We start from the raw sequence: 56,616 nt of genomic DNA on the forward strand, positions 1-56,616 counted from the left end.
CGGCCCCCCCCCCCCAACCCCCCGCCCCCCCCCCCGGGCGGGGGGCCCCGCTGCTGCGGGTGAGCGATGGATGACGGCGCGGCTCAAGTCGCCGCCTTGTCGAGTTCCGGGTAGTGCCGGAAGATGCAGGCCTCGTTATGTTCGATGCGCCGCTCCGACTGCAGATACGCGGCGATGTTCGGCCGCTCGATCACCGCGTCGTGCAACGCGGCGAGCCGCGGATAGTGCTCGCCGAAGCGCTTGAGCGCGCGCGGGAACGCGTACAGCAGGCCGTCGATCAACTGGAACATCGACAGGTCGACGTAGGTGAGCGCGTCGCCGACCATGAAGCCGTCGCCGGCCGGATTCTGCTTCAGCACGCGCTCGAAGTACGACATGAACTTCGGAATCCTGTTGTCGATGAAGTCGTGCGCGCGCACCTTCGCGGCGTCTTTCTGATCTTCGTAGTAAAGGGCGCTGGCGAGCGGATGATGCGTGTCATGCGCTTCCGTGACTACGTCGGCGATGGTCAGCTGCAGGCCGTTGGCGACGTAGCGCAGGCTTTCGACCGACGGCGCGAGATTCAGCCGCGGCCCCAGGTAGAACAGGATGTTGGCGGTCTGCGCGATCACCAGATCGCCGTCTTTCAGAAACGGCGGCGCGAACGGCGGATGGGCTTCGTCGCGGCTTTTCATCACGTCCATCATCGCGTCGGTGCCAAGGCCTTCGGACGGCGTGCCGCGCGCCACTTCCACGTAGTCGGCGCCGGCTTCCTCCAGCGCAAGCCGCACGAATTCACCGCGGCCCTGGAGGCCGTCCCAGTAGTAAAGTTCCAGGCTCATCGTTCGATCCTCGTTCCGGTCGCCCATGCGGGTCGCATGACCCAGTTGCATGGGTGGGTTGCAGGAGCAGGTGACGCCAGCAACCAGTATGCCGCGCGAGCGTGACAGATGGGCTCCAGAATGTGCAAAACCCCGCGCGCGGCGGGGTGGGTTCGACAGCGAGGCCGGCTTAGCCGAGCAGGTGCTGGACAGCCCATGTGATTCCCAGTCCACCGGCAACCAGCCACACGTACAGGATCAGGCCGGTGGTCAGCGCACGGGGGCCGGCCTGGCGGATCTGCGAAACGCGCGTTTCCATGCCGAGCGCGGTCATGGCCATGGTCAACGCGAAGGTGTCGAGCGTGTTGAGCGTGCTGGTCGCGGCTTCGGGCAACACGTGCAGCGAGTTGATCACGACGAACGCGAGGAAGCCGAGCGCGAACCAGGGAATCGCCAGCTTGCGCGGGGCGCTGCCGTGGGCGCCGTCCTGCGAGCCCGCTGCCGCCGCACGGCGCGCGGAGCGGTTCACCCACATGCCGACCACCAGCAGCACCGGCACCAGCAGCATCACGCGGGTCATCTTGACGATGGTGGCGATGTGCGTCGCTTCCGGGCTCACGTTGCTGGCCGCGCCGACCACCTGCGCCACCTCGTGAATCGTGCCGCCGAAGAACAGGCCAGCGCCGACCGTGTCGAGATGCAGCCAGCCCGCGTTGAACAGCACCGGGTACAGGAACATCGACAGCGTGCCGAACAGCACCACGCTGCCCACGGCCATCGCGCTCTTGTGCGGCTTCGATTGCAGCGTGGATTCGAACGCGAGCACCGCGGCCGCGCCGCAGATCGCGCTGCCGGCGGCGGTCAAGAGCGCCGTGTCGCGGTCGAGCTTCATGATCTTCATGCCGGCCCAGGTGCCGATGACGAGCGTGCTCACGACGATCAGCACCGATTCCGCGAGGCCCGGCAGGCCGACCTGAGCGATTTCCTGCAGGCTCACGCGCAAGCCGAAGAAGGCGACGGCGATGCGCAGCAGCTTGCGCGCCGAAAAATTGACGCCCGCCGCCCAACTGGCGGGCATGCCGTCCCGCAGCGCGTTGCCGTAAATGGCCCCGGCGACGATACCGACGATCAGCGGGCTCAAGCCCAGACCGGCGATCGCCGGGATCGACGCGATGTGGGTCACGGCCGCGGCGAACAGCGCGACGAAGAGAATGCCGTTCAGCTGCCCGCGCGTGGACGACTGGGCGGGTGTGGCGGCGGTAAGCGGAATGGTTGTGGTGGACATGGCGTAGAGCCCGGTTGACTGACTGGATTCGATGGCGCTAATCCTAAAATAGATATAAGGATATGAAAAATCATGATTTAGAATGTAAAGTATCGGCTCAACTGATATTTCCATTGCCATGACCCCCGATCAACTTATAACGTTCGCCGCCGTCGCCGAGCATCGCAATATCAGCCGCGCGGCCGTGGCGGTGCATCTGTCGCAGCCGGCGGTGTCCGGGCAGCTGCGGCAATTGCAGGACGAGTTCGGCGAGCCGCTCTATCAGCGCGACGGGCGCGGCGTGCGCCTGACACCGGCCGGCGAGCAGCTGGCGAGCTATGCAACGCGGCTGCGCGACACCTGGCGTCAGGCGCATGCGTACCGCGACGCGCTGCGCGGCCTCAAGCAGGGCACCTTGCGGATCGGCGCGAGCACCACGCCGGCGAGCTACCTGCTGCCGTATCTGATCGCCGACTTTCATCGCCGTTATCCGGACGTGACCGTGCATACCGCCAACGGCAACACCACGGAGATCGTCGATGCGCTCGGCTCGGTGGACATCGCGATGATCGAGGGGCCGGTCGGCGCCGATCTGCCGCCGGACACCGCCGTGCACGCATGGCGCGAGGACGAGATCGTCGCGATCGTGCCGCGCTCTCATCCATTGGCGCAAGCGGGCGAGGGTGGACGCGCGGATCTGGCGGCGTTCGCCACGCATCGGCTGGTGTTGCGCGAGGCGGGCTCGGCGGTGCGGCAGATCGTCGAGCGCGCGTTCGCGCGGGCGGGCGTGCCGATGCGCGTGGCGCTGGAGATTGCCGGCGTCGAAGGGGTGAAGGAGGCGGTGCGGGCCGGCATGGGCATTGGCTTCGTGTCCGGCATGTCGATGCGTCATGAAGACGGTGCGCTATGCCGGCTGTCGCTGGGTCCGGAGCCGCTGACGCGCCGTCTGTCGATCCTCGTCCCCTACGCGAGTGCGCCGTCGCGCGTGGTCGAGCAGTTTCTCGCACTCTGTCTCGCCGATAGCGGCTGAACGGGGCAGCCGTGCCCAGCGCGCCTGGGGATTTCCTCTATGGTGCATGCGGCGGGTCTCGGCGCACTATTCGGGCATCGCAAGCGCTTCGGCGCTTTTTTTCGAAGCGGATTTGGAACCGGTTCCAAGACCGATTCGAATATTGCCAGCAGGACAGAACTGAGTAGATTCGACATGGCTGACGTGATTGACATCGTGATCGTCGCAAGCGCATTCGGGATGGATGCGGTCCGCGCGCAGGGTCATCTGAAGTGTGCACAGGCGAGCCGGCTTGCCGGCGCGGCGGGCTTCGAGGTGCGCCGCGAGCTGTTGGCCGACGAGGCCGACGCCGCGCCGCAGCGCTTGCGCGCGCTCGGCGGCGCGATTGCCGAACTGGGCTTGTGGTCAGTATTTTCGACGCCCGCGTCGCTGTACACGGTCGATGGCCGGTTCGACGCCGCTGCGCTGGGTCTCGCGCTCGACGAAGCGACCGCGCTCGGTGCGCGCTTCGTCAAGCTGCAACTGGGCGGGTTCGTGCGCGACGCGGCCGGCGCGGCAATTGCTGGGCAGATGCAGGGTTCGAATGTGCGGCTGGTCGTGGAAAACGGGCAATTGGCCGAAGGCGGCTCGCTCTCGCAGTTCGTCGGGCTATTCGACGCGCTGGCGCGCGAAGAGCACGCGGACGTGCTCGGCATGACCTTCGACATCGGCAACTGGGCATGGCGCGGCGTCGCGCCGCTCGACGCGGCCGCACAACTCGCGCCGCACGTCGAATACATCCATTGCAAGGCGACGGTGGGCGAAGGCGCGCGGCGCTTTCCCGCCGCGCCGGCCGCCGACGATGCGCGCTTCATCGCGGTGCTCGACCGCTTGCCGCGCGACGTGCCGCGCGGCATCGAATTTCCGTTCGATGCAAGTCGTGTCGAGGCGGACGCGGCCCACTACGTCAAATGGCTGGCTGCGGTTTGATAGGCGGCTGGAACCTGAGAGAACAAGCAGTACCTGGAACGGTGGGTGGCGCGGGACTCGCAGCAAAAAGGACGGGACGACGTTCGGCATAACGCCCGGCGAGGCGGACCGCAAAAACGCACGGCAAGCACAGACGCATAGCAATCGCCAACGCACCGTGACCCCAAGGCCAACCACCCGCAAACCGGGCACCGAAACCCGTAGCAAAACGCACAACCCGCAGCAAAAGCAACACGTAGGAGCAAGCATGAACACCCCAGGCGCAGCACTCGATGTCATCACCTACGGCGAAGCGATGGCCATGTTCGTCGCCGCTGAAACCGGCCCGCTGGCCGGCGTGGGGCAATTCACGAAGCGCATCGCCGGCGCGGATCTGAACGTTGCGATCGGTTTGTCCCGGCTCGGTTTCAAGGTGGGCTGGATGAGCCGCGTCGGCAACGATTCGTTCGGCCAGTACGTGCGCGACACGTTGTCGAAAGAGGGCATCGATCAGCGTTGCGTCAGCACCGACGAACGCTATCCCACCGGCTTCCAGCTCAAGTCGAAAAACGACGACGGCAGCGATCCGGCGGTCGAATACTTCCGCAGGGGCTCAGCGGCGAGCCACCTGTCGCTCGCCGACTACGCGGCGGATTACGTGCTGCCGGCACGGCACCTCCATCTGACCGGCGTCGCGCCCGCGATCTCGGCAAGCTCGCGGGAACTCGCGTTCCATCTCGCGCGGGAAATGCGCGCTGCCGGCAAGACGATTTCGTTCGACCCAAATCTGCGCCCGACGCTGTGGCCGTCGCGCGCCGCGATGGTCGAGGGTCTGAACGCGCTCGCCGCGCTGGCCGACTGGGTGCTGCCCGGCAGCGGCGAGGGCGAGATCCTGACTGGCTACACCGAGCCGCAGGACATCGCCGGGTTCTATCTGGAGCGCGGCGCGCGCGGCGTGATCGTCAAGCTCGGCGCGCACGGCGCCTACTTCCGCACCGCTGATGGCTCGGGCGTAATCGCCGCGAAGCCGGTCGCGAACGTAGTGGACACGGTCGGCGCGGGCGACGGTTTCGCGGTCGGCGCGATCAGCGCGCTGCTCGAAGGCAGGCCGTTGCCGCAAGCGGTGGCGCGCGGCAACCGCATCGGCGCGCTGGCGATCCAGGTGATCGGCGATTCGGAAGGCCTGCCGCACCGCGCCGAGCTCGACGCGCTCGAACTGGCCGATGCAAACGCCACCGCCACCGCAACACCCGTCGTATCCGCGGCCTGAACGCACACTCGTCGTCCGCTTTCACCCCGGCCGACTTGATAGCAGCAAGAGCGCCCACAGCGCCCGCCTCACTGTCCATCATCGTTTCGGGAAGCCGTCAGCAACTATCTTGCATGGGACCAGAGTAGGCGCTGAAGCGCCAACTCAACTATCTTGGATGGGACCAGAGTAGGCGCTGAAGCGCCAACTCAACTTATTTGCATGGGACCAGAGTAGGCGCTGAAGCGCCAACTCTGGTCGACAAAGGAGACACTCATGACCTCATCACTCGCGATTCGCCGTTGGTGGACGATCATGCCGATCGTATTCATCACGTACAGCCTCGCCTATCTGGATCGCGCGAACTTCGGCTTCGCGTCGGCCGCCGGCATCAACCAGGATCTCGGCATCAGCAAGGGACTGTCGTCGCTGATCGGCGCGCTGTTCTTCCTCGGCTATTTCTTCTTCCAGATTCCCGGCGCGATCTACGCGGAACGGCGCAGCGTGAAGAAGCTCGTGTTCTGGAGCCTGATCCTGTGGGGCGGCTGCGCGGCGCTCACGGGCATGGTCAGCAATATTCCGTCGCTGATGGTGATCCGCTTCCTGCTAGGCGTCGTCGAAGCCGCCGTGATGCCCGCGATGCTGATCTTCATCAGCAACTGGTTCACCAAGAGCGAGCGCTCGCGCGCCAACACCTTCCTGATTCTCGGCAATCCGGTGACGGTGCTGTGGATGTCGGTGGTATCGGGCTACCTGGTGCATTCGTTCGGCTGGCGGCAGATGTTCATCGCCGAGGGCGCGCCCGCGATCATCTGGGCCGTGTGCTGGTGGTTCATCGTGCAGGACAAGCCGCAGCAGGTCTCGTGGCTCACCCAGCAGCAGAAGGACGATCTCGCCGAAACGCTGCGCGCCGAGCAGGCCGCGATCAAGCCGGTGCGCAATTACAGCGAAGCGTTTCGCACGCCCGCGGTAGTCAAGCTGTGCGCGCAGTATTTCTGCTGGAGTATCGGCGTGTACGGTTTCGTGCTGTGGCTGCCGTCGATCCTCAAAAACGGCTCGACGCTCGGCATGGTCGAAACCGGCTGGCTGTCGGCGCTGCCGTATCTGGCCGCAACCATCGCGATGCTTGCAGCTTCGTGGGCATCGGATAAACTCAATCGCCGTAAAGTGTTCGTGTGGCCGTTCCTGCTGGTCGGCGCGGTGGCGTTCGCGGCGTCGTATGCGCTCGGCTCCACGCATTTCTGGCTCTCGTATGCATTGCTGGTGATCGCGGGCGGCGCGATGTACGCGCCCTATGGGCCGTTCTTCGCGATCGTGCCGGAGCTGTTGCCGAAGAACGTCGCGGGTGGCGCGATGGCGCTGATCAACAGCATGGGCGCGCTCGGTTCGTTCGTCGGCTCGTATGTGGTCGGCTATCTGAACGGCGCGACCGGTTCGCCCTCGGCATCGTACGCATTCATGAGCGTGGCGCTGATCGCCGCCGTGATCCTGACGCTGATCGTCAAGCCGCAGCCGCTCACCCAGGCGCCCACTCTCGCCACCCCGTTGCAAGGAAAATAAGCTGATGAAGAAGATCGTCGTCTGGAAGTCGCTGCCCGAAGATGTGCTCGCGTATCTGCAACAGCATGCGGAAGTGGTACAGGTCGATCCCGAGCGGCACGACGCGTTCGTCGCCGCGTTGCGCGAGGCCGACGGCGGCATCGGCGCGAGCGCGAAGATTACCCCGGCTATGCTCGAAGGCGCGAGCGGCCTGAAGGCGCTGTCGACCATTTCGGTGGGCTTCGACCAGTTCGATGTCGCCGACCTCACGCGCCGCGGCATCGTGCTCGCGCACACGCCGGACGTGCTGACCGAATCCACCGCCGACACTGTGTTTTCGCTGATCCTCGCGTCGGCGCGCCGGGTGGTCGAACTCGCCGACTGGGTCAAGGCGGGGGAGTGGCGCACAAGCATCGGACCGGCCCAGTTCGGCGTCGACGTGCAGGGCAAGACGCTCGGCATCGTCGGGCTGGGGCGGATCGGCGGCGCGGTCGCGCGGCGCGCGGCGCTCGGCTTCAACATGCAGGTGCTGTACACCAACCGCAGCGCGAATCCGCATGCCGAGCAGGCCTACGGCGCGCGGCGCGTCGAGTTGCCGGAATTGCTCGCGAGCGCCGACTTCGTCTGTCTGCAGGTGCCGCTCACGCCCGACACGAAGCATATGATCGGCGCGGCCGAACTGAGATCGATGAAGAAGAGCGCGATCCTGATCAATGCGTCGCGCGGCGCGACCGTCGACGAACAGGCACTGATCGAGGCGCTGCAAAACGGCACGATTCACGGCGCGGGGCTCGACGTGTTCGACACCGAACCTTTGCCGGCCGACTCGCCGCTGCTGAAGCTCGCGAACGTGGTCGCGCTGCCGCATATCGGCTCGGCGACCCACGAGACGCGTCATGCGATGGCGCGCAACGCGGCGGAGAATCTGGTCGCCGCGCTCGACGGCAAGTTGACGACCAACATCGTCAATCGCGACGTACTGGCGAAGTGAGCGGGCATGAGCGAGGCGACCCTGGCGACTCCGCGCGGGAATAGCTAATGAGCACGCCGCTACAAACCACCCCGCGCCGCGCAACGATCACCGATGTCGCGCGCGAAGCCGGCACCGGCAAGACCAGCATCTCGCGCTATCTGAACGGCGAGATGAGCGTGCTGTCGCCGGAATTGCGCGCGCGCATCGAAGCCGCGATCGCCCGCCTCGACTATCAGCCGAACCAGATGGCGCGCGGCCTCAAGCGCGGCCGCAACCGGTTGATCGGCATGTTGCTCGCCGATCTGACGAATCCGTACACAGTCGAAGTGCTGCAAGGCGTGGAAGCGGCGTGCCACGCGCTCGGGCTGATGCCGCTGATCTGCCATGCGGCGAATGAAGTGGAGATGGAGCGGCGCTATCTGCAACTGCTGACCACGTATCGCGTGGAAGGCGTGATCGTCAACGCGCTGGGCGTGCGCGAGGAAACGCTGCGGCCGGTCGGCGGCGGCGGAATTCCGGCGGTGCTGGTCGACCGTCTGGTGGACGGCCTCAGCGCCGACATGGTCGGCCTCGACAACCGGGCCGCCGCCGAACTCGGCACGCGTCATCTGCTGGAGCAGGGTTTCGACGATATCTGGTTCGTCGTTCAGCCGTTTGAGCAGGTCAGTTCGCGGCAACTGCGCGAGCTGGCGTTTCGTGACGCGATGCGTGCTCAGAGTGCCACGCGCGCGCATACGCTCGTGCTGGATCTCGCGGACACGGCCGCAATCGAGCGCAGCCTTGCCGAACTGGACCGCGCGATCGAGGCGGGCGGCAGCGATCGCGCCATGGGCAAGGCAGGCAACAAAGGCAACGCAGGCACCACAGGCACCACAGGCACCACAGCACGCGTCGCATTGTTCGCGGCCAACGCCCCCGTCGCGCTGCGACTCGCGCTGCATCTGAAAGCGCGTTACGGCGCCGGCTGGCAGACACGCGTCGCGCTCCTTTCCATCGACGACCCCGACTGGGCCGAGCTGGCCGGCATCACGACGATCCGTCAGCCGACCTACGAGATCGGCTATCGCGCCGTCGAGTTCCTGCACGAGCGTATCGAAGGCGTGCAAAGCACCGTGCGCGACTGTCTTTTGCCGGGCGAGCTGATCGTCCGCGCATCAACTTCGCGCTGATCTGCGATCATTCGGGCTGCGACGCGCAGCGGGTGCGCGCCGGTCATCGCAAGGAAACTCATGGTTGTTGCACCGCTTACCCTCTCGAGCCTCGCCGTCGCGACGTTGTTCGTCGCCGCATTACCCTTTCTGATCTACCGGCGACTGCGCCGGCCGCTCGCGCTGCAGCCGCGCGACGCGATCGCCGGCATCGCCGTGTTCGCGCTGTTCGCGATGGTGATCGAGCGCGCGTTGAACGACTACGTGCTGCATCGAAACGAGGCGACCGCCACGTTCCTGTCGAATCCGCTCGCGTTCGTCGTGTATGGCGCGCTGGTTGCGGGCGTGTGCGAGGAAGTGGGGCGGTTCATCGGCATGCGGCTGCTGCTCAGGCGCGCCGCGGCGAAGTCCGCGATTACAGCCAGCGCCGTGCGCGCCGATGACGGCACCGCGCTGACCTACGGCCTCGGTCACGGCGGCGCGGAAGCGTGGATGGTCGGCGTGCTGGTGCAGATTCAATGGCTGTTGTTCGCGGTGTTCGAAAACCGCGGCCAGCTCGACGGCTACCTGAGCAATCTGCCGCCCGACTCGCTGATGCGCATTCACCTGATTCTCGCCAGCCTGACTCCGCAGACGGCCGGCATTTTCGCGCTCGAACGGACGGCCGCACTGGTGTTTCAGATCGGCTTGTCGGTGCTGATGTGGCGCGGCGTGCGAGCGGGCTGGCGCGGTATCCTGCCGCTCGCGATCGTGTTGCATGCGCTCGTCGACGTGCCCGCCGCCTTGTTCCAGGCGCAACTCGTGCCGCTCGCCGCGGTGGATGCCGTGTATGCGCTGGGCGCGGTGATCGTCGCGGGCCTGCTGATGCGGACCTTCAGGCAACGCGCGGCAACCGCGTGATGCGGTGCCTCGCGAAAGCCTTGGTCCATGCCTAAAATCCGCCTGCTTTTTCCGGCCCACCTTCAGAACATCTTCCGGCAGACCCCATGGAAGCTTACCAATACGACTGCGCCAATCCCGAGTTCGAGGAGCTGGCGCGCGTGATCAGCGATCTGTTCCCCGAGCAGACACAGTTCATTCAGCGTGCGGCCGAGGACGGCACGCCGACGCTGGCGATTCACTGGGTGGCGATGCGTTTCGGCGCGACCGCGCGCCGCATCGTGATGACCGTGGCGATCGCGCCGGCCGCGCTGGCGCGTTACCGGGCGATGCCGGCACGGCTGCGCGGGCGCAGTTTCGCGGTGTTGCGCGCGTATGTCGAAGCGAGTCTCGGCTCGCTCGAAGAGCAGTATGCGAACGGCGAGCCGGTGCCGCGCGACGTCATCGTGGAGTTAGACGACGAGTTCGCCTGAGACGGCTCAGTCCGCGCGCCGGTAGACCTTCGCGAAGCGCGCGGCCTGGACCACGCCGTAGTCGCCGGGGGCGTACTGCATGATCCAGTCGCCGGCGGCGCCGCGCAGCACGTCGCCGCCGTTTGCGGAACGCGCGAGCGAGAACGCTTCGTTCATCTGTCTGGCGAGCACGACGGCGGGGCGGTTGCGATACGCACCCGGTTCGCCGTGCGCGAGCGTGGTGTCGGCGGGAATGTACTTGGCGTCGAAGCGCTCGCGCGACACGACCCAGCGGTCGCCCGTCGATCCGGTGATCAGCGCATCGCCGCGCAGATAGCGGTTCGGGCCTTCGAGGCTCATCAGTTCGCCTTCGACGGCGGCAAATTCGACGCTTACCGTTTCGTCTTTGACGACGCGTTGCGCTTGGGCGTCCTGGCGCAGATCGATATTTTTGAGTTCGGTCATGAAGCGGGAGGTGAGGCGGGTGAGCGTGGAAATATGACCAGCGGCGCTTCGGCCTGGTGTTCCAGCCGAGGTGTGGGCCGTGGCCGTGGTGCTCTGTAGCCGCGTACCCGCATCATGCCAGATGCATCTGGCGGCCGGCTTGTTTTGCTTTCTGTCAGGTTATTTTGCGATAGGCGGGATGAGCCGCCAATCGCAAAAGAATCCGACGGCGCGCAGCGCGAAAAACCGCGTTGCGCGCCGGATAACTCGCTTCTTACGGCTTCATCGTCGCGTCGCTGGCGGGCGCCGCATCACCGGCCTTGCCCTTGCCATGGTGACGATGATGACCGCCGCCCGGTTGATGGAACGTCGTGTCGGCCAGCTTCTTCTGCTCCGGCGACAGACTGTTGTACAGCGGCTCGAATGCGTCGACCAGTTTCTTCATGCCATCCGCATGCGCTTGCGCGATTGTCGCGTACTGCTTCATGTCTTCGAGCGCGGTTACGTTGGTAGCGGCCTTACGTTCCTGGAACAGCTGGCCCATTGTTTCGCCGTTGGCGCGCATCACGTTGGCGAACGCGTTCCATTGCGTTTCCTGCGCCTGCGTGATCTTCAGTTGCGTATGCAGATAGGCGATGCGGTCTTCGACGTTGCGCTCATGACCGGCCTTGCTGGCGGGCGCGGAAGCGGCGCCTGCGGGTGCCGAGGCCGGTGCGGAAGTCTGTGCGAACGCGCCGCTCATGGAAATGGCGGTGGCCAGCATTACCAGTGCTTTTTTCATCGAAACTCCTGATGTCTGTTCGAATTGGGACAAGGCGGGTGGCGAGCGGCCCGCTACGCGTCGACCGTTGGTGACGCACGGCGGCCGGCTGCCCCATTTCGCCGTCGCCGCTATTAGTATCACGATATCCGTCCAATGCGGCTCTTATGCGACAAACGCTTACAACCGAAACGAAAGGGAAATAGCCAGCGCTTGGGTTTCCTTTCGCTAACTTTTCGTCGCCATGATCGAAGCGGGCGCTTGGGAGCGGGACCGGCTTCTGCGACATTTCGTGGGCTACGGCGGTCAAAGGTGCGCGCGGCTGTCGTGCATGCCGGGGCTCGCACCAGCTTCAGCGGTTTCGCATGCAAGCGTTTCGGCGCATGAGCTTCATCGCCGCCTCCAATCGCCACCCCGCGCCGCAGACGCGCGATAATCCGCTCCACCGTTGACCAACTCCTCTCTGCCTCGATGAGACCTCCGCGCCTCGACCAGCTCGACGACCTCGACCGCAACCTCGTTGCAATGCTGCAAGCCAACGCGCGCGAAAGCGTCGCCAGTCTCGCCCGCCAGCTCGACGTGGCGCGCACCACCGTGATCTCGCGAATTGCGCGGCTCGAGCGCAGCAACGTGATCGCCGGCTATGGCGTGCGGCTCGGCCAGGACGTGCTCGATTCGAGCATCGTCGCGTACGTCGGCATCATCATCGCGCCGAAGCACGGGCCGGCCGTGCAGAAGCGCCTGGGGAAGATGCCGGAAGTGCAGTTGCTGTGCGCGGTGAGCGGCGAGTTCGACTACGTCGCGTGGCTGCGCGCCGACTCGCCCGATCGGCTGAACGATCTGCTCGATCAGATCGGCGGCATGGAAGGCGTGGAGCGGACCACGACCTCGATCATCCTCGCGCGCAAGATCGACCGCGGGATGGTGTGAACGCGCACACGGCGCAGATGCTTGCTGTGCGTTTGCGGATATTTGCTGACCTCTGCCAACGGCCATTTACGCGATTTTTATACCGTTTCGTCAGATCGACTGACGTGGCCGTCATAACGTCGAACTTCATGGTCATAACGCAGCATTTTGCGCGTATGAACTGTTTTTGCTTCTCCCTACACTGTTGCTCAAGGGTTCAGCCCGCCGGGCGCCGCGCGTGAAGCGCAGCGCACTTCCCAAGCTGGAGACAGCACACAGATAACAAGGAGAAGCGCATGAAAGTAGCCATTGTGGGTGCCGGTCTGATCGGACATACGATCGCGCATATGTTGCGTGAAACCGGCGACTATGAAGTCGTTGCCTTCGACCGCGAGCAAGCCACGCTCGACAAGCTCGCCGCCCAGGGCATTCCGACACGCCGCGTCGATTCTGCCGACGCCGCCGCGCTGCGCGCCGCGATACAAGGCTTCGACGCGCTCGTCAACGCGCTGCCGTATTACCTCGCGGTAAACGTGGCGGCGGCCGCCAAGGGCGCGGGCGTGCATTACTTCGATCTGACCGAGGACGTGCGCGCCACTCACGCGATCCGCGCGATCGCCGACGACGCCGAGCATGCGTTCATGCCGCAGTGCGGTCTCGCTCCGGGCTTCATCGGCATTGCCGCGCACGAACTGGCGAACCGCTTCAGCGAAATCCGCGACGTCAAGATGCGCGTCGGCGCGCTGCCGGAGTTTCCGACCAACGCGCTGAAGTACAACCTGACGTGGAGCGTCGACGGTCTGATCAACGAATACTGCCAGCCGTGCGAAGCGATCCGCGAGAGCCGCACGCAATGGGTGCAGCCGCTCGAAGGCCTCGAACATTTTTCGCTCGACGGCACCGAGTACGAAGCCTTCAACACGTCGGGCGGTCTCGGCACGCTGTGCGAGACGCTGGCGGGCCGGGTCGAATCGCTCGACTACAAGTCGGTGCGCTATCCCGGTCACCGCAATCTGATGCAGTTCCTGCTCGAAGACCTGCGTCTTTCGAGCGACCGCGACACGCTCAAGACCATCATGCGCCGTTCGGTGCCGGCGACCGCGCAGGACGTCGTGCTGGTGTTCATCACGGTGAGTGGCATGCGCGACGGTCAACTGGTGCAGGAAGTGTTCACCCGCAAGATTTTCGCAAAGACCGTGTGCGGTGTGCCGATGAGCGCGATCCAGATCACCACGGCCGGCGCGATGTGCGCGGTGCTCGATCTGTTCCGCGAACAGAAGCTGCCGCAAAAGGGCTTCGTGCGTCAGGAGCAGGTGTCGCTGCGCGACTTCCTCGCGAACCGCTTCGGCCAGTTGTACGAAGGGCAGTCGCTGGATGCGATGGCGACGGTGTAACACCCGGCAGTCGAGGGCCGTGGGATGGCGCGGCGGTGTGTTGCGCCGTCGCGCTGAACGACAAAAGGCCCCATAGAGGGCCGTGCGAAAGAGTCGTACAGAAGGGTCGTAGAGATAGCACCGGCAATGCCCCGCCTCGCGGGGCATTGCCGTTTCAGGGACGCCGCCGCTAGCTAGACCGGCACCGGCGGCATCATCACGCACGCCGCCTGCGGCTCGCCGACGATGCGCGCGAGCAACGCCTCGTAATCCTCGGGCCTTGGCGCGGTGTTGTCGAACATCAATAGATCGTCGCAAATCGCGCCGCTGGGCACGAAGCGACGCTGCCGGTACTCTTCCCAGTGCGCGAGCTTGTACGCGTCGTTCGGATCCGCACGATCGACGATCCGCTGCCGCGCCGTCTCTTCCGACGTATGAACCCACACGACGCGCAGCGCCACGTCCGCGCCGACGCCGAGCCAGGCGCGATCGAACAGGCGCCGCTCGCGCACTTCGCGCGACAGCGGCCCGACCACCAGCGCGCTGACGCCGAGTTCGAGGTTCTCGCGCGCGGTGTCGATGAGGCAGCGGTACTCGGGGTCACGCAGATGCTGGAGAAAAAGCGGGCTGTCGCGGTCGTTCGGGTCGCCGGTCAGCATCGCCATGGCGGCCGCGCTATAACCGCCGAACAGCGTGTCCTTGTCGAGCAGGCAGAAGGGCGCGCCGCTCGCTTGCATCAGCGGGCCGATCAGCTTCTTCGCGAGCGTGGTCTTGCCCGTGCCTGCGTGACCGCAAAAGAAGACCAGATGCTTCACGCAGGCTTGTCCCCGGCAGCGGTGGACGGTGTGGCGGCGGTGGCGCCGGGCGGTGGATCGCGCGAGAACTTGCCGTTGGTCTCCAGCCACAGCGCGTTGATGATGCCGAAGCCCAAGGCCACGCCGACGCCGAGAATCCAGGTGAAATACCACATAGCAGTCTCCTTGCTTGCAGGTCCGGCGACGCGGACGGCGCAATCTGCATGCCGCCCAGCCGGGACGGCACGCTCGAACCGAGGGTAAATCGCGCAACGCGAAGCGCGCACGGCACGGCCCTTTTGCAGCGATCATGAAGAAGAACTCGACGCCATGCAAGAGGGCGGGTATGGGCTGTTCGGCCCGGCTGGCGGAACGCCCGCGCGTTGCAATCATGCATGGCAACGACGCGGCGCGGGAGTCAGGATCGCCAGGTATCGCGTCACGTGCCGATAAGAAGAGGAATCGCGATCAATCACAAGGGGAAGGCCGTATGCCGATGCGCTTGCATTGCCACTGCAAAGCCGCGCTGGTCACGCTCGTCATCGCCGTCACGCTTCTCTGCGGGATGCTTGCCGGTTGCGCGTCGACCCGGGCCGAGCCGGTGCCGTCCGCGCGCATCGTGCGGCCCGGCTGTACGGAACCGGCGGCGGGACTCGTCGCGGCGGATGTCCGGCGCGAGCGCTCGCGCGACGTGATCGTGCGGTTTCGCGATGCGCTGGTGTAGGTCGACGGCGAGCAGGTCACCGACGTGACGAACGGCGAACACGTGGTCTTTTATCTGAGCCGCGGCACGCATCGGATCGGCGTGTCGACGCAGTTCGACCCGGTCGTCGAACTGCACTTTCTGGTGACGGCCGACCCACGCTTTACGAACCGCGCGTTGGTCACGTTCAACGAAGATCATCGCATCATGCTGCACCGCGTGGCGCAGTAGCCGTTAGGGAATACGTGTGTTCGACGCCTGCCCCGCAAGGTTTAACAATTGGATACGTGACGTTTTCGCGGCCCCGCTTAACATGGCGGCTAGCGCTCATTCGTCAACGCAGACCTGACGTAAGGCTTACGCACAGGGCGAGGCCGGCTGGTCTGCTTCCGTTTTCAAGGTAATCCGAACATGCTGATCAATTGCGCCGCCTACCAGGACGGTCGGAAGCTCGCCGATATCGACGTGGATAGCATCAGCGACTACGTGGCGCGGCCCGAGTGCTTCGTCTGGGTCGCGCTGAAGGACCCGGGGCCGGGCGAACTGGCCGTGATGAAAAAGGAGTTCGGCCTGCACGAACTCGCGATCGAGGACGCGCAAAACGGCCATCAGCGTCCCAAGATCGAGGAGTACGGCGAGTCGCTGTTCGCCGTGATGCATACGGTCGAGGTGGATGAAGAGGGCGAACTGGTGCTCGGCGAAGTCGACGTGTTCGTGGGGCGCAACTACGTGCTGTCGGTGCGCCGCGGCACGCGCGCCGGCTTCCAGAACGTTCGCGCGCGTTGCGAGCGCGAGCCGCGCCTGCTCAAGGAAGGCTCGGCCTTCGTGCTGTACGCGCTGCTCGACGATGTCGTCGATCGCTACTTCCCGATCGTCGAAGCGATGAACACCGAGATCGAAGCGCTCGAAGACCGCATTTTCGAGCGCAACGATTCGGCTGCGGCGCGCGCGGTCATTCAGGATCTGTACTCGTTAAAGCGCCGCCTCGTGATCCTGCAGCATCATATTTCGCCGCTGCTGGAAGCGGTCGGAAAATTGACCGGCGGGCGCACTCCGAGCGTCTGCCATGGCATGCAGGCGTACTTCCGCGATGTCTACGACCATCTCGAACGGATCGTCAGAACCATCGACGGCCGGCGCGAAATGGTCGTCACCGCGGTGCAGATCAATCTCGGCATGATCTCGCTCACCGAGAGCGAGGTGACCAAGCGGCTCGGGTCGTTCGCGGCGCTGTTCGCGGTGCCCACCATGATCGCCGGCATCTACGGGATGAACTTTCAGAACATCCCTGAGCTGCACTTCAGATTCGGCTATCCGCTATGTCTGGGGATCATGCTGCTGGTCGACCTCATACTGTTCCGGCGCTTCCGCAAGGCAGGCTGGCTCTAGCGCGTTCGCCGGATCGCGCTCACGGTCGAGGCCACGTATGGCCATTCACGACCATTGATGGCCTTTCACGCCACGCCGGCGCATGTTCATGCGGCCGCTCGCCCAGCTCGCGTCTCGCTCGCCTCGTATTGTCCCGGCTTGCACCGCACGCAATAAAAGGCCAGCATAGGCGGCCCGCCGGCTGTCTATCTTGCGGCCGGTGGCAAAACCGCCACGCATGGACCGAGCGAGGGACCCCTGCCACACGCTGCCTGCCGGCGCGCTTATCCAGCCCGCCGGCCTGAATCGATCGAGCGCCGCGCGTCGCCGCAGCCTGCTGCGCGCCGATGCACCGCACCACGGCCGATCGTTGACATTCCGAAAGGTCTGCGTTGAGAATAGGCCTCGCAAACGTTTGCGCGCCATGAAAAATATGGCTCGAACCCGAGCCCGAAAAACCTGGAGATACGCATGAGCCATCGCATTCGCCGTCGCATTCTCACCGCCGCAATCCTTGCCACCGCTAGCGCTGCGCTGCCGTTTTCCGCCGCGTACGCGCAAAACGCTCCCGCCCATAAACCGAAGATTGCGCTGGTCATGAAGTCGCTTGCCAACGAATTCTTCCTGACCATGGAAACCGGCGCGAAGGACTACCAGAAACACAATCCCGGCCAGTTCGACCTGATCACCAACGGCATCAAGGACGAGACCGATACCGCGAACCAGATCCGCATCGTCGAGCAGATGATCGTCTCGAAGGTCGACGCGATCGTGCTGGCGCCGGCCGACTCGAAGGCGCTCGTGCCGGTCGTCAAGAAGGCGGTGGATGCGGGCATCATTGTCGTGAATATCGACAACCGGCTCGACCAGGACGTGCTCAAGTCGAAAGACCTGAACGTGCCGTTCGTCGGTCCGGATAACGCGAAGGGCGCGCAGATGGTCGGCGACTACCTGGCCAAGCGGCTGAAGGCGGGCGACGAGGTCGGCATTCTCGAAGGCGTGTCGACCACCACCAACGCGCAGCAGCGCACGGCGGGCTTCAAGGCCGCGATGCAGACGGTCGGCGCGAAGGTCGTGTCGGTGCAATCCGGTGAGTGGGAAATCGACAAGGGCAATGCGGTGGCCTCGGCCATGCTCAACGAGTACCCGAATCTGAAGGCTCTGCTGGCCGGCAACGACAACATGGCGATCGGCGCGGTCTCGGCGGTGCGCGCGGCGGGCAAGCAGGGCAAGGTGCTGGTGGTCGGCTATGACAACATCAACGCGATCAGGCCGATGCTGAAGGACGGCCGCGTGCTCGCCACCGCCGATCAATACGCGGCCAAGCAGGCCGTGTTCGGCATCGACACCGCGCTGAAGGCGCTCAGCGAGCACAAGAACCAGTCGCAGCTGTCCGGCGTGGTGGAAACGCCGGTTACCCTCGTGACCAAATAAGCGCCGTTCACCCGGCGTCGAAGTCGGCGCCGGGACTGCGGATTCGTCGGTTCGCGCCGGCGCCGTTGCATGCTGTGGAACGGCCCATGAAGCGGGCCATGATGTGACGCCAGACGTGCGAATCCGCCGCTATTCAACAAACGCTCAAAAGGCGCTCAAGAATCCGCGCGCGCCGCCGTTAATTCCAGAGGTAAGCGTCATGACGGCGGTGCGCGCGGCGGGAGGCTAAGCGGCCGTTAGCGCCTGCGCATTCCGCGCATTGGGCTGCGCATTGGGCCGACATGACACGTGACGGCCGTCGACGGCTTCATTCGAGCGAATCGCATGAGGCCGCGAGGGCCGCCATGGAACCAGGATCGCGATGGATTCAACCGACCACGAAGTCTTGCCTGTCGTCTTGTCCGTCAGCGGCATCGGCAAGACCTATGCCGAGCCGGTGCTCGCCGACGTCTCGCTGGCGCTGCGCGCCGGCGAGGTATTGGCGTTGACCGGTGAGAACGGCGCTGGCAAGAGTACGCTGTCCAAAATTATCGGTGGGCTGGTCGAGCCTACCACCGGCACGATGCGCCTCGGCGGCGAGCCCTATGCGCCGGCGAGCCGCACCGAGGCCGAGGCGCTCGGCGTGCGCATGGTGATGCAGGAACTGAACCTGCTGCCGACCTTGTCGGTGGCCGAGAACCTGTTCCTGAACCGCCTGCCGCGCGTGGGCGCCTTCAGCTTCGGCTGGATCGACCGCCGCAAGCTGCGCGACGACTCGCGTCACGCGATGGCGCAAGTCGGGCTCGACGCGATCGATCCCGACACGCTGGTCGGCGAGCTCGGCATCGGGCATCAGCAGATGGTGGAGATCGCGCGCAACCTGATCGACGACTGCCGCGTGCTGATCCTCGACGAGCCGACCGCGATGCTGACCGCGCGTGAAGTCGACCTGCTGTTCGAGCAGATCGGACGGCTGAAGTCGCGCGGCGTCGCGCTGGTCTATATCTCGCACCGGCTCGAGGAGCTGGCGCGGGTGGCCGGGCAGATCGCGGTGCTGCGCGACGGCCGGCTGGTGCATGTCGACGCGATGTCCCGGCTGACGAGCGAGCAGATCGTCACGTGGATGGTCGGGCGCGAACTCGGCGAACGGATCGATCTGGGCGTGCGCAACATCGGCGCGCCCCTGCTGAAAGTGGACCGGCTCGCGCGCGGCAAGGTGGTGCGCGACGTGTCGTTCGACGTGCGCGCGGGCGAGATCTTCGGCATCAGCGGGCTGATCGGCGCGGGCCGCACCGAGCTGATGCGGCTGATCTACGGCGCCGACCGCAAGGACGCCGGCACGGTGTCGCTGGCCGCGACGCCGGGCGCGCCGCCCACGCCGGTGCGGATCGATTCGCCAGCGGACGCGGTGCGCGCGGGCATTGCGCTGATCACCGAGGACCGCAAAGGCGAAGGCTTGCTGCTGCCGCAGCCGATCGCGGCCAACGTGTCGCTCGGCAATATCGGCGGCGTGGCGCGGCACGGCATCGTCGATGCGAAGCGCGAGAACGCGCTGGCGCAAAAGCAGATCGACGCGATGCGGATTCGCAGTTCGGGCCCGGGGCAAATTGTGGGCGAGCTGTCGGGCGGCAACCAGCAGAAGGTCGTGATCGGCCGCTGGCTGGCGCGCGAGAGCCGCGTGCTGTTATTCGACGAACCGACGCGCGGCATCGACGTCGGCGCGAAGTTCGATATTTATGGCTTGATGGGCGCGCTGGCTCGCGAAGGACGCGCGCTCGTCGTGGTGTCGAGCGACCTGCGCGAGCTGATGCTGATCTGCGACCGGATCGGCGTGATGTCCGCGGGCAGCATGACGGGCGTGTTCGAGCGCGATAGCTGGTCGCAGGATGCGCTGCTGGCCGCCGCGTTCGCCGGCTACCGCGGCCGCGAGGCGCTGCTGCACGCCCCTGACACCAACGAAGCAGGGAGTCTGTCATGACCGATCAATCGTTGCGCGAAGCGGCGGGCGGCAAGCAGGGCGGGACCGATGCGAACGCGAATGCAAGCGCCAACGTCGTGCCGCCGGCCGATCCGTCGGCGCCGCTCGCGAGCGGGAAACCGGCCGGCACCCGGCTCGGCTTTTCGAACTACCTGGGTCTGGCCGGCGCGCTGCTGGCGATGATCGTGCTGTTCTCGCTGCTGAGTTCGCACTTTCTGACCTACGACACGTTCAGCACGATCGCTAATCAGATTCCGGATCTGGTGGTGATGTCGGTGGGGATGACCTTCGTGCTGATCATCGCGGGCATCGATCTGTCGGTGGGATCGGTGCTGGCGCTGGGGGCGTCGGTGGTGAGCGTGGCCGCGCTGAAGTGGGGCTGGGGGCCGTTGCCGTCGGCGCTGCTGGGCGTCGCGGCGGCGGCGCTGACCGGCACCATCACCGGCGCGGTGACGGTGGGCTGGCGGATTCCGTCGTTCATCGTGTCGCTCGGCGTGCTCGAAGCGGCGCGCGGCATGGCGTATCAGATGACCAATTCGCGCACCGCCTATATCGGCGACGCGTTCGACTTCCTGTCGAACCCGATCGCGCTCGGCATTTCGCCAGCGTTCCTGATCGCGGTCGCGGTGATGGTGATCGCGCAGCTGGTGCTCACGCGCACGGTGTTCGGCCGCTATCTGGTCGGCATCGGCACCAACGAGGAAGCGGTGCGGCTCGCGGGCGTCAATCCGCGCCCGTACAAGGTCGTCGTGTTCGCGCTGATGGGCGCGCTCTCGGGGCTCGCCGCGCTGTTCCAGATCTCGCGTCTGGAAGCGGCCGACCCGAACGCGGGCGTCGGCCTGGAGCTGCAGGTGATCGCGGCCGTGGTGATCGGCGGCACGAGTCTGATGGGCGGGCGCGGCTCGGTGATCAGCACGTTTTTCGGCGTGTTGATCATCTCGGTGCTGGCGGCCGGGCTCGCGCAGATCGGCGCGAACGAGCCGACCAAACGCATGATCACCGGCGCGGTGATCGTGGTGGCGGTGGTGCTTGACACCTACCGGAGCCGGCGCAAACGCGCCTGAGCCGGGGTTCGCGGAAGCAGCGCGCTGGTAATTGGATTAGCGGTAACGCATAGGCATTCATCAGTCGGGTCGATCTTCGAGGAAGACGTCCGGTGGGTCGCCAGGTGGCGCGGCCGGCGGGAAAAACAGGCAGGAGAGCAACAGGTTATGACGACGATCAAGGATGTGGCAGCCGTGGCGGGCGTGTCGTTCACGACGGTATCGCACGTGGTGAACAACTCGCGGCCGGTGTCGGCCGATGTGCGCGCGAAGGTCGAGCACGCGATCCGTCAACTGCACTATGTGCCGTCGGCGGTGGCGCGGTCGCTAAAGGCGCGCGCGACGGCGACGGTCGGCCTCGTGGTGCCGAACAGCACCAACCCGTATTTTGCGGAGCTGGCGCGCGGCATCGAGGACGGCTGCGCGCGCAATGGCTACTGCGTGTTCTTCTGCAATTCCGACGATGACCCCGCCAAGCAGCGCAACTACCTGCGCGTGCTGCAGGAAAAGCGCATCGACGGGCTGATCGTCGCGTCCGCCGGCGACGACGCGGTGCTCGCGCAAACGCTCGCCGACTCGCACGAACCGTTGGTGATCGTGGATCGCAACATCGAAGGGCTGAACGCGGACCTGGTGCAGATCGACCATGAAAAGGGCGCGTATCTGGCCACCCGTCATCTGCTGGAGCTGGGGCACGTGCGGATCGGCTGCATCACGGGGCCGGTGCAGACGGCGGTCAGCGCGATGCGGGTGCACGGTTTCATCCGCGCGATGACCGAGCGCGGCATCGAGATTCCGCCCGACGCGATCGTCGAAAGCGACTTTTCGGGGGCGGGCGGCCATCGCGCGGCCGGGCAACTGTTCGATACGATCAAGCCGTCGGCGATTTTCGCCGGCAACGACATGATGGGCATCGGCGCGCTGCGCGCGGCGGCCGAACGCGGCATCAGCGTGCCGCACGACTGCTCGATCATTGGTTTCGACGACATCGAGCTGGGCCGTTTCACCTATCCGGCGCTGTCGACGGTCGGGCAATCGGTGCGCGCGCTCGGCGACATGGCCGCGCAGACGCTGATCGAGCGGATCGCCGGGAGCTCGTCCGGCAGCGTTCGCGCGCCGGGCCGCCGGCGCGTCGTGTCGCCGCGTTTGATCGTGCGCGAATCGACCGCGACGTGGGCCGGCGCGGCGCAGCGCGATCTGGCTGCGTGAGAGGGCCCGCGGCATGAGCCCGCAGCATGAACCCGCCTGCGTGACATCGAGGAGAAGCGAGTGGCAAGCAATGAACCGCACTCACGCGTGACGGTGGTCGGCAGTCTGAACATGGACCTCGTGGTGCGCGCGCCGCGTCTGCCGCATCCCGGCGAAACACTCGCCGGCCACGCGTTCGCGCAAGTAGCGGGCGGCAAGGGCGGCAACCAGGCGGTTGCGGCGGCGCGGCTCGGCGCGCGGGTGTCGATGCTCGGCTGCGTCGGCGCGGACGCCAACGGCGCGCAACTGCGCGCCGGGCTCGAAGCGGAAGGCATCGACTGCGCGGCGGTCGAAACCGGCAAAGAGGCAACCGGCGTCGCGCTGATCGTCGTCGACGACGCGAGCCAGAACGCGATCGTGATCGTCGCGGGCAGCAATGGCGAAGTGACACCCGCAACGATTGCGCATCACGAGGCGGTGCTGGCCGCCGCCGACGTGGTGATCTGCCAGCTCGAAACGCCGCCGGCCACGGTGCGCGCGGCGCTGGCCGCGGCGCGGCGGCTCGGCAAGACGGTGATCCTGAATCCCGCGCCCGCCACTGGGCCATTGCCTGCCGACTGGCTGCCGCTGATCGACTACCTGATTCCGAACGAACTGGAAGCGGCCGCGCTCACCGGGCTGCCGGTCGATTCGCCCGATGACGCGGCGCGCGCCGCTGCCGCGCTGCGCGCGGCCGGCGCGCGTAACGTGCTGGTGACGCTCGGCGCGCGCGGCGTGCACGCAACGCTCGACGGCGCGGCCGCCACGCTGTTTGCCGCGCCGCAAGTGAAAGCGGTCGACACGACCGCGGCGGGCGATACGTTCATCGGCGGATTCGCGGCGCAGCTTGCGCGGGGCGCGGGCGTCGATGCCGCGATCCGCTTCGCGCAGCGGGCCGCGGCGCTGTCGGTGACGCGCGCCGGTGCGCAGCCGTCTATTCCTACTAGCGCGGAACTGGACGCATTGGGCTGATTTTTGATGACGGCGCTGGGCACGGCGCCGAGTCTGTTCTTACCCGATGTGCTTGCGCATTGGCGGCGTTTTTTTTCGCAAATTTTTCGCGCCTGCACTGCACCGAGGCTTCGCTGCCTTGCCCGTCAATCCAGGCGGCCAAGCCAATCGGGCACGCCGCCGGTCCGGCAAAACCCGCGCTCCTTTCCCACGCCACGACGCGCATCCCCGGTTAGTCGATCAAAGCCGTGCGTGGCCCTGCCAGCACCCAGCCCTGTGCGCACTTTGTAATTTCTTCCAATCCCTTCCACGCTTTTCTTCATACTATATAAATCCTTCAAGGATGCGATTCCTGTGCCGTAAACGAGGTAGTTAGAGCGCTTCTTCGAAAAGTGCCAGAACGCATACACCACACGTCGCTTCGCACTGCGTATGCAGCCTCTCATTTGCCAGGCACAGGAACAAACATGTTGAACAAGGGCATTACGATCAAGGCACGGATTGGCCTTACGATGGCTTTCCTCGCCGCGCTGCTGGTCGCGATCGGCGTTTCCGGTCTGTTCGGCATGAGCCGTTCGAACGACGCTTATAAGGACACCTTCACCAACGCCATGCCGGGCGCGGTCAATATCGGCAACGCCGAGCTGTTCGCGGCGCGCGAGCGTCTTGCGCTCGACCGCGCCGCATTCATGGCCGGCACGCCGGAATCGGCGCCGACGCTGGAGCGCGCGCGCCTGATGCGCACCACATCCGACGCCTGGTGGAAAAAGTATCTCGACCTGCCGCGCGGCGCCGAAGAGGACCGCCTCGCGCAGGATGTCGCCGCCAAACGGGACACGCTGCATCGGCAGATGGACGCGTTCGCGGCGATCGTCTCGGCGAACGACCAGGGCAAGCTGATCGACGGCGCCAAGCTGCTGCAGTCGACCTACAACGAGCTCGCCAACGCCAACGACGCGCTGCGCCAGGTCCAGTTCGAGTCGGCGAAGCAGGGCTATGACGCCGCGCAGGGCAGCTTCGACGTGTTCCGCATCGCCAGCATGGGCGCGCTGGCGATCGGCATCGTGGCCGCGGCGCTGTCGTATCTGACGCTGAGCCGTGCGATCGCGCGGCCGCTTGGCGAAGCGCTCGGTCATTTCGACGCGATCGCCGCCGGCGATCTACGCCGTCCGGTTCTCGTCACGTCGCGCGACGAAATGGGGCAACTGCTCGACGGAATCGCCAAAATGCAGCGCAGCCTCACCGAAACGGTGCGCGCGGTGCGCGGTGGCACCGAGTCGATCGCGACCGCGACGCGTCAGATCGCCGCCGGCAATATCGACTTGTCCTCGCGCACCGAAGAGCAGGCCTCGGCGCTGCAGGAAACCGCGTCGAGCATGGAAGAGCTGACCGGCACGGTCAAGCAGAACGCCGACAACGCCCGCCAGGCGAGTTCGCTCGCGGCCAACGCGTCGGAGATCGCCAACAAGGGCAGCGCGGTGGTCGGCCAGGTGGTCGGCACGATGGGCGACATCAACCAGAGTTCGGCGAAGATCGCGGACATCATTTCGATCATCGAAGGCATTGCGTTCCAGACCAACATCCTCGCGCTGAATGCGGCCGTCGAAGCGGCGCGCGCCGGCGAGGAAGGGCGCGGCTTCGCGGTGGTGGCGGGCGAGGTGCGCAGTCTCGCGCAACGCTCGTCGGCGGCGGCCAAGGAAATCAAGGAGCTGATCGATACCTCGGTCGAGCGGGTGCAGTCGGGCTCGGCGCTGGTCGACGAAGCGGGCCGCACGATGACCGAGATCATTGGCGCGGTGCAGCGCGTGACGGACATCATGGGCGAGATCGCGGCGGCGTCGGAAGAGCAGAGCGGCGGCATCGACCAGGTGGCGCGCGCGGTCACGCAGATGGACGAAGTCACGCAGCAGAACGCGGCGCTGGTGGAGGAAGCCGCCGCCGCCGCGTCGTCGCTCGAAGACCAGGCCGGCAAGTTGCGTAGCGCGGTGGCTGTGTTCCAGCTCGACGAAGGCGGTTACAAGGCGCCCGCGAAGGCACCCGCGAAGCTGCCCGCGAAGGGGCCCGCGCAGGCACCCGCGAAAGCGCCCGTGAGCGCGGCGCCGAAGCGCGCATTGGCGCCCGCGCGTCCGACGGGCGCACGCAAGATTTCGTCCGCGAGTGCGCAGCCCGCCGCGCATGGGGCGGCGGCGAAGACTCCCGCGGCCGTCACCCCCGCGCATGCGCCCGCCAAAGCCATCGCGGCGGCAAGCGCAAGCGGTGATCACGATTGGGAGACGTTCTGATCGCGGGTCGGCACGGTTCCTCAGCCAACGCCCGACGCAACATTCATTCCCGGCGAGACAGCGAGAGCAACGCAAGCCACCGTGGATGAAAGCGTCATATCGAAAGACCGCGACTGCCAGGTAGTTGCGGTTTTTTTCATGATGCGCGCGTTGACCAACGTTTGCGTGCGCAGAGCGCACCCTGGCGGGCCTCGCGATCCGGTACATTGACGGACGCGGCCATGACTTGTCGCGGCGGCATCGCTCACGCAGCGTCGATCCAGCGGGATGCGATCGACACACAATGAGCGCCTGCCTTCAGCCGCACGCAACGCGCGGCTTCCCCCAACCCTCGAGCCTGATGAACCGCTCAATGCGCCAGCCAGAAAGGACCGACATGACGCCACACGACCTCGCGCACCGCCTCGTCGAAGCACGCCGGCAGCATCGCCCAATCGAGGCGCCCGCCCCCGACAGCCTGCCGCCCGATGCGGCAACCGCCTATGCGATCCAGCAGGCGGTCATCGCGGGCCTCGGCGATTCGACGGGTGCGTGGAAGATCGGCGCGAGGACGCCGGGCGGCGCTGCCGCGGGAGCGCCGATTCCGGCGTCGGTCGTGCTGCCGTCGCCGGCACGGATCGCGCATGGCGGGTTCTTCCGGGTGCTCGTGGAGCTGGAGATCGCCTTTCGCTTCGCCGAGGCGATCGAGCCGCGCGGCCGTGCCTATGCGCGCGACGAGGTGCTCTCGAAGGTCGGCGTGGTGCTGCCGGCCATCGAGATCGTCGACAGCCGTTTCAGCGAATGGCCGAATGTCGCGCCGCTCGCGCAACTGGCCGATGCGCAGAACAACGGCGCGTTGATCAGCGGGCATCCGCTCGCGTATGCGGGTCTCGCACGCGGCTTCGACTTCGTTTCACCCGAGCTGGAACTGAGCTTCAACGGGGACTCGCTGGTGCCGGAGGCCACTGGCAACCCGGCGGGCGACCCGCGCGAGCTGCTAGTGTGGTTCGTCAACCATTGCGCCGCCATGGGCATCACGATCGAACCGGAATGGACGCTCACCACCGGTTCGTACGTCGGCGCACACAAGGTGGACAAGCCGGGCATCGTGCGCGGTCATATCGACGGCCTCGGGGAAGTGGAGATCGAGCTGACCTGACCTGATCACGGCGCGCACATCACGGCGCGCACATCACGGCGCGCACATCACGGCGCGCACATCACGGCGCGCACATCACGGCGCGCTTGTAACAGCAAATTACGAAGCTTCATTCACACGGCTGCCAGGGGCGGCCGTTTTATTTTTGTGGCATCCGCGTTAGCGGCTTTGCCGTCTAAACCCATGAAATCGTACTGCTGCGTTGCCGTATTGCAGTCATGCGCGCGGTGACCCTGCGAGTGACGCGGTCAATGCAGACGCACGGTGCCGGTGGCTCGCGCAACGATTCAAAGTGTGGGTTCGCTCGATCGTATGGAACCAAAAGCCGTCATGTGTTGACGAACCGCGAGGACGATGTGTGAGCGAACATGTAACAGACGCATGCGCAGGTAGACCGAACGTATGGGTCGCGCGTTGATGAAAAAAACGTGAGCGGGCATGAAAACCGCATGACGTCCGCACGTTCAGCAAGAAAGTGTGCGAGCGCAGACAGCGTGTCCGATGCAACAGCGGGATCGTTCGCTATGAGAGAGCGCGTGCGTTGCGATGCAATGGTGCGCGGTGATGCGGGATTTGCAGTGCCGTTGCATGAGGACGGCGCAGGTGAAGAGCGCAACGTGAGCGTGATGAGCGTCCGATTCGCTGCGATGTGCGTGCAAAATTGTAGGTGGTCGAAACTTTGTTTCCAAGTGAGGAATATTGGGAGGCGGGTACGGCGCGATTTTCGCAACGTAGTTCGTGAAAAAAAATTTAAAAGGGTTTAGGATGAATTCGAGCGATGTCGTTTCCGAATAGCGCGCCGCGCACGACATCGGTCTAGACTTCGGCGAGGAGGTAGCATGGATATCTACAGCAGTTTCGCGACCCGCTTCGAGAAAACGCGAGAAGATGAGCTCTCGCTCGAGGAGTATCTCGCGCTCTGCAAAGACAATCCCGCCGCGTACGCCACGGCTGGCGAACGCATGTTGACGGCAATCGGGGAACCGGAACAGATCGACACTCGCAACGATCCGCGGCTGTCGCGCATCTTCGCGAACAAGGTCATCAAGGTATACCCCGCATTCCGTGAGTTCTACGGAATGGAAGAGGTGATCGAGCAGGTGGTCGCCTACTTCCGGCACTCGGCCCAGGGGCTCGAAGAAAAGAAACAGATCCTGTATCTGCTGGGCCCGGTCGGCGGCGGCAAATCGTCGATCGCGGAACGTCTGAAGCAGCTCATGGAACGCGTGCCGTTTTACGCGATCAAGGGCTCGCCCGTGAACGAGTCGCCGCTCGGTCTGTTCGACTACGAGGAAGACGGCCCGATTCTCGAAGAACAATATGGGATTCCACGACGCTACCTGAAAGGCATCCTGAGTCCGTGGGCGGTGAAGCGCCTGCACGAATACAACGGCGACATCCGCAAGTTCCGGGTGGTGCGCCGCTACCCGTCGATCCTTCGCCAGATCGGCATCGCCAAGACCGAGCCGGGCGACGAGAACAATCAGGACATCTCGTCACTCGTCGGCAAGGTCGACATCCGCAAGCTCGAACAGTACGCGCAAGACGACGCTGACGCCTACAGCTACTCCGGCGGCCTGTGTCTCGCCAATCAGGGCCTGCTCGAGTTCGTCGAAATGTTCAAGGCGCCGATCAAGGTCCTGCACCCGCTGCTCACCGCGACCCAGGAAGGCAACTTCAAGGGCACGGAAGGCTTCGGCGCGATCCCGTTCGACGGCATCATCCTCGCCCACTCGAACGAGTCGGAGTGGAAGGCGTTCCGCAACAACCGCAACAACGAAGCACTGCTCGACCGGATCTTCGTCGTGAAGGTGCCTTACTGCCTGCGCTACGGTGAAGAGGTCAAGATCTACGAGAAGCTGCTGCGCAATTCGTCGCTGGCGAATGCGGTATGCGCGCCGGGCACGCTGAAGATGATGGCGCAGATGTCAGTGCTCACGCGTTTGCAGGAACCGGAGAATTCCAGCCTGTTCTCGAAGATGCAGGTCTACGACGGCGAGAATCTGAAGGATACCGATCCGAAGGCCAAGTCGTATCAGGAGTACCGCGATTTTGCAGGCGTGGATGAAGGGATGACCGGCGTGTCGACCCGCTTCGCGTTCAAGATCATGTCGCGCGTGTTCAACTTCGATTCGACCGAGGTCGCGGCCAATCCGGTGCACCTGATGTACGTGCTCGAACAGCAGATCGAGCGCGAGCAGTTCCCGCCGGAAACCGAGCAGAAGTATCTGTCCTTCATCAAGGACGTCCTCGCGTCGCGCTATGCGGAGTTCATCGGCAAGGAGATTCAGACCGCCTATCTGGAGTCGTATTCGGAGTACGGTCAGAACATTTTCGATCGCTACGTGACGTACGCGGACTTCTGGATTCAGGATCAGGAATTCCGCGACCACGACACCGGCGAGAGCTTCGACCGCGCGGCGCTGAATGCCGAACTGGAGAAGATCGAGAAGCCCGCGGGCATCAGCAACCCGAAGGACTTCCGCAACGAGATCGTGAACTTCGTGCTGCGCGCGCGTGCGGCCAACGCGGGGAAGAATCCCGCGTGGATCAGCTACGAGAAGCTGCGCGTCGTAATCGAAAAGAAGATGTTCTCGAACACGGAAGAACTGCTGCCGGTGATCTCGTTCAACGCGAAGGGCTCGGCGGAAGAGCAGCGCAAGCACGAAGACTTCGTCAACCGGATGGTGACGAAGGGCTATACGCCGAAGCAGGTGCGCTTGCTGTGTGACTGGTATCTGCGTGTGCGCAAGTCGTCATGATGCGCATTGCGTGCAGCCCGCGGGGTTTATCCGCGCGGGCACCTTGCGAGGGGCAAGCTGTTTGGACATAGCGTTGCTTGCATTGCGCCACGCAGCGTGCGTCTCGCGCACCGGAAATTACGGCAGTTGCAGGGGTGGGAGTGGGCGCTAAAACGCCTGCTCCGATCGACATGCTCTGCATGGGACCAGAGTAAGCGCTGAAGCGCTAACTCTGGTCGACACGGGAGACCGGGCGTGCTTCATCAAATCATCGACCGCAGGTTGGCAGGCAAGAACAAGAGCATTGCGAATCGCGAGCGTTTTTTGCGCCGCGTCAAGAACTACATTCGTCGCGCGGTTTCGGATGCCGTGCGCGACCGCAGCATCAAAGATATCCAGAACACCCAGAGCATCACGATTCCACGCAAGGACATCGCGGAACCGTCGTTCCGCCACGGCCCTGGCGGCAAGCGCGAAATGGTGCATCCCGGCAACTCGGACTACATCCGCGGCGACAAGATCCAGCGGCCGCAAGGGGGCGGTGGCGGAGGCGGGGGCAATCAGGCCAGCAACGAGGGCGAGGGTCAGGACGACTTCGTGTTCGAGCTGAGCCGCGAAGAATTCATGCAGTATTTCTTCGACGACCTCGAACTGCCGCGTCTCGTCAAAACCCATCTGCTGGCCGTGCCCACGTGGAAAAGCATTCGGGCGGGCTGGGCGGCCGAAGGCACGCCCAACAATATCGACGTGGTGCGCTCGCTGCGCAGCGCGCTCGGCCGGCGCATCGCGCTTGGTGCGCCGCTCGTCAACCAGTTGCACGAAATGGAGCGGCAACTCGATACGCTGAAGGCCGATCCCGCGGACCGCCGGGAAGAGATCAAACTGCTCGAAGAGGAAATCCACCATTTGCGCGGGCGCATCTGGCGCATTCCGTTCATCGATCCGTTCGATCTGCGCTACGTGAATCGCGTGAAGCAGCCCACGCCATCCAGCCAGGCGGTGATGTTCTGTCTGATGGATGTGTCGGGTTCGATGGATGAGCAGCGCAAGGATCTCGCCAAACGCTTTTTCATCCTGCTGTATCTGTTCCTCAAGCGTAACTATGAGCGCATCGAGGTGGTGTTCATTCGCCACCACACGCGTGCCGAGGAAGTCGACGAAGACACGTTCTTCCATTCGACCGAAAGCGGCGGCACGGTAGTGTCGAGCGCGCTCGAACTGATGCAGAAGGTGATGGACGAGCGCTACTCGCCAACTGAATGGAACATTTACGGGGCGCAGGCCTCGGACGGCGACAACTGGACCGACGACTCTCCCAAGTGCCGCAAGCTACTCGCGGATGACATCCTGGAGAAGGTGCGCTATTTTGCGTATATTCAGGTCACGCCCGAAGAGCAGAACCTGTGGCTCGAATATGCGCAGCTGGCGCTGAGCCAGCCGCACATGGCGATGAAGAAGGTCGAAACCGCGGCCGACATTTATCCGGTGTTTCGTGAACTGTTTGAAAAGCAGGTGGCCTCGTCATGACGACCAGGCATCTGCACAACGAAGCGCGCGGCTATCAGCCGGAGCGCGGAAAAGGCGTGCCGCAGCAACAGTCGGGGCATGCCGAGGCCGGGGCGGATCATCCTGAATCCGCCGCAGCCGGAGCAGTCCATAGCGCTGCAGCACGGGGACACACCGGAACGCCCACCGAGGGGCAAAGGGAAGTCCGTATGAACGTAGCCGAAAAACGGCCTCTGCCGTGCCCGTCCGACTGGACCTTCGAGTTGATCGAGGAGTACGACTCGCATATTGCCCGTGTTGCGGAGCAATATGAACTCGACGTGTATCCGATCCAGCTGGAACTCATCAGCGCTGAACAGATGATGGATGCGTACGCTTCCGTCGGCATGCCGGTGAACTACCGTCACTGGTCGTTCGGCAAACACTTTCTCTCCACCGAAAAAAGTTACCGTCGCGGGCAGATGGGGCTGGCGTATGAGATCGTCATCAATTCGAACCCCTGCATCGCGTATCTGATGGAAGAGAACACGATGACGATGCAGGCGCTGGTCATCGCGCATGCGGCTTACGGGCACAACTCGTTCTTCAAGGGCAACTATCTGTTCCGGCTGTGGACGGATGCGCACGCGATCATCGATTACCTCGTCTACGCGAAGAACTACATCGCGGAGTGTGAGGAGCGCTATGGGCTCGACCGGGTCGAGGAGTTGCTCGATTCGTGCCATGCGCTAATGAATTACGGCGTGGATCGTTACAAGCGGCCGCAGAAGCTGTCGCTCGAAAAGGAATTCGCCGCGCGGCGCGAACGTGAGGCCTATCTGCAGTCGCAGGTAAACGAACTGTGGCGCACGCTGCCGACCCGGCATACGCCATTGCCTGAGGAAATCGAGGAGCGCTATCCGCCGGAGCCGCAGGAAAATCTGCTGTATTTCGCCGAGAAGAACGCGCCGCTGCTGGAGCCGTGGGAGCGCGAGGTGATCCGCATCGTGCGCAAAGTCGGGCAGTATTTCTATCCGCAACGGCAAACCCAGGTGATGAACGAGGGCTGGGCGACGTTCTGGCACTACACGCTGCTCAACACGATGTACAACCAGGGCAAGCTGGAAGACGGCTTCATGATGGAGTTTCTCCATTCGCACAGCAACGTGGTCTACCAGCCGCCGGTGACGAAACCGTACTACAGCGGCATCAATCCGTACGCGCTCGGTTTCTCGATGATGAGCGACATCCGCCGGATCTGCGAAGCGCCGACCGAGGAAGACCGCAAGTGGTTTCCGGAGCTGGCGGGCAGTCCGTGGCTGCCGGCGATGCACTACGCGATGCGCAACTTCAAGGACGAGAGCTTCGTCGCGCAGTATCTGTCGCCGCATCTGATCCGTGAAATGCGTTTGTTCTCGGTGCTCGACGACGACATGCGCGATGCGCTCGAAGTGTCGGCCATTCATGACGACAGCGGCTATCAGTACGTGCGCCAGGCGTTGTCGCGGCAATACGACATGCACCATCGGGAGCCGAACATTCAGGTGTGGGCGGTGAACACACGCGGCGACCGGAGCCTGACGCTGCGCCACTTCATGAGCGACAACCGGCATCTGTCGTCGGATAGCGAGGAAGTGCTCAAGCACATGGCGCGCCTGTGGCAGTTCGACGTGTACCTCGAAAGCGTCGACGAGAACGGCACTGTGCGCAAGCGCTACGAATGCCGGTATGTGCCGCCCGCGGTGAGGGTGTGAGGCCGTTCGGACGAGCGGCCGGTTGACGGGCGGTTCAAAGCGCTTCAAAGCTGTTCAAAGCTGTTCAAAGCCTCTGGCAGTCGCATGACTGGCAGGGGCTTTTTCTTTTGCCCGACTGTCCACATCAACGCGAATGCGCCGATCTTTGCCATAAGATGCCTGACAAATCCCCATCTTCCCCTTTCGGTTCTGTAAAATTCGCGCACGCGCGTGGCGAGCATCTCGCGGCGCGCGCTGTGAAGGCGGCGACACGACCGCCATCTTCGTTTTACGACAAGGACAGACACCAGCATGACCGACCTGACAGACCAAACCGTGGCCTCGGCCCACGACACCCGGCGTCGCATCTTCGCGATCGTCGGCGCCTCCTCGGGCAACCTCGTCGAGTGGTTCGACTTTTATGTGTATTCGTTCACGGCGCTGTACTTCGCGCCGGCGTTCTTCCCGAGCGGCAACACCACCACGCAGCTGCTCAACACAGCGGGCGTGTTCGCCGCCGGCTTCCTGATGCGTCCGATCGGCGGATGGTTCTTCGGCCGCCTCGCCGACAAGCACGGCCGGCGCACCGCGATGATGATATCGGTGTTCATGATGTGCGGCGGCTCGCTCGTGATCGCGTTGCTCCCCACCTATGCACAGATCGGCGCGCTGGCGCCGGCGCTGCTGCTGGTTGCGCGGCTGTTCCAGGGCTTGTCGGTGGGCGGCGAATACGGCACCAGCGCGACCTACATGAGTGAAGTTGCGCTCAAGGGCCGGCGCGGCTTCTTCGCATCGTTCCAGTACGTGACGCTGATCGGCGGCCAGTTGTGCGCGCTGCTGGTGATCGTGATCCTGCAGCAGGCGCTTTCTCCGGCTGAAATCAAGGCGTGGGGCTGGCGCGTGCCGTTTGTGATCGGCGCGATAGCTGCGTTGATCGCGCTGTATCTGCGTAAATCGCTCGACGAAACCACTACCGCCGCGACCCGTCAGCGCAAGGAAGCCGGCACGCTGCGCGGCTTGTGGGTGCACAAGGGCGCGTTCATGACGGTGCTCGGCTTCACGGCCGGTGGCTCGCTGATTTTCTACACCTTCACGACCTACATGCAGAAGTACCTGGTCAACACGGCGGGCATGCAGACCAAAACGGCCAGCTCGGTGATGACCTTGGCGCTGTTCGTCTACATGGTGATACAGCCGGCGTTCGGCGCGCTGTCGGACCGGATCGGCCGGCGTCGTTCGATGCTGCTTTTCGGTTTCTTCGCGACGATCGGCACGGTGCCGCTGCTGCATGCGCTGAAGGACGTGACGAGCCCGTATGCGGCGTTCGGCCTCGTCGTGGTGGCGCTTGCGATCGTCAGTTTCTATACGTCGATCAGCGGCCTGATCAAGGCGGAAATGTTCCCGCCGGAAGTTCGCGCGCTCGGCGTGGGGCTTTCTTATGCGGTGGCCAATGCGGTGTTCGGCGGCTCGGCTGAGTACGTTGCGCTGTGGCTGAAGTCGATCGGCATCGAAACGGCGTTCTTCTGGTACGTCACGGTGATGTGCGCGATTGCCGGCATCGTGGCGCTGCGCATGCGCGATCCGTCGACGGAAGGATATCTGCGTCACGAGCCCTGAGCGTTTGCGAGGTATTGCCCGTGCCCATGCATTGCGGGTGCGGGTTCAAGAACGGCGGCCGGTAGCAATCCGGTCGCGGTTTTCGCATGAGCGAGGCGATGCGAGGCGACGCGTTGCGTACGCGCTCAGTTCACCGCGATTTCCGTCCCCCATGCGTGCAGCAGATCGCGCAGCGCTTCGGCTTGCGGCATGCGTGCGTCGCTGCGCAAATGAATCCGCAGCGCCCGGCCCGCGATGCCGTCGACGGGCTGTGCCAGCCACAACTCTACTGCGAGCCCCAATCCTTCCGGTTGATCGACAAGCACGGGTTCGATCACGCGCGGCTTGAAACAGGCGCTGTTGGACATGATGAATCACCTCGCGGCTGATGATGGATCGAGTCCATCGTAATCAACGCCGTGCGCGGCGCCAAACAACGAATACGCGTTTGCTAAGCACAGGATGCCGGGCAGGCTGCGTGTTTGAACACGCGTCGAGGCGAGCACCCGGCGACGCCGTCCATCCTTCGTCAAACCGGCTCGGATCGATCCGTCACAAGCTCGTCGACGAGTTCCTTGACCACCGCAGCCGGATCGGCCACGACCGCCGGCGTGGCGGCCACGGCCGCAACAGCGGCTGCCGCCACAGCCTGCCGGCGCACCGGCAACCCCGCGCGGGCGAGCATCAGAAGGTGGTAGTAGAGCCGCGCACTGAACCCATGGTTGTACGCGAACAGATGGCCGCGCACGATCCTGAAACCCGCCAGCGCCTGCCGGTTTCTCGCGTGAATCGACACGACGATCGGCGCGAGACGCCGCAACGCCAGCTTGCGCGACGGCTCCAGTTGCGGCGGCAGTTGCAATGCCTTCACGAACGCGTACGCACTGACCGTCGCAGCGATCGCCGTGCCGCGCGTGCTGTGCGAGATCGACGTCGCGGTCTTGCGATACACCGACACATAGTCGTGCAGATAAAACACCTCGCGCGCCGCGAGACAGAGTTCGACGCCGAACACGAAGTCGCAGCACATGCCGTACTGTTCCTTGTAGCCGATCCGCTTGACGAGTTGGGCGTCGGCCATCCAGCCATTATTCGGGAACATCTGGATCAGTCCGGTTCTGCCCGGGAGCGGCTGCAGACCTTCACCGTCCTTCGTGCGCCGGAACGCCGCGTTCAGACGCGTGCTCGCGTCCAGATCGACGGCACCGTCGTGATCGGCTTCGTATTGATCGCCGAAGGCGGCGTCGAGTTGCGGATGAAGCGTCCAGAGCGACACGAGTTTTTCGACGCCGTCGCTCGCGAGCAGATCGTCGTCGTGAATCAGCAGGATCTTGTCGCCGCTCGCGCGCTCGAACAGGCTCGCGACATTGCGCGCCTGGCCGAGCGGCGGCTGATTCAGCGTGTAGCGCACGCGCGGCTCCTGTTCATAGCGTGCCGCGATCAACTGCTGGGTGCGGGTGTCCTGCGAATCGTCGCCGATCACGATTTCCAGGTTTCCGTAACTTTGCGCGAGGCATGAATCGATGCACTGCGCGATCAGTTCGGGGCGATCGCAGGTGGGCAGGCAGATGGAGACTTTGGCGGAGACTTCGGCCTGACGAGGTGAACTCGATGAGATGGACATGGGCGTCGCCTTTTTTATCGAATTAAGAGGGGCGGCAGCCGGTTCGCTTGGCGCGTACATCGCTGCAAGCAGAAAAATAGTCCAAGGCGCGGAAAAAATAATCGGTAAAAATCAGGAAGAAATGTTTGCTTTCCGAAAGCGGATAGAAGGGAAAAATTTTATGCGGCTTGGCTGCTCAAACGTAGCAAAGCCGCTTGCAGACTCGCTCTTATTTTTTCAGAGAAGCTTTCAGCTAACTGACGGCTCACCCTCGCCGGGCTTCTTGCCGGGACGGTCGGCGGGCGATTGATCGCGGTTTTCGTCGTCGCGTTCGGGCAGCTTGCTCTTTTCGTTGTCGCTGTGAGTGACCGGCTGCGGGTGTTCCATGTCGGCCGGGTTGTCCTTGGTGGATTCCTTGGTTGCGCTCATTGCCGCTCTCCTGGGTGGATGACCCTGTCAGTGCAGCAAGGCGCAGGCCTGAGACCCCGCGCAGAGGCTTCGCGCGTCGGCAAGGTCGCGCCAGAAACGCGCTTGCGATGCACTCAGGTGGTGCCAGCACGCGTCGCGCGAGTGGCGGCTTGCTTGCGCGCTGTTGGAACGGGGCGGCCCTGTGCCGCTTCGCAGCAATTGGCACGACATTCGCTTAGAAGGAAATCAGAGTAGAAGCGGCTAGCGAGCCGGCATGTGCATGCCGGTCACCGTGGGGCATTGCTCTTGGGGCGCAACGTGCGCCCACGTCGAAGTGTATTCGGCGTTTGAACGGAACCGTCCGGTTTCGCCAACAAGGAGCGTGCGATGCAGTTGCCCCAAATTTTCACCCGACTGTCGTGTGTCACCGCCATCGAGCGCGATGGCTCGCGTGCGTCTGCGCGCTGGCTTCGTACCTTCGCGGCGGCTTCGACGATTCCAACCGTTCCAACCAATCCCATCATCCCCACGTTCACACGGAGTTCAGTCATGCGTGTCTTGCATCATTTCTCCCGCATTGCAATGTCCGGAAGTTCGTTCATCGCCCGCGCCTTCAGCGGCGCCGCGCTGGCCGGACTCGCGCTCGCCGCGCCGCTCGCCCATGCCGACGATAACGTCACGTTGCTGACCAGCTGGTACGCGCAGGCCGAGCACGGCGGCTTCTATCAGGCGGTTGCGACCGGCATCTACAGGAAGTACGGACTCGACGTCACGATCAGGATGGGCGACCCGCAAGTCAACGGCATGCAGTTGCTCGCCGGCGGCCAGGCTGACTTCCTGCTCGGCTACGACTTCCAGGTGCTGTCGGGCGTCGAAGCGGGCATCCCCGTCACCACGGTCGCGGCGGCCTTCCAGTACGACCCGCAGGGCATGATGACCCACGCCGACGTGACCAGTCTCGCGGGCCTGAAGAACAAGACGATCCTCGTCGCCGGGTCGGGGCGCACGACCTGGTGGCCGTGGCTGAAGGCGAAGTACGGCTACACCGAAGCGCAGGCGCGGCCGTACACCTTCAACCTGCAGCCGTTCTTCGCCGACCAGAACGTCGCGATGCAGGCATATCCGTCATCGGAAACGTTCCAGGCCGAGCAGGCGCACGCCAACGCGCACTTCTTTCTTTTCGCGGACGACGGCTATCCGCCGTACAACACGACGATCGTGACGATGTGCGACACGCTGAAGAACAATCCGGACGTGGTTGCGCGTTTCGTGCACGCGTCGATGGAAGGGTGGAAGAGTTATCTGAACGATCCTGCGCCGGGCAACGCGCTGATCAAGAAGGACAACCCGCAGATGAGCGACGCGCAACTCGCGTACGGCGTCGCGCAGCTTAAGAAGCTGAAGATCGTGACCGGTGGCGATGCGTCGACGCAAGGCATCGGCACGATGACCGACGCGCGCTGGAAGAAGACGTTCGACTACATGGTCGACGCCAGATTGCTGAAACCGGCAACCGACTATCACGCGGCCTACACGCTGCAATTCATTCAGAACGCGAAGGTGATGCCTTGATGTGCGCTGCGCTGCCTGCTTGCACGCAGCCATCGCAGCCACGCCCGAACGCATAAGAAAAGACAGAAGGAGCCTCACATGCTGGTCACACGTCAAAACGTCCTGCGCCGCTTCTGGTACGCGATCATGCCGATGACGCAACTCGATGCCGGTCCGCAGCCGTTCACGAGGGCGTTGTTGATGGAGGTGGGGTGAAGCGGTGGCCGGATCGTGCGGCCGGCGTGCTTGAAAGCTGGCGCGTGGCCGCGCCAATTCATCATGCGCAGCGTGGCAATCAGAACCGATCCGGCCGGAGTCCGAACTATCCCGCAATGTGCCGAACCCCAACCTGAACCTGCCGACCGCAAGCGTCCCTACACACCGGCTTGCTGCTTCAACCCGCCGCCTCACGCGGCGCACCGCCGGTCAGCGAAACGATGAATTCGAAAAACGCACGGACCTTGGCCGGCGGATGATGCCGCGAAGGATAGAGCGCATACAGCGGATAAACTTCGTCAGCCCAGTCTGGAAACAACTCGACCAGCTTGCCGCTCGCCAGCAGCGGCTCGGCGCCGAGCGACAGAATCTGCGCGACGCCCTGGCCCGCCATGCAGACGCTATGCAAAGTGCCCACGTCGTTCACGGTCAAGCGGCCTTGCGGCGTAATCATGAGCTTCTTGCGGGCGCGATGAAATTCCCAGCTGAACGGATAGCCGGTCAGCGGGTCGCGGAATTTAATGCAGACGTGCTGCGCGCTTTCGAGTTCGGCCGGATTCGCCGGATGGCCGTGCTTCTTCAGATACGAAGGCGCGGCCACCGTCAGGATGCGCGTATCCAGCAGCTTGCGAGCGATGAGCGTCGACACCGGCGGTTCGCCGAACCGGATCGCGAGATCGAAGCCGTCGGCGACCATATCGCCCAACTGGTCGCGCGTGATCAGTTCGAGTTGCAGATCGGGATGTTTGTCGATGAAGCCGCCGAGCCTCGGCCCCAGCACCAGGCGCGAAAAGAACGGGTCCATGTTCACGCGCAAGCGTCCGCGTACCGCGGTCGCGCCCTGGGCCGCGGACGCCGCCGCTTCTTCGAGTCCGCCCAGCAGCGGCACGATCTGTTCGTAGAAGCGCCGGCCTTCGTCGGTCAGCGTGACCGAGCGCGTGGTGCGGTCGAACAGGCGGATGCCCAGGCGCGCTTCGAGCCGCGCGACCGAACGGCTAACCCCGGATTGCGACATGTCGAGCGCTTCGCCGGCCGCCGCAAAACTGCCGCAATCGACGATCGCCGTCAGCACGCCCATGCCGTTCAGCATGCGCTCGTCAAATGGCATGTGAGTTTCCTTTTCTTATTCGTGAATGCCCGACATGCTAACGCGAAAGTCTGTTTGAATTCACGCATCGACGCAGGGAAGTAATACCTGTCAAAGCGGATAGATGATCTGCTGTCATGAGTGCAATGACGGCCACGCTATCGGGTCAGGCGTGCCTTTGCCATTAATCTGTACGGACTCGCCCGGCATACGGTGGCATGCGCTTCTTGTTATGCATCGGGCATATTCGAACTAGTCAACGGAGAACGCACGATGTCACGAATTTTTATTACCGGTTCCGCCGATGGCCTCGGCCAGATGGCCGCGCGCCTGCTCGTCGAGATGGGGCATCAGGTGGTGTTGCACGCGCGCAGCGCCGCGCGCGCCGAGGAAGCCTTGCGCTCGGTGCCGCAAGCGCAGACCGCGCTCGTCGGGGATCTGTCGAGTCTCGCGGCCGCGAAAGCGCTCGCGGAGCAGGTCAATCGCCTCGGCCGTTTCGACGCGGTGATTCACAACGCGGCGCTCGGCTACCGCGAGCCGCGCCGGGTCGCCAGCGTCGACGGCTTGCCGCAAGTCTTCGCGGTCAACACGCTGGCGCCCTACGTGTTGACCGCGCTGATCGACAAGCCGAAGCGGCTCGTCTATCTCAGCTCGGGCCTGCATCGCAGCGGCGATGCGAGCCTTGACGATCTGGCCTGGGAGCGGCGTCCATGGCAGGGCACGGCCGCGTATTCGGACTCGAAACTGCATGACGCGCTGCTCGCGTTCGCAATCGCGCGGCGCTGGCCGCAGGTGTTGTCGAACGCGTTGGAGCCGGGTTGGGTCGCGACGAAAATGGGCGGGGCGGGCGCGCCGGATGATCTGCAGGCAGCGCCGAAAACGCAGGTGTGGCTCGCCGTCAGCGATGAGCCGGGTGCCACCGTGAGCGGCGGGTATTTCTATCACATGAAGCCTCGCGACACGCATCCGGTGGTGCGTGATGTCGCCGTGCAGGAGCGGCTGATCGAAGCGTGTGAGGGGTTTTCGGGCGTCCGCTTGCCGGATTGATGCAAGGCAAGCGGTGGGGTGCGGGAGCTCTGCGAGCAGGCAGGCCCTGCCAGTTGCAATGGCACATGCGTGCCGTGTGCGTACGGATCAAGCGCGAATCAAGCGCAACACAGGCGCGCAACAACCACCTCAGCGCCCAGCGCTCTGCGCCGCCTGCCCACGCACCACCCGCGTACCCGACGGATCGTCGAGATGACGAAACACCCACGCGGACAGCAGCGTAATCACGCCGACGCACACGAAGCTGAAACGGAACCCCAGCGCCGCCGACCCCCAGTGCGCGGTGAACAGATTCACCAGCCCGCCGCCGATCGACACGCCCAGCCCGATCGCCAGCATCTGCACCATCGAAAAGAGGCTGTTGCCGCTGCCCGCATCTTCGTGCGAGAGGTCCTTCAACGTGACGCTGTTCATCGCCGCGAACTGCATCGAATTGGCCGCGCCGAACACGGCGAGGATCGCGATTTCGATTACGAGCGGCGTGCCGCGCGAAATGAGCGCGAACGCGACGATCGCCAAGCCCACGATGATGGTATTGACCAGCAGGAAAGTGTCGTAGCCGTAGCGGCGCACGAGCGGCGCGATCCAGCGTTTGGCGAGCGTGCCGGCCAGCGCGGCGGGCAGCATCATCAGCCCCGAATGCAGCGGCGAATAACCCAGTTGCAGTTGCAGCAGCAGCGGCACGAGGAACGGCACCGCGCTCGACCCGACGCGGCACAGCAGGTTGCCGATCAGACCGACGCTGAAGTTCGGTTCGCCGAACAGTGACAGCTTGAAGAGGGGGTCGCGCCGGTGTCTCGCGTGTGGAATGTAGGCGAGCGCGCTTACGACGGCGAGCGCGAACAGCGCCGCCGACCAGGCCGCGCGATGCGTGGCGACCGGCGTGTCGATCGCGAGCGAGAACGCGATCATGCACAGCGACAGTAGAGCGCAGCCGATCAGGTCGAACGGCGGCGCCTGGGTGCTGTCGTGCGACGGCAGGAAGCGCTGCACCGCGTATAGCCCCACCGCGCCGATCGGCACGTTGATCAGGAAAATCCAGTGCCACGTGATCGCCTGTACGAACCAGCCGCCGAGCGTCGGCCCGGCGATCGGGCCGAGCTGCCCGGCGATCGAAATGAACGCGAGCGCCGACACGTATTGCTCGCCGGAGACGCTGCGCAACACGGCGAGCCGGCCGATCGGCAGCAGCATCGAGCCGCCCAGACCTTGCAGCACGCGTGCCATCACCAGCTGGCCGAGCGTGTGCGCGCTCGCGCAGCAGACCGAGCCGAGCACGAACACGAGGATCGCCGCGAAGTAGACGCGGCGTGTGCCGAAGCGGTCGGCGAGCCAGCCGGACGCGGGCGTGAGCATCGCCATGGTCAGCGTGTACGCGACGACGACCGGTTGCATCGCGAGGGGCGCGACGTGCAGGCTGTTCGCCATCGACGGCAGCGCGGTGTTGACGATCGTCGTGTCGAGCGACTGCATGAAAAAACCGGCGGCGACGATCCACAACAGCGCGGTCTGGGAAGAATCCTTGTTCATCTTGTAGGGCGCGGCGGGTGGTCTGACTGTGCAGAGGTCGGCGCGCGAGGCAATCATCGGGGAGTTCCGTCATGATATTGACATCGACGTCAATCGGGAACCCCACTAAGGACGCTGACTGTTATCGACTTTGCCGATGAGCAGCGCGACAATACCGCATGCTCAATCCCATCTGGCTCAAGACCTTCGCGACCGTCGCCGCCTGCCACAGCTTCACCGAGGCGGGGCGCCGGCTCGGCCTAACGCAGTCGAGCGTCAGCGAACACATCCGCCGGCTCGAAGCGAGCGTGGGCCGGCGCCTGTTCGTGCGCGACACCCATTCGCTCGCTGTGACGCCGGACGGCGAGGCGATGCTCGCGCACGCCAGCGTGATCCTGCAGGCGCTCGCGCGGGCCGAGTCGCAGTTTCGCGCGCCGCGTCTGAAAGGGCGCGTGCGCCTGGGCTCGTCCGACGATGTCGCGCTCGGGCCGCTGCCCACGGTGCTCGCGGCGTTCCGCAACGCGCATCCTGATGTCGAGCTGGAGATCACCATCGGCATGACCGGCAAGCTGTACGAGTTGCTGGACGCAGGTGCGATCGATCTGCTGGTCGGCAAACGGCGGCTTGGCGACCGGCGCGGCGTGCCGCTCTTCACCGGGCGGCTGGAGTGGCTCGCGCGCGCAGGCACGCTGGTCGATCTGAGCCAGCCGTTGCCGCTGATTCTGGTCGCCGAACCGAGCGTGACGCGCGCGGTCGTGCTCGACGCGCTCGCCGAGGCGGGTTTCAGCTGGCAGGTGGTGTGCACGAGCAGCAGCCATGCGGGTTGCATCGCGGCTGCGCGCGGCGGGCTCGGCATTACGGTTCGGCCGCAGTACCTGGCCGCGCGCGGGCTCACGCCGCCGTTGAACGCGGCTGGTTTGCCGACGCTGCCGTCGGTGGAGTTCATCGCGCTGGCGGCCAAACGCCTCAGCCGCCCGGCCGGCACGCTGCTGCAACTGTTGCACGACAGCGATTTGCGCGGCTCGTGGATCGGTGAGTGACTGCGGGCGCGCGCTGCTTGCACGATGCAGGACATCGAAGCCGCGATCGGGCGCGTCGCGCGTCTGGTCGGCGAAATCACGGCGGCGTCGAAAGAGCAGAGCGAAGGCATCCGCCAGGCGAGCCTCACCGTCACGCAGATGGACGAGGTCACGCGGCACAACGCGGCGCTGGTCGAGGAAAGCGCGGCGACCGCCAACTTGCTGGCGGATCAGTCGCGGCAATTGAGCGAGTTGGCCGCGGCCTTCAAGGTCGCGGGCGCTGCGTGAAGCGGCGGTCTGAACCTGCTCGAGCAGCGCCTCCTGGCGAGGCTTGACGTGTACGCTTAACTCAACGCGCGCGTTCAGCCCGGCAGCTTGCGAAACGAAATCGCAAAGCGGTTCCATGCGTTGATCGCCGAGACGAGCAGCGTCAGGTCGACCAGTTCCTCGTCGCTGAAGTGCGGGCGCACGGCGTGCCATACCGCGTCGGGTACATGGTCTTGCGACACCAGCGTCAGCGCTTCGGTCCATTCGAGCGCCGCGCGTTCACGGTCCGTGAAGAACGGCGTTTCGCGCCACACCACCACGGTCGCGAGACGCCGTTCGGTTTCGCCGCCTTTGCGGGCGTCGCTGGTGTGCATGTCGACGCAGTACGCGCAGCCGTTGATCTGCGACGCGCGCAGGCGAACCAGTTCGGTCAGCGATTTTTCGAGCGCCGATTTGCCGATGCGCTCTTCGATGCCGAGCAAGGCCTTGATCGCGGCGGGGTTGGCTTTGTAGAAGTCGAGACGTTGTTCCATGATTCACTCCTGAGTCGGGTTGGACGCATTCCGTGATGCGATGAGTGAAGCTTAGGCGCTCGACTGGATTCGGAAAATAACCGGTTTTGGGTATTTTCAGGTAACCACTTTCGCGCGAGGGTAGCAGCGGCCGGCGGCCCGCGAAGCGTCCTTACCGCCTGTAATGGCATCGTTGCCGGGCTTCGGGCGATTCGGTATGGTGGGCCATCGCCTACTCGAAGAGACCGCCCATGACGCCCGCCGCCGACTCGCCAGCCGATTCTCCCGCGCTCCCGATCCGCTCCGACGTGCTGATCGTCGGCGCCGGCCCCGTTGGCCTGTTCGCGGCTTTCGAGGCGGGCGTGATCGGCCTGTCCTGCCAGATCGTCGATGCGCTCGACAAGATCGGCGGCCAATGCACCGAGCTTTACCCCGACAAGCCGATCTACGATATCCCCGCGATTCCGTCGTGTACGGCGCGCGACCTCGTCGATCGTTTGCTGACCCAGTGCAAGCCGTTCGACGTGCCGATTCATCTCGATCAGCGGGTCGAGTCGGTCGAGCAGCGCGACGACGGGCGCTGGACCGTGCGCACCGGCCGCGGCCTCGTGTTCGACGTCGCGGCCATCCTGCTCGCGGCGGGCAACGGTGCGTTCGTGCCGCAAAAACTGACGCTGCCCGAGGCCGTGCCGCTAGAGTCGCGCCACGTGCACTACAGCGTGCTGCGTCTCGCCGATTTCGCCGGCAAGACCGTGGTCGTGGCCGGCGGCGGCGACTCGGCGCTCGACTGGGCGCTCGCGTTGCGAAAGGTGGCGCGGCGCGTGACGCTGGTGCATCGGCGCAGCGGGTTCAGTGCGGCCGATTCGAGCGTCGCGTCGATGCGGCGCGCGGTCGAGGCGGGCGAGATGGATTTCGTCGTCGGTGCGATCGCGGGGCTGAGCGTCGAAGGCGATGCGTTGAAGGCGCTGACGTTGCGGCAGATCGAAGGCGAGACGCAGCTCGAGGCCGAGCATCTCGTCGCGCTCTATGGGCTGGTTGCCGATCTCGGACCGATCGCGCAATGGGGCCTCACGATTCACGGCGGCCGCGTCGATGTCGATACGTCGAACTATGAAAGTACGCGTGCAGGCATTTTCGCGGTCGGCGACATCGCCAACTATCCGAACAAGCAGAAGCTGATTCTGTCGGGATTCCACGAGGCGTCGCTGGCGTTGCGCAAGGCGTATTCGTACGCGTATCCAGAGAAAAAGCGCGTGCACATCCATTCCAGCTACGACGCGAGGTTGGCGGAAAAGGTCGCAGCGGCGGGGTGAGCGCGCGGCCATGGGAGTGACGGGCGATTGGATCGAACCGATCGAGCCGGTTGAGCGGGGTCGTGCGAATCGCGTGAGCGAGCCGGTCGTGACCGACGTGTCACGACCGGCTCTTTTTTACCTGCAGAGCGGGGGTTATTTTCCTGCAGGCTCGCTCGCAGCGGCGGCCGCGCTCGCAGCCTTGTCCTTCTTCTTCGCTTCGTGATGGCCGATCGCGCAGCCCGCGGCTGCGCCCGCTACGCCGTGGTCCCCGGCGACGTGTCCGGCGACGCCGCCCACCACCGCGCCTTTGGTGCAGCCTTCCGCGTGAGCCGCGGCATGGGCCAATGCGAGCGTCGCGGCGAGCGTGAGGGTGGTGAGTGCGTGTTTCGTTCGTTTCAATTGGGGCTCCTGTTTTGACCGCATGCGATGACGATGTAGCAACAGTCACCTCATAGCAAAAGCGGGGCCCGGCGCGATCGTTTTCTGCCGACGCGGCAAAGCAGCAGCGCATCGGCCGTGAAGGCATCCATCGGGTGAAACGATAGGCAAAGCACCATGCCATGCGCGGTGTATCCTTTGACCGGAACCTCTATACTTGCGCGTCATGAACCAGCTTGATGTTCCTTCCGCCCGCGAAGACGGCGAGCCCGACCGAGGCGCCGCCGCAGCCCCCACGACCCCCGCCGTCGGCGTCGACTACTCGATGCTCGTGCAGGCGATCGAAGACTACGCAATCTTCCTGCTCGATGCGACCGGGCACATCGTCAGCTGGAACGTCGGCGCGCAGAAGCTCAAGGGCTACACGGCGCAGGAAATCATCGGCCAGCATTTCTCGCGCTTCTATACCCAGGAAGCCGTGGCGCGCGGCTGGCCGACCTACGAGCTGCAACAGGCGTCGCTCACGGGCCGCTTCGAGGACGAAGGCTGGCGGGTGCGCAAGGACGGCACCATGTTCTGGTCGAACGTCGTGATCACGGCGATCCGCAACCAGGCGGGCGTACTCACCGGCTTCGCCAAGGTCACGCGCGACCTTACCGCCCAACGCGAGTATATGGAAGCGTTGCGGCAAAGCGAGGAGCGCTTCCGTCTGCTGGTCGATTGCGTCAAGGATTACGCGATCTTCATGCTCGATCCGCAAGGCTACGTGGTGAGCTGGAACGCGGGCGCCGCGCGCATCAAGGGCTATACGCGCGAAGAGATCGTCGGCCGGCATTTCTCGCTGTTTTATGTGCCCGAAGAAGCCGCGGCCGGCAAACCGGCGCGGGAGCTGGCCATCGCGCGGCAGCTCGGCCATGTGGAAGACGAAGGCTGGCGCGTGCGCAAGGACGGCTCGACCTTCTGGGCGAACGTCACCATCACGGCCGTGCACGACGAATCGAATCGCTTGCGCGGCTTCGCCAAAGTCACGCGCGATCTGACCGAGCGGCGTCAGCGCGAAGAACTGGAGCGCTCGAGCGAACGCATGCGCGAGTTTCTGGCGACCCTCGCGCATGAGTTGCGCAATCCGCTCGCGCCGGTGCGCAACGCCGTCGGCGTGATGCAGCTCGAAACCGGGCTGAGTCCCGCGATGATGCATTCGCGCGATCTGATCGACCGCCAGGTGACCCATCTGACACGGCTGGTCGACGATCTGCTCGACGTGGGCCGGATCATGTCGGACAAGATCGAATTGCGCGTCGGCCGCGTCGATCTGGGCGAGTTGATGACGCGCGCGATCGAGGCGGCGCGGCCGTTCACCGACGCGCACGAGCAGCTCGTCGTGCCGCATGTGCCCGACGAACCAGTGTCCATTCGCGGCGACATGACCCGTCTCGTGCAGGTACTGCAAAACCTGCTGCACAACGCGTCGAAATTCTCGCCGGCGGGCAGCCGTATCGATGTCACGGGCCGCATCGACTACCGCATGGCGGTGCTCGAAGTGCGCGACTCGGGATGCGGGATTCCGGCGCAATCGCTCGACAAGATCTTCCAACTTTTCGCGCAGGAAAAAGCCGCCCAGAATTCGGGCGAGGGCGGTCTCGGCATCGGCCTCACGCTGTGCAAATCGCTGGTCGAGATGCATGGCGGCAGTATCTTCGCGAGCAGCGAGGGGCTCGGGTGCGGCAGCACGTTCACGCTGAGTCTGCCGCTCGCCGCCGCGTCGCCGGAGGCCGCCGCCGACGAGACGCAAGCGGTCGCGCCCGAGGTGCCGCCGTTGCGGATCCTGCTGGTCGACGACAATCACGATTCCGCCGACAGCCTCGCCATGCTGCTCGAACTCAAGGGCCACGAAGTGCGCATCGCGTACGGCGGCGAGCAGGCGCTGGAGATCGCGCCGCGCTTCGTGCCTCAACTGGCGGTGATCGACATTGCGATGCCGAAAATGGACGGCTACGCGACGCTCGCCGCCCTGCGCGTGATGCCCGAACTGGCCGGGACGATGTTCGTCGCCATGACTGGCTTCGGCCACGCCAGCGACCGCGAACAGACTCGCACTGCCGGGTTTCATGCGCATCTGGTGAAACCGGTGGAACTCGCGCAGTTCGACGCGCTGCTCGCGCAGGCCGAAGCGCGCCACGGCAAGGGCGATTCGGTCTGAATCGTCGAAGCGGCCGGGTTGTTTCCATCGTTGCTCTGATCCCTTTGCCGCTGCCGGCCCGTACGGTGCGCGGCTTCGCGCGCTTCACTCCACCTTCCTGAAACTGAGCCGCCTGAAGACGTCGGCTCGCCGGCGTTCGACGCCGGGGCACGTCGTTTGCTGGGCCTTTGCATATGCCGCGGCTTTGCACAGTCCGCAGGCGGCAAATCGAACTGCTTCAGGGAGGCACGATGCTCGATACGCGTGACCTTGCGGCCGGCGTCAATGCGCGGCGCCGGCCGGGCGCCGGCAAATCCGGCCGCCGCGATTCAGATCCGACGCGCGAGCCGCGAAGCGGCGCGAAAACGGCCGCGTCGCTGGATGATTTTCTGCACGCCGCGCGTTTCGATCCGAACGACCCGGCTGCGCTCGGCGCTCTGTTGCGCGAGATGGTCGAGCGCGGCTACGACCGCGCGCCTCTTCTGCCATTGCCCGGTCACGGCCGGACGCTGGCCCGCTGGGGCGCACTGGCGGCGGTTGCCGCGTGCGACCTGGGCCTCGTCAAACTGTTCGAAGGCCACACGGATGCACTCGCCATCCTCGCCGAATTGCACGGTCCCGCGCCGGCGGCGGGCAGTTGCTGGGGTGTGTGGGCCGCCGAGCCCCCTGACGCCCGCGTGCAGGCCAGCAAAGTAGGAATCCGAAGCGATGGCGGGCAGGTTCAGCTCGCCGGTACCAAAGCCTGGTGTTCGGGCGCGGCTGTCGTCAGTCACGCGCTCGTCACCGCGTGGCTGGATGAACAGCCGGTGCTCGTCGCCGTCGCAATGGATCAGCCGACGATCTCGATTGACGCATCGAACTGGCAAGCGGTCGGCATGCGGGCTACGGCAAGCGCGGATGTCATGTTCGATCGCACCCCGGCGATGCTGGTGGGCGCGGCGCGTGCGTATGTGCGCCGTCCTGGCTTCTGGCAGGGCGGCGCCGGCATTGCCGCGTGCTGGTACGGCGCCGCCGCGCAGATCGGCCGGATGTTGCGCGACGCTTGCGCGCAGCGCGCCGATGCGCAGCGCCTCGCTCATGTCGGCGCGGTCGATGTCGCGCTGCAAGGGGCGGCTGCCGTGTTGCGCGAAACCGCCGCCCATATCGACGCGAATCCGCGAGCCGACGCGCAGCGTGAAGCGCTGCGCGCGCGTCTGGTCGTCGAGGAGGCGGCGAGCGCCGTGATGAATCACGCGACGCGTGCGCTCGGCGCGGGCCCGTTGTGCCGTAATGCGCGCTTCGCGCGCGCGTTGGCGGACCTGCCGGTGTTTCTGCGCCAGAGTCACGCGGAACGCGACCTCGCCGCGCTCGGCGAACTGATCGCGTCGCCTCGCGCCGTCGACACATCCACCTTCGGAGGTACGCCGTGGACGCTTTGATCCGAAGCGCGGAGGGTCGCTGAGATGTCGGCCACGCAGTATTTCGATGAACTCTACAAAGCGAGCGACGATCCGTGGAAGCTGCGCGAAGGCTGGTATGAACGCCGCAAGCGTTCGCTCACACTCGCGTTGCTACCGCGCCCGCGTTATCGGAACGCGTTCGAACCCGGCTGCGCGAATGGAGAACTGAGCGTCGAACTCGCGAACCGTTGCGATGCGCTGCTCGCCGTGGATCTCCACGAGCGGGCGGTCCTCCTCGCGCGCGAGCGCGTGGCCGGCGCGCCGCAGGTCCGTGTCGAGCAGCGCACGGTGCCGCGTGAATGGCCGACCGAAGCCGGACCGTTCGATCTGATCGTCATCAGCGAATTTGCCTACTACCTCGATGCAGCCGAGCTGGAAACGCTGGCCGCGCGGATCGCCGCGTCGCTGACGACCGACGGCACGCTGCTCGCCTGTCACTGGCGCCGGCCTTTCGCCGAAGCGCTCGAATCCGCCGACGCCGCGCATGCGTTGTTCGATGCGCGCTGCGGCTTGTCGCGTCTCGCGCATCACGACGAAGCCGATCTGCTGATCGACGTCTGGTCGCGCGACGCGCGTTCGGTAGCGCAACGCGAGGGGCTCCTATGATCGGCGTGATCGTTCCGGCACATAACGAAGAGGCCTTGCTGGCGCCTTGCCTCGCGGCGCTGATCGAAGCGTCGCGCCACGAGGACCTCGCGGGCGAAGTGGTGCGCGTCGTGGTCGTGCTTGATGCGTGCGACGACTTTTCCGGCGCGATCGCGCGAGCTTACGGCGTGCAAACACTGACGCTGAAGGCGCGCAACGTGGGCATTGCGCGTGCGACGGGCGCCGACCTGCTGCTCGCGGAAGGTGCCCGCTGGCTCGCGTTCACCGACGCCGACAGCCGTGTGTCGCCAGGCTGGCTGGTTGCGCAACTGGCGCAGGATGCGGACGCGGTATGCGGCTCGATCGCGGTCGACGACTGGAGCTCGCATCCGCGCAGCGTGCGCGAATATTTTCGCAAGACCTACGTCGATGCGGACGGGCATCGTCACGTGCACGGCGCGAATCTCGGCGTGTCGGCCGAGGCTTACCGGCGCGCCGGCGGCTTTCCGCCGCTCACGTGCAGCGAAGACGTGGCGCTGGTCGACCGGCTGATTGCGATCGGTGCGCGCATCGCGTGGAGCGCCGCGCCGCGTGTGATTACGAGCGCACGCGCTGCGGCCCGCGCGCGGGGCGGCTTCGGCGACACGCTGGCGGCATGGGCGACGGGCTGACGCGCGTGAAAGTCGCAAGGCATCTGGAATTTGTTTCGGATAACAGAAGATCGAGACGGCGGCACGCCGCGAGGAGGGCGATATGATGGACGCGATCTTCGTACTGTTCGGCGAGGGCAGGAATCTCGACCCGTTACAGATGGGCATGCGCTCGATCGCCGTGTTCCTGATCGCGCTCGTGCTGATACGCGTATCGGGCCGGCGCTCGTTCGGGCAACGCTCACCATTCGATTCGGTGGTGGTGATCCTGCTCGGCGCCACCTTGAGCCGCGCGATCGTCGGCGCGTCGCCGTTCGTCGCCACCGTCGTCGCGTCGTTGGCGATCGTGCTGTGTCACCGGATGCTGGCGTGGGGCTGCATGCGCTCGCGCCGGCTCGAGCGGCTGGTGGGCGGCGTTGAACGCGAGGTGTTCAGCAACGGCGCGTTCAACGCGCACGAAATGGATGCCGCGCTGATCACTTCGACCGACGTGCAGGAAAGCGTGCGGCAAAAGACCGGATCACGCACGATGGACAACGTGGCCGCGGCGATTCTCGAACGCAACGGCGAAGTGAGCGTGATCCGCAAGAACGCTTGAGAGCCGGGTGAGGAACGCGTGACCAACGTGTAAAACGTGCGCGCGGCGCTCAACCGCGGCCGCCGCGCGAGATTTCCGCGCCGGCGCCGCGCGGCATGCGCAGCGTGACCGGAATCGACGCGAACGAACACAGGCCGACCACCAGAAACGCCGGCCAGAAATCCGACCACGTGATGCTCGGATGCCCGTGCAGCATGCGCGAAATCTGCAGCACGATCCCGCCGACCGTCACGCCGAGCCCGAGCGACATCTGTTGCACGACGCTGCCGAGGCTCGTCGCGCGTCCCACGTCGCGGCTGGCGATCTCCGCATAGGTTAGCGAGTTCAGGCTGGTGAATTGCAGCGCGGGGAAGAAGCCGCCGAGCAGCACCACCATCCAGATGATCCACGTCGGCGTGCTCGGAAAAAACAGCCCGCATGCCGCGATCGACAATCCGGAAAGCGCCGCGTTGACCACCAGCACGGAGCGGAAGCCGAATTGCCGCAGCACGCTCGATGCGACCGTGCGCATGAACATGCCGCCGAACGCTGACGCGCAGGTGATCAGGCCGGATTGGAACGCGCTCATGCCGTGGCCTTCCTGCAGCATCAGCGGCAGCAGGAACGGCAATGCGCCGAGGCCGATCCGGAACAGCGAGCCGCCGAGCACGCTGGCCTGAAACGTCGGCACCTTGAAAAAGCGCAGGTCCAGCAGGGGGCGTTCGACGCGCTGCGCGTAAGCGACGTAGACCGCGAGCAGCACGGCGCCGCTCGCGCACATGCCGAACGCGTCGGCGTTGGAAATCAGTTCGCCGCCCACCAGCGACAGGCCAAGCAGAAGCAGCACCGCGCCCGCCGCCGACAGCAGGAAGCCGATCCAGTCGAGCGGGCCCGGATGCGGCTCGCGCGTGTTGGCGATGTACTTGTTGGTCAGATAAATGCCGAGTATGCCGATCGGCACGTTGATGAAGAAAATCAGGCGCCAATGCAGATAAGTGGTGATGAAGCCGCCAAGCAGCGGGCCCGCCGCGGGGCCGAGCATCGCGGGCACGCTCAGGTAGTTCATCGCGCGGATGAAGTCGGACTTGTCCACCACGCGAAAGATGATGATTCGCCCGACCGGCACCATCATCGCGCCGCCGACGCCTTGCACGAAGCGCGCGAGCGTGAACGTGGCGAGCGAGTTGGACGCCGCGCACAAGAGCGAGCCCGTCACGAAGATGCCGATTGCGGTGCGGAAGATCGTGCGCGCGCCGAAACGGTCGGCCAGCCAGCCGCATACGGGAATGAACACGCCGAGTCCCAGCACGTAGCTCGTCACCGCGATTTTCAGCGTGACCGGATCGCGGCCGAAGTCGCGCGCCATCGCGGGCAACGCGGTGACGATCACGTTCGCATCGACGCTTTCCATGAACATCGCGCAGGCGACGATAAGGGGCGCAATCAGAGCTTTCTGGACGGCGGTCATGAAGGCAAGGCTGCGGCGGGTTGTCGCAGGCAAAGGGGCATTATTGCACCTGTACGGTGCGGATTGTTAATAGTGCAGCATGGTGATGGCGCCCTTTATGGTTCGCGCCCGCTGGTGTGACGACGACGCAACAGATCCGCTGTCTCGTTAATAGTTGTTGCGGTGCCGCATAAGAAGACTATAATCGGGTTATTGCCTAGGTATAAACCCTATACAGGAGTCCGACCATGAACACCGCTTCCAACACCGCCGCCCGTGCAACCTCCGCCGCTAACGTCAGCCTGTTCGGCAAACTGCGCGCTCTGGCGCTGCATGCGCTGAACCTGCATCTGCAAAACTGCGCCGTGATCGCGGAAGCTTATCGCCGTCCGCTGTAAGGCTAGGCGCGCCGCTGCTCTGGCCGTAAAGCAGGGTGGGGCGCCGGAAAGCGCTGATCCGTCGAGTTCGCGGCCTTTGCGCTTTTCGGGCTGTTCAGGCAGCGCACCGCCGTGATCTATCGCACAACGCCCGCTCATATAGCGGGCGCTGTGCTATGTGGCTCCGCAAAATCTGGGGCGGTTGAATCGGCGGCCATGGCGCGACCCGGTTCAGCCGAAAGTCCCTTGCGCTGTCAATGCCGAATTTAAGTGTGCTGCGCGGCTAGTCATCGGCGCCGGCCGGTCCGGTCGAAGCCGCGGCGCGCATCCGGTTCGATCGCGTGGACAAGGCGCTCATCAATAACACCGTCCCCAGTAGTCCGATCAGATAAATGCCTGTCGTCAGCCAATCCTGATCCGCCATCTTCATTATTCACCTTCAATTCCCTGACATCGCCCCGTAAACGCGCTGCATTTCACCGGGCATTGGACTCGATTACGGCGCGTCGGGTGAAAATCTTGATGGCAAAAATTCCCTTTTTAAAAAAAGCCGGCGGGATAAAGTCATACCGAAAAAGGGTTGCATCTGCATGTGAGCGGGAAAATTCGCGTTGCAGGCTGCGTGCGGGTTTCCACCGACCCGCGCCCCAAAAAACAGCCTTAACCGGCAATATTGACCGGCATATTCCGCACTCCAGCGGCTAAATAGCGGGGAAATACCCTGCGCTGTCAACCTTTTGCACACTTTGCCGTTATCCCTTTGTAATCGCCAAATCAGGCGACGCAGCGATGGACGATCCATCGTCGCGACAGCTCCACGCAAGGCCCCCCGCATTGACCATGTTCCATCGACATAACAACAAATTCGACCGGCTACGCGCAATGCTCACTCGCCTCTCCAAGACGCTCGGCAAGCGGGAAATCCTCTCGCCTCTGTTAGCGCTCGTGATTTGCGGGTTGCTGCTGGTCGTCTTGCAGCATTTGTCGCAAGCGGTCGACTACCGCTCGGTGATCCGCCAGCTGCGCGAGCTCAGGCCGGGCGAGTGGACCGCCGCGCTCGGCGCCACCGCGCTCAGCTACGTGGCGCTGGTCGGACGCGATGCCGTCGGCTTGCGCTACCTGGGCGCGGCCGTGCCCCGCGTGGCGCTGTGGATCGGCGCAACGGCGGGCTCCGCGCTCGGCAACGCCACTGGCTTCGGCGCGTTGACTGGCGGCGCCGTGCGCGCGCGCGTCTACGGCGTCGCGAACATCACGCCCGCGCAAATCGGCCGCATGACGGTGTTCACGAGCGTGTCGCTCGGGCTCGCGCTCGTGCTGATGACGGCGCTTGGCATGCTCGGCATGGCCGGCCAGCTCGCACCGCTGCTGCACCTCACCCCCGACACGCTGCGCTGGAGCGGCGCGGCGCTGCTGATCGCGCTCACGCTCGCGGCTGCCGCGTGCCGCCGCGAAACCCGCCCGATCCGCACGCGCTGGGAGTGGCTGTCGTTCGACATTCCCGCGCGCCGCGATCTGCTCGCGCAAGTGGCGCTCGCGGTCCTCGACGTGGTGGCCGCGGGCCTCGCGCTGTGGGCGCTTCTGCCGCATGCGAACGTGAGCTTCGTGACCTTCATCACCGTCTATGCGGCAGCCATGCTGCTCGGCATGATCGGCCACACGCCCGGCGGTGTCGGTGTCTTCGAGGCGGCAATGGTGTTCACGCTGAGCGGCAGCGTGCAAACGCATCAGATGGTTGCCGCGCTGCTGGCCTATCGCGCGATTTATTTCGGTGTTCCGCTGATCGTTTCGGCGGCGTTGCTCGCGGGCTTCGAAGGCCGCGCGCTGAAAGACCGCTTTCCGCGGCTGCACGCGCAGCGCGCGTCGGAACTCGCGCCGCTGTTTCTGAGCCTCGTCACCTTCGTGGTCGGCGGCATGCTGGTGATTTCCAGCGCGACGCCCGCGTTCTGGCAACGCATTCATATGCTGCGCGACCTGGTGCCGCTGTGGGTGCTTGAAAGCTCGCAGATGCTATGCAGCGTGCTCGGCGTGCTGCTGCTATTCGTCGCGCGCGGTTTGCTGCGGCGTCTCGACGCCGCGTGGTGGATGACGCTGCTGCTCGCGGTGCTGAGTCTCGCGCTTTCCCTGACCAAAGGTCTCGCGTTCGTCGAGGCGGGTGTGCTCGGCATGTTGATCGTGCTGCTGGTGTCCACACGCCAGCGCTTCAATCGCCATTCGTCGCTGTTCGCGGAGCGCTTTACGGCGGGCTGGCTGGTATCGGTTGCGATGGTGCTGATGCTGGCCACGTGGGTGATGCTGTTCGCGTTCCGCGACGTCCCGTACACGCGCGACCTGTGGTGGCAATTCGCGTTCGACGAGCGCGCGCCGCGTGCGTTGCGCGCGACGCTGGCCGCGAGCCTGTTCGCCGCGACCTTTTCGTTCTGGCAATTGCTGCGTCCGGCGGCCGGCCGTTTCGTCAAACCCGAGCCCGAAGATCTGCGCGACGCGGCGCGGATCGTGCGCGCGCAGGAGCGCAGCGACGCCGGTCTCGCGCTGATGGGCGACAAGAGCTTCCTGTTCTCCGAGTCGCGCGAGGCGTTCCTGATGTACGCGAAAAACGGCCGCACGTGGGCCGCGCTGCATGATCCGGTGGGTCCGCGCGAAGAGTGGGCCGGTCTGATCCGCAAGTTCGTCGCGCTCGCGCATGCGCACGGCGGGCGCGCGGCGTTCTATCAGGTGCGCGCCAACGCATTGCCGCTTTACCTCGACGCCGGGCTGACGCTGATGAAGCTCGGCGAGGAAGCGCATGTTGTGCTCGACGATTTCGATCTGAAGGGCTCGCATCGCGCGCATCTGCGCTATGCGCTCAAGCGCGGCGAGCGCGACGGCTTCACGGTCGAAGTAATCGATCAGCCGAACGTGCCCGCGTCGCTCGAAACGCTGCGCGAGATTTCCGACGGCTGGCTGGGCAGCCGCGACGCGCGGGAGAAAAGCTTCTCGGTGGCTGCGTTCAACGACGAGTACCTCGCGGCGCAATCGGTGATGCTGGTACGCCAGAACGGCGAACCCGCTGCGTTCGTCACCTTCATGACGACCGATATGAACACCGAGGCGACAGTCGGCGTGATGCGTCACGTGGAAAGCGCGTCGCCGTATGCGATGGAATATCTGTTCACTCAACTGGCGCTGCATCTGAAGCAGGCGGGGTTCCGCTCGCTCAGTCTCGGCATCGCGCCGCTCTCCGGCATGCAGCCGACGCCGCTCGCGTCGCGCTGGCACCGGCTGGCCGGCGTCGTGTGGCGCTTCGGCGGCCGCTTCTATAACTTCCGCGGCCTGCGTGCTTTCAAGAGCAAGTTCCAGCCGCATTGGGAGCCGCGCTATCTCGCGGCGTCGGGTTCGGTGGGCGTGTTCTTCACGCTCGCGGACCTGTCATTGCTGGCAGGAGGCCGGCGTTCATGACTTTGCATTCGATCTTCAAGGTCGCCGTCGCGGCGAGCTTCGTGACCTGTGGCGCACTCGCGCAAGCGGCGACCACCACCGTGCCCGGCGGCCGTTATGGCGATGTCACGGTGACCCAGCCGGCCGGCCCGTTGCGCGGCTTCGTGGTGCTGTATTCGCAGGCGAGCGGCTGGACCGCAGCCGACCAGCAAACCGCCGATGCACTTGCGAAAGCGGGCGCGTTGACCGTCGGCGTGGATACCGCGCGTTATGCGGCCAATCTGAGCGCGAAGAAGGAAACCTGCCATCAACTGGTGGGCGACGCCGAAGCGTTGAGCCACCAGCTCGAACGGCAATCGCAATCGAGCCACTATTTCGCGCCGATCGTCGCGGGCACGGGCCAGGGCGCGACGCTCGCGATGCACGTGCTCGAACAGGCGCCGTCGAACACGATTGCCGGCGCGGTCTCGGTGGATGCCGAGCATGCGCTCGATGCGCGCTTCCAGCCGTGTCCGCCGGACCCGACGGTGATCCGCGACAAGGTGCCGGGCTTCGTCGAAACGGCGAGCACGGGCAACGCCGATCGCGCGCGCCTCGTCGCGTTGCTCACGCCGCACTTGCAAGCCGTGTCGACGAGCGCTGACGACGTCTCCGATCTGCCGCTGATCGAGTTGCCGGCCGCGCATCCGAACGGCCTGATGGCGATCGTCATTTCCGGCGACGGCGGCTGGCGCGATCTCGACAAGACCATCGCGCAGGCGTTGCAGAAAGACGGCGTGTCGGTGGTCGGCTGGGACAGCCTGCGCTATTTCTGGAGCGAGAAGCCGCCCGCGCAGACCAGCCGCGATCTCGCGCGC

Annotated in this window: 52 protein-coding genes (1 of these 52 only partly in view); 37 read left to right on the forward strand and 15 right to left on the reverse strand. The window is 64.9% G+C overall.

Annotated elements, in window-relative coordinates; all coding sequences use genetic code 11:
* Positions 1-83: 83 nt before the first annotated feature.
* Complete coding sequence (locus P0D89_RS29880; protein ID WP_408357663.1) at positions 84-821, reverse strand: glutathione S-transferase; 738 nt, start codon at positions 819-821, stop codon at positions 84-86.
* Positions 822-990: 169 nt separating this feature from the next.
* On the reverse strand, positions 991-2,085 hold the full coding sequence (locus P0D89_RS29885) for a YeiH family protein (protein WP_408357664.1): 1,095 nt from the start codon (positions 2,083-2,085) through the stop codon (positions 991-993).
* Between the two features lie 118 nt (positions 2,086-2,203).
* Here P0D89_RS29885 and P0D89_RS29890 point away from each other — a divergent pair, with 118 nt between their 5' ends.
* The 8 genes from P0D89_RS29890 to P0D89_RS29925 all read left to right on the forward strand — a co-directional run bounded on the left by P0D89_RS29890 (position 2,204) and on the right by P0D89_RS29925 (position 10,282).
* Positions 2,204-3,094 (forward strand): LysR family transcriptional regulator, encoded by an 891-nt coding sequence (locus P0D89_RS29890; RefSeq protein WP_408357665.1) that lies wholly within the window; start codon positions 2,204-2,206, stop codon positions 3,092-3,094.
* A gap of 174 nt (positions 3,095-3,268) precedes the next feature.
* Complete coding sequence (locus tag P0D89_RS29895; RefSeq protein ID WP_408357666.1) at positions 3,269-4,042, forward strand: sugar phosphate isomerase/epimerase family protein; 774 nt, start codon at positions 3,269-3,271, stop codon at positions 4,040-4,042.
* A gap of 247 nt (positions 4,043-4,289) precedes the next feature.
* Positions 4,290-5,291, forward strand: a complete 1,002-nt coding sequence (locus P0D89_RS29900) for a sugar kinase (protein ID WP_408357667.1) — start codon at positions 4,290-4,292, stop codon at positions 5,289-5,291.
* A 255-nt stretch (positions 5,292-5,546) separates the two neighbouring features.
* Positions 5,547-6,830 carry an MFS transporter gene (locus P0D89_RS29905; RefSeq protein ID WP_408357668.1) on the forward strand — a complete coding sequence of 428 codons (1,284 nt, stop codon included), beginning with the start codon at positions 5,547-5,549 and terminating at the stop codon, positions 6,828-6,830.
* Positions 6,831-6,834: 4 nt separating this feature from the next.
* The gene (locus P0D89_RS29910) at positions 6,835-7,800 is read left to right on the forward strand and encodes a 2-hydroxyacid dehydrogenase (RefSeq protein ID WP_408357669.1); all 966 of its coding nucleotides are present in this window, start codon (positions 6,835-6,837) and stop codon (positions 7,798-7,800) included.
* Between the two features lie 47 nt (positions 7,801-7,847).
* A complete protein-coding gene (locus P0D89_RS29915) occupies positions 7,848-8,951 on the forward strand; it encodes a LacI family DNA-binding transcriptional regulator (protein WP_408357670.1) in 1,104 nt (367 codons plus the stop codon).
* Positions 8,952-9,011: 60 nt separating this feature from the next.
* Positions 9,012-9,830 (forward strand): YhfC family intramembrane metalloprotease, encoded by an 819-nt coding sequence (locus tag P0D89_RS29920; RefSeq protein ID WP_408357671.1) that lies wholly within the window; start codon positions 9,012-9,014, stop codon positions 9,828-9,830.
* 86 nt (positions 9,831-9,916) lie between these two features.
* Positions 9,917-10,282, forward strand: a complete 366-nt coding sequence (locus P0D89_RS29925; RefSeq protein ID WP_408357672.1) for a DUF3022 domain-containing protein — start codon at positions 9,917-9,919, stop codon at positions 10,280-10,282.
* Between the two features lie 6 nt (positions 10,283-10,288).
* Here P0D89_RS29925 and P0D89_RS29930 read toward each other — a convergent pair whose 3' ends face one another.
* Together P0D89_RS29930 and P0D89_RS29935 are read right to left on the reverse strand one after the other, a co-directional pair.
* Positions 10,289-10,726 carry a PGDYG domain-containing protein gene (locus tag P0D89_RS29930; RefSeq protein WP_408357673.1) on the reverse strand — a complete coding sequence of 146 codons (438 nt, stop codon included), beginning with the start codon at positions 10,724-10,726 and terminating at the stop codon, positions 10,289-10,291.
* Positions 10,727-10,979: 253 nt separating this feature from the next.
* The gene (locus P0D89_RS29935; RefSeq protein ID WP_408357674.1) at positions 10,980-11,486 is read right to left on the reverse strand and encodes a Spy/CpxP family protein refolding chaperone; all 507 of its coding nucleotides are present in this window, start codon (positions 11,484-11,486) and stop codon (positions 10,980-10,982) included.
* A gap of 450 nt (positions 11,487-11,936) precedes the next feature.
* On the opposite strand from P0D89_RS29935, the gene P0D89_RS29940 reads away from it, so the two are divergent.
* Both P0D89_RS29940 and P0D89_RS29945 read left to right on the forward strand, forming a co-directional pair.
* Positions 11,937-12,395: an Lrp/AsnC family transcriptional regulator gene (locus P0D89_RS29940; protein ID WP_408357675.1), complete on the forward strand. Its 459-nt coding sequence runs from the start codon at positions 11,937-11,939 to the stop codon at positions 12,393-12,395.
* 275 nt (positions 12,396-12,670) lie between these two features.
* Positions 12,671-13,768: a saccharopine dehydrogenase family protein gene (locus P0D89_RS29945; RefSeq protein WP_408357676.1), complete on the forward strand. Its 1,098-nt coding sequence runs from the start codon at positions 12,671-12,673 to the stop codon at positions 13,766-13,768.
* Between the two features lie 173 nt (positions 13,769-13,941).
* Here the strand turns inward: P0D89_RS29945 and P0D89_RS29950 are convergent, their stop codons facing one another.
* Together P0D89_RS29950 and cydX are read right to left on the reverse strand one after the other, a co-directional pair.
* Complete coding sequence (locus P0D89_RS29950; RefSeq protein WP_408357677.1) at positions 13,942-14,562, reverse strand: P-loop nucleotide/nucleoside kinase family protein; 621 nt, start codon at positions 14,560-14,562, stop codon at positions 13,942-13,944.
* Complete coding sequence (gene cydX, locus P0D89_RS29955) at positions 14,559-14,717, reverse strand: cytochrome bd-I oxidase subunit CydX (RefSeq protein ID WP_408357678.1); 159 nt, start codon at positions 14,715-14,717, stop codon at positions 14,559-14,561. The genes P0D89_RS29950 and cydX overlap by 4 nt, the downstream gene beginning before the upstream one ends.
* Before the next feature lie 314 nt (positions 14,718-15,031).
* Here cydX and P0D89_RS29960 point away from each other — a divergent pair, with 314 nt between their 5' ends.
* The 14 genes from P0D89_RS29960 (at position 15,032) to P0D89_RS30025 (ending at position 34,220) form a co-directional block, all read left to right on the forward strand.
* Positions 15,032-15,265: a hypothetical protein gene (locus P0D89_RS29960; protein ID WP_408357679.1), complete on the forward strand. Its 234-nt coding sequence runs from the start codon at positions 15,032-15,034 to the stop codon at positions 15,263-15,265.
* Positions 15,266-15,289: 24 nt separating this feature from the next.
* Positions 15,290-15,475, forward strand: coding sequence for a hypothetical protein (locus tag P0D89_RS29965; RefSeq protein WP_408357680.1), 186 nt, complete (start codon positions 15,290-15,292; stop codon positions 15,473-15,475).
* A gap of 180 nt (positions 15,476-15,655) precedes the next feature.
* Positions 15,656-16,633, forward strand: coding sequence for a magnesium/cobalt transporter CorA (gene corA, locus P0D89_RS29970; protein WP_408357681.1), 978 nt, complete (start codon positions 15,656-15,658; stop codon positions 16,631-16,633).
* Positions 16,634-17,083: 450 nt separating this feature from the next.
* Positions 17,084-18,046, forward strand: a complete 963-nt coding sequence (locus P0D89_RS29975; protein WP_408357682.1) for a sugar ABC transporter substrate-binding protein — start codon at positions 17,084-17,086, stop codon at positions 18,044-18,046.
* Positions 18,047-18,407: 361 nt separating this feature from the next.
* Positions 18,408-20,003, forward strand: a complete 1,596-nt coding sequence (locus P0D89_RS29980; RefSeq protein WP_408357683.1) for a sugar ABC transporter ATP-binding protein — start codon at positions 18,408-18,410, stop codon at positions 20,001-20,003.
* A complete protein-coding gene (locus tag P0D89_RS29985; RefSeq protein ID WP_408357684.1) occupies positions 20,000-21,067 on the forward strand; it encodes an ABC transporter permease in 1,068 nt (355 codons plus the stop codon). Before P0D89_RS29980 ends, P0D89_RS29985 begins: the two co-directional genes overlap by 4 nt.
* Positions 21,068-21,214: 147 nt before the next feature.
* A complete protein-coding gene (locus P0D89_RS29990) occupies positions 21,215-22,255 on the forward strand; it encodes a LacI family DNA-binding transcriptional regulator (protein ID WP_408357685.1) in 1,041 nt (346 codons plus the stop codon).
* 60 nt (positions 22,256-22,315) lie between these two features.
* A complete protein-coding gene (rbsK, locus tag P0D89_RS29995) occupies positions 22,316-23,245 on the forward strand; it encodes a ribokinase (protein ID WP_408357686.1) in 930 nt (309 codons plus the stop codon).
* A 446-nt stretch (positions 23,246-23,691) separates the two neighbouring features.
* Positions 23,692-25,506 carry a methyl-accepting chemotaxis protein gene (locus tag P0D89_RS30000; protein WP_408357687.1) on the forward strand — a complete coding sequence of 605 codons (1,815 nt, stop codon included), beginning with the start codon at positions 23,692-23,694 and terminating at the stop codon, positions 25,504-25,506.
* Between the two features lie 376 nt (positions 25,507-25,882).
* Entirely contained in the window at positions 25,883-26,644 is a 762-nt protein-coding gene (locus P0D89_RS30005; protein WP_408357688.1) for a hydratase, read from the forward strand.
* An 839-nt stretch (positions 26,645-27,483) separates the two neighbouring features.
* Entirely contained in the window at positions 27,484-29,406 is a 1,923-nt protein-coding gene (locus tag P0D89_RS30010) for a PrkA family serine protein kinase (protein ID WP_408357689.1), read from the forward strand.
* A gap of 234 nt (positions 29,407-29,640) precedes the next feature.
* A complete protein-coding gene (locus P0D89_RS30015) occupies positions 29,641-30,912 on the forward strand; it encodes a YeaH/YhbH family protein (protein ID WP_408357690.1) in 1,272 nt (423 codons plus the stop codon).
* Entirely contained in the window at positions 30,909-32,624 is a 1,716-nt protein-coding gene (locus P0D89_RS30020; protein ID WP_408357691.1) for a SpoVR family protein, read from the forward strand. Before P0D89_RS30015 ends, P0D89_RS30020 begins: the two co-directional genes overlap by 4 nt.
* Positions 32,625-32,915: 291 nt before the next feature.
* Positions 32,916-34,220 carry an MFS family transporter gene (locus P0D89_RS30025; protein ID WP_408357692.1) on the forward strand — a complete coding sequence of 435 codons (1,305 nt, stop codon included), beginning with the start codon at positions 32,916-32,918 and terminating at the stop codon, positions 34,218-34,220.
* A 125-nt stretch (positions 34,221-34,345) separates the two neighbouring features.
* Here the strand turns inward: P0D89_RS30025 and P0D89_RS30030 are convergent, their stop codons facing one another.
* The 3 genes from P0D89_RS30030 to P0D89_RS30040 form a co-directional block, all read right to left on the reverse strand.
* Positions 34,346-34,567, reverse strand: coding sequence for a hypothetical protein (locus P0D89_RS30030; RefSeq protein WP_408357693.1), 222 nt, complete (start codon positions 34,565-34,567; stop codon positions 34,346-34,348).
* A gap of 161 nt (positions 34,568-34,728) precedes the next feature.
* The gene (locus tag P0D89_RS30035; RefSeq protein WP_408357694.1) at positions 34,729-35,823 is read right to left on the reverse strand and encodes a glycosyltransferase family 2 protein; all 1,095 of its coding nucleotides are present in this window, start codon (positions 35,821-35,823) and stop codon (positions 34,729-34,731) included.
* A gap of 228 nt (positions 35,824-36,051) precedes the next feature.
* Positions 36,052-36,231, reverse strand: coding sequence for a hypothetical protein (locus tag P0D89_RS30040; RefSeq protein WP_408357695.1), 180 nt, complete (start codon positions 36,229-36,231; stop codon positions 36,052-36,054).
* Between the two features lie 528 nt (positions 36,232-36,759).
* On the opposite strand from P0D89_RS30040, the gene P0D89_RS30045 reads away from it, so the two are divergent.
* Entirely contained in the window at positions 36,760-37,782 is a 1,023-nt protein-coding gene (locus P0D89_RS30045) for an ABC transporter substrate-binding protein (protein ID WP_408357696.1), read from the forward strand.
* 373 nt (positions 37,783-38,155) lie between these two features.
* Here the strand turns inward: P0D89_RS30045 and P0D89_RS30050 are convergent, their stop codons facing one another.
* Positions 38,156-39,085 carry a LysR family transcriptional regulator gene (locus tag P0D89_RS30050; RefSeq protein ID WP_408357697.1) on the reverse strand — a complete coding sequence of 310 codons (930 nt, stop codon included), beginning with the start codon at positions 39,083-39,085 and terminating at the stop codon, positions 38,156-38,158.
* Between the two features lie 252 nt (positions 39,086-39,337).
* Between P0D89_RS30050 and P0D89_RS30055 the strand changes: the two genes are divergently transcribed.
* Entirely contained in the window at positions 39,338-40,111 is a 774-nt protein-coding gene (locus P0D89_RS30055; protein ID WP_408357698.1) for an SDR family NAD(P)-dependent oxidoreductase, read from the forward strand.
* A gap of 129 nt (positions 40,112-40,240) precedes the next feature.
* Here the strand turns inward: P0D89_RS30055 and mdtD are convergent, their stop codons facing one another.
* Positions 40,241-41,641 (reverse strand): multidrug transporter subunit MdtD, encoded by a 1,401-nt coding sequence (gene mdtD, locus P0D89_RS30060; RefSeq protein ID WP_408357721.1) that lies wholly within the window; start codon positions 41,639-41,641, stop codon positions 40,241-40,243.
* A 158-nt stretch (positions 41,642-41,799) separates the two neighbouring features.
* Here mdtD and P0D89_RS30065 point away from each other — a divergent pair, with 158 nt between their 5' ends.
* Both P0D89_RS30065 and P0D89_RS30070 read left to right on the forward strand, forming a co-directional pair.
* The gene (locus P0D89_RS30065; RefSeq protein WP_408357699.1) at positions 41,800-42,660 is read left to right on the forward strand and encodes a LysR family transcriptional regulator; all 861 of its coding nucleotides are present in this window, start codon (positions 41,800-41,802) and stop codon (positions 42,658-42,660) included.
* A gap of 24 nt (positions 42,661-42,684) precedes the next feature.
* The gene (locus tag P0D89_RS30070; RefSeq protein WP_408357700.1) at positions 42,685-42,927 is read left to right on the forward strand and encodes a hypothetical protein; all 243 of its coding nucleotides are present in this window, start codon (positions 42,685-42,687) and stop codon (positions 42,925-42,927) included.
* Between the two features lie 74 nt (positions 42,928-43,001).
* On the opposite strand, the gene P0D89_RS30075 is transcribed toward P0D89_RS30070, so the two are convergent.
* The gene (locus tag P0D89_RS30075; RefSeq protein ID WP_408357701.1) at positions 43,002-43,439 is read right to left on the reverse strand and encodes a carboxymuconolactone decarboxylase family protein; all 438 of its coding nucleotides are present in this window, start codon (positions 43,437-43,439) and stop codon (positions 43,002-43,004) included.
* Positions 43,440-43,669: 230 nt separating this feature from the next.
* Here P0D89_RS30075 and P0D89_RS30080 point away from each other — a divergent pair, with 230 nt between their 5' ends.
* Positions 43,670-44,731, forward strand: coding sequence for an NAD(P)/FAD-dependent oxidoreductase (locus P0D89_RS30080; RefSeq protein ID WP_408357702.1), 1,062 nt, complete (start codon positions 43,670-43,672; stop codon positions 44,729-44,731).
* Positions 44,732-44,866: 135 nt separating this feature from the next.
* Here the strand turns inward: P0D89_RS30080 and P0D89_RS30085 are convergent, their stop codons facing one another.
* The gene (locus tag P0D89_RS30085) at positions 44,867-45,112 is read right to left on the reverse strand and encodes a hypothetical protein (protein ID WP_408357703.1); all 246 of its coding nucleotides are present in this window, start codon (positions 45,110-45,112) and stop codon (positions 44,867-44,869) included.
* A gap of 205 nt (positions 45,113-45,317) precedes the next feature.
* Here P0D89_RS30085 and P0D89_RS30090 point away from each other — a divergent pair, with 205 nt between their 5' ends.
* The 5 genes from P0D89_RS30090 to P0D89_RS30110 all read left to right on the forward strand — a co-directional run bounded on the left by P0D89_RS30090 (position 45,318) and on the right by P0D89_RS30110 (position 50,542).
* On the forward strand, positions 45,318-47,291 hold the full coding sequence (locus P0D89_RS30090) for a PAS domain-containing hybrid sensor histidine kinase/response regulator (protein ID WP_408357704.1): 1,974 nt from the start codon (positions 45,318-45,320) through the stop codon (positions 47,289-47,291).
* A 230-nt stretch (positions 47,292-47,521) separates the two neighbouring features.
* Positions 47,522-48,688 (forward strand): acyl-CoA dehydrogenase family protein, encoded by a 1,167-nt coding sequence (locus P0D89_RS30095; RefSeq protein ID WP_408357705.1) that lies wholly within the window; start codon positions 47,522-47,524, stop codon positions 48,686-48,688.
* A 24-nt stretch (positions 48,689-48,712) separates the two neighbouring features.
* Positions 48,713-49,315 carry a class I SAM-dependent methyltransferase gene (locus P0D89_RS30100; RefSeq protein WP_408357706.1) on the forward strand — a complete coding sequence of 201 codons (603 nt, stop codon included), beginning with the start codon at positions 48,713-48,715 and terminating at the stop codon, positions 49,313-49,315.
* Positions 49,312-49,965: a glycosyltransferase family 2 protein gene (locus P0D89_RS30105; RefSeq protein ID WP_408357707.1), complete on the forward strand. Its 654-nt coding sequence runs from the start codon at positions 49,312-49,314 to the stop codon at positions 49,963-49,965. Before P0D89_RS30100 ends, P0D89_RS30105 begins: the two co-directional genes overlap by 4 nt.
* An 82-nt stretch (positions 49,966-50,047) precedes the next feature.
* On the forward strand, positions 50,048-50,542 hold the full coding sequence (locus tag P0D89_RS30110; protein ID WP_408357708.1) for a DUF421 domain-containing protein: 495 nt from the start codon (positions 50,048-50,050) through the stop codon (positions 50,540-50,542).
* 49 nt (positions 50,543-50,591) lie between these two features.
* Here P0D89_RS30110 and P0D89_RS30115 read toward each other — a convergent pair whose 3' ends face one another.
* A complete protein-coding gene (locus P0D89_RS30115) occupies positions 50,592-51,989 on the reverse strand; it encodes an MFS transporter (protein ID WP_408357709.1) in 1,398 nt (465 codons plus the stop codon).
* Between the two features lie 227 nt (positions 51,990-52,216).
* Between P0D89_RS30115 and P0D89_RS30120 the strand changes: the two genes are divergently transcribed.
* On the forward strand, positions 52,217-52,366 hold the full coding sequence (locus tag P0D89_RS30120) for a hypothetical protein (RefSeq protein ID WP_408357710.1): 150 nt from the start codon (positions 52,217-52,219) through the stop codon (positions 52,364-52,366).
* Positions 52,367-52,628: 262 nt separating this feature from the next.
* Here P0D89_RS30120 and P0D89_RS30125 read toward each other — a convergent pair whose 3' ends face one another.
* Entirely contained in the window at positions 52,629-52,775 is a 147-nt protein-coding gene (locus tag P0D89_RS30125) for a hypothetical protein (RefSeq protein WP_408357711.1), read from the reverse strand.
* A gap of 452 nt (positions 52,776-53,227) precedes the next feature.
* On the opposite strand from P0D89_RS30125, the gene mprF reads away from it, so the two are divergent.
* Both mprF and P0D89_RS30135 read left to right on the forward strand, forming a co-directional pair.
* Positions 53,228-55,780 (forward strand): bifunctional lysylphosphatidylglycerol flippase/synthetase MprF, encoded by a 2,553-nt coding sequence (gene mprF / locus P0D89_RS30130; protein ID WP_408357712.1) that lies wholly within the window; start codon positions 53,228-53,230, stop codon positions 55,778-55,780.
* Positions 55,777-56,616, forward strand: partial view of a virulence factor family protein gene (locus tag P0D89_RS30135; protein WP_408357713.1) — the 5' portion only. The gene runs 426 nt beyond the window's last position; the window shows 840 of its 1,266 coding nt (coding positions 1-840); its start codon is at positions 55,777-55,779; its stop codon lies beyond the right edge, outside the window. Before mprF ends, P0D89_RS30135 begins: the two co-directional genes overlap by 4 nt.

Source organism: Paraburkholderia sp. RL18-085-BIA-A (genome assembly GCF_046027075.1).
GTDB lineage: Bacteria > Pseudomonadota > Gammaproteobacteria > Burkholderiales > Burkholderiaceae > Paraburkholderia.

What these genes read in the sequence shown, in the direction of transcription:
- P0D89_RS29880 (WP_408357663.1), bottom strand. Translation starts at nt 821, where the DNA reads ATGAGCCTGGAACTTTACTACTGGGACGGCCTCCAGGGCCGCGGTGAA.
- P0D89_RS29885 (WP_408357664.1), bottom strand. Translation starts at nt 2,085, where the DNA reads ATGTCCACCACAACCATTCCGCTTACCGCCGCCACACCCGCCCAGTCG.
- P0D89_RS29890 (WP_408357665.1), top strand. Translation starts at nt 2,204, where the DNA reads ATGACCCCCGATCAACTTATAACGTTCGCCGCCGTCGCCGAGCATCGC.
- P0D89_RS29895 (WP_408357666.1), top strand. Translation starts at nt 3,269, where the DNA reads ATGGCTGACGTGATTGACATCGTGATCGTCGCAAGCGCATTCGGGATG.
- P0D89_RS29900 (WP_408357667.1), top strand. Translation starts at nt 4,290, where the DNA reads ATGAACACCCCAGGCGCAGCACTCGATGTCATCACCTACGGCGAAGCG.
- P0D89_RS29905 (WP_408357668.1), top strand. Translation starts at nt 5,547, where the DNA reads ATGACCTCATCACTCGCGATTCGCCGTTGGTGGACGATCATGCCGATC.
- P0D89_RS29910 (WP_408357669.1), top strand. Translation starts at nt 6,835, where the DNA reads ATGAAGAAGATCGTCGTCTGGAAGTCGCTGCCCGAAGATGTGCTCGCG.
- P0D89_RS29915 (WP_408357670.1), top strand. Translation starts at nt 7,848, where the DNA reads ATGAGCACGCCGCTACAAACCACCCCGCGCCGCGCAACGATCACCGAT.
- P0D89_RS29920 (WP_408357671.1), top strand. Translation starts at nt 9,012, where the DNA reads ATGGTTGTTGCACCGCTTACCCTCTCGAGCCTCGCCGTCGCGACGTTG.
- P0D89_RS29925 (WP_408357672.1), top strand. Translation starts at nt 9,917, where the DNA reads ATGGAAGCTTACCAATACGACTGCGCCAATCCCGAGTTCGAGGAGCTG.
- P0D89_RS29930 (WP_408357673.1), bottom strand. Translation starts at nt 10,726, where the DNA reads ATGACCGAACTCAAAAATATCGATCTGCGCCAGGACGCCCAAGCGCAA.
- P0D89_RS29935 (WP_408357674.1), bottom strand. Translation starts at nt 11,486, where the DNA reads ATGAAAAAAGCACTGGTAATGCTGGCCACCGCCATTTCCATGAGCGGC.
- P0D89_RS29940 (WP_408357675.1), top strand. Translation starts at nt 11,937, where the DNA reads ATGAGACCTCCGCGCCTCGACCAGCTCGACGACCTCGACCGCAACCTC.
- P0D89_RS29945 (WP_408357676.1), top strand. Translation starts at nt 12,671, where the DNA reads ATGAAAGTAGCCATTGTGGGTGCCGGTCTGATCGGACATACGATCGCG.
- cydX (WP_408357678.1), bottom strand. Translation starts at nt 14,717, where the DNA reads ATGTGGTATTTCACCTGGATTCTCGGCGTCGGCGTGGCCTTGGGCTTC.
- P0D89_RS29960 (WP_408357679.1), top strand. Translation starts at nt 15,032, where the DNA reads ATGCCGATGCGCTTGCATTGCCACTGCAAAGCCGCGCTGGTCACGCTC.
- corA (WP_408357681.1), top strand. Translation starts at nt 15,656, where the DNA reads ATGCTGATCAATTGCGCCGCCTACCAGGACGGTCGGAAGCTCGCCGAT.
- P0D89_RS29975 (WP_408357682.1), top strand. Translation starts at nt 17,084, where the DNA reads ATGAGCCATCGCATTCGCCGTCGCATTCTCACCGCCGCAATCCTTGCC.
- P0D89_RS29980 (WP_408357683.1), top strand. Translation starts at nt 18,408, where the DNA reads ATGGATTCAACCGACCACGAAGTCTTGCCTGTCGTCTTGTCCGTCAGC.
- P0D89_RS29985 (WP_408357684.1), top strand. Translation starts at nt 20,000, where the DNA reads ATGACCGATCAATCGTTGCGCGAAGCGGCGGGCGGCAAGCAGGGCGGG.
- P0D89_RS29990 (WP_408357685.1), top strand. Translation starts at nt 21,215, where the DNA reads ATGACGACGATCAAGGATGTGGCAGCCGTGGCGGGCGTGTCGTTCACG.
- P0D89_RS30000 (WP_408357687.1), top strand. Translation starts at nt 23,692, where the DNA reads ATGTTGAACAAGGGCATTACGATCAAGGCACGGATTGGCCTTACGATG.
- P0D89_RS30005 (WP_408357688.1), top strand. Translation starts at nt 25,883, where the DNA reads ATGACGCCACACGACCTCGCGCACCGCCTCGTCGAAGCACGCCGGCAG.
- P0D89_RS30010 (WP_408357689.1), top strand. Translation starts at nt 27,484, where the DNA reads ATGGATATCTACAGCAGTTTCGCGACCCGCTTCGAGAAAACGCGAGAA.
- P0D89_RS30020 (WP_408357691.1), top strand. Translation starts at nt 30,909, where the DNA reads ATGACGACCAGGCATCTGCACAACGAAGCGCGCGGCTATCAGCCGGAG.
- P0D89_RS30025 (WP_408357692.1), top strand. Translation starts at nt 32,916, where the DNA reads ATGACCGACCTGACAGACCAAACCGTGGCCTCGGCCCACGACACCCGG.
- P0D89_RS30030 (WP_408357693.1), bottom strand. Translation starts at nt 34,567, where the DNA reads ATGTCCAACAGCGCCTGTTTCAAGCCGCGCGTGATCGAACCCGTGCTT.
- P0D89_RS30035 (WP_408357694.1), bottom strand. Translation starts at nt 35,823, where the DNA reads ATGTCCATCTCATCGAGTTCACCTCGTCAGGCCGAAGTCTCCGCCAAA.
- P0D89_RS30040 (WP_408357695.1), bottom strand. Translation starts at nt 36,231, where the DNA reads ATGAGCGCAACCAAGGAATCCACCAAGGACAACCCGGCCGACATGGAA.
- P0D89_RS30045 (WP_408357696.1), top strand. Translation starts at nt 36,760, where the DNA reads ATGCGTGTCTTGCATCATTTCTCCCGCATTGCAATGTCCGGAAGTTCG.
- P0D89_RS30050 (WP_408357697.1), bottom strand. Translation starts at nt 39,085, where the DNA reads ATGCCATTTGACGAGCGCATGCTGAACGGCATGGGCGTGCTGACGGCG.
- P0D89_RS30055 (WP_408357698.1), top strand. Translation starts at nt 39,338, where the DNA reads ATGTCACGAATTTTTATTACCGGTTCCGCCGATGGCCTCGGCCAGATG.
- mdtD (WP_408357721.1), bottom strand. Translation starts at nt 41,641, where the DNA reads ATGAACAAGGATTCTTCCCAGACCGCGCTGTTGTGGATCGTCGCCGCC.
- P0D89_RS30065 (WP_408357699.1), top strand. Translation starts at nt 41,800, where the DNA reads ATGCTCAATCCCATCTGGCTCAAGACCTTCGCGACCGTCGCCGCCTGC.
- P0D89_RS30070 (WP_408357700.1), top strand. Translation starts at nt 42,685, where the DNA reads ATGCAGGACATCGAAGCCGCGATCGGGCGCGTCGCGCGTCTGGTCGGC.
- P0D89_RS30075 (WP_408357701.1), bottom strand. Translation starts at nt 43,439, where the DNA reads ATGGAACAACGTCTCGACTTCTACAAAGCCAACCCCGCCGCGATCAAG.
- P0D89_RS30080 (WP_408357702.1), top strand. Translation starts at nt 43,670, where the DNA reads ATGACGCCCGCCGCCGACTCGCCAGCCGATTCTCCCGCGCTCCCGATC.
- P0D89_RS30090 (WP_408357704.1), top strand. Translation starts at nt 45,318, where the DNA reads ATGAACCAGCTTGATGTTCCTTCCGCCCGCGAAGACGGCGAGCCCGAC.
- P0D89_RS30095 (WP_408357705.1), top strand. Translation starts at nt 47,522, where the DNA reads ATGCTCGATACGCGTGACCTTGCGGCCGGCGTCAATGCGCGGCGCCGG.
- P0D89_RS30100 (WP_408357706.1), top strand. Translation starts at nt 48,713, where the DNA reads ATGTCGGCCACGCAGTATTTCGATGAACTCTACAAAGCGAGCGACGAT.
- P0D89_RS30105 (WP_408357707.1), top strand. Translation starts at nt 49,312, where the DNA reads ATGATCGGCGTGATCGTTCCGGCACATAACGAAGAGGCCTTGCTGGCG.
- P0D89_RS30110 (WP_408357708.1), top strand. Translation starts at nt 50,048, where the DNA reads ATGATGGACGCGATCTTCGTACTGTTCGGCGAGGGCAGGAATCTCGAC.
- P0D89_RS30115 (WP_408357709.1), bottom strand. Translation starts at nt 51,989, where the DNA reads ATGACCGCCGTCCAGAAAGCTCTGATTGCGCCCCTTATCGTCGCCTGC.
- P0D89_RS30120 (WP_408357710.1), top strand. Translation starts at nt 52,217, where the DNA reads ATGAACACCGCTTCCAACACCGCCGCCCGTGCAACCTCCGCCGCTAAC.
- P0D89_RS30125 (WP_408357711.1), bottom strand. Translation starts at nt 52,775, where the DNA reads ATGAAGATGGCGGATCAGGATTGGCTGACGACAGGCATTTATCTGATC.
- mprF (WP_408357712.1), top strand. Translation starts at nt 53,228, where the DNA reads ATGCTCACTCGCCTCTCCAAGACGCTCGGCAAGCGGGAAATCCTCTCG.